The following is a 54,193-nucleotide window of genomic DNA, read 5'->3' on the forward strand; positions in this document are numbered from 1 at the left end:
CTGGCACAATGCCCGCAGGCCGGCTGCGCGAGCGGCCGGTTGCCGCGTCACCGCCGGCCTTAAGTGCCGTTTAAGGCGCGCGGGCGACCATCCCGACGCCCGCTGTCGGTCGGCACCTCGTCGCCGGCATCTCGTATCGCGGCGCGCGTCCGGTCCGCCCGGCCCGCGCGCCGGCCACTCACCAGGAAGCACATGACCCAATCGATCGATCCCGTCCGCTCCGACGCCGCGCCGCAGGACGAGCGCCCGGTATCCGCGTGGAGCCTCATCAAGCCCTACTGGGTGTCGTCCGAATGGAAGGTCGCGTGGGGGCTGTTGATCACGATCGTCGCGATCAACCTCTGCGTGGTCTGGATCAACGTCAAACTGAACAAGTGGAACGCGCAGTTCTACAACGCGCTGCAGTCGAAGGACGTCCACGAATTCCCGAACCTGCTGATGCAGTTCTCCGCGCTCGCGTTCGGCTTCATCATCCTTGCGGTGTACGGCCGCTACCTGCGCCAGATGCTCGGCTTCCGCTGGCGCCAATGGCTCACCGACCGCATTCTGGGCCAGTGGCTCGGCGATCGCGCGTTCTACCGGATCGAGCGCGACCACCTCGCCGACAACCCCGACCAGCGGATCACCGACGACCTCCAGTCGTTCGCGACGACGACGCTCGCGCTGTCGCTCGACCTGCTGTCGACGGTCGTCACGCTCGTGTCGTTCATCACGATCCTGTGGTCGCTTGCCGGCGCGTTGAGCGTCTCGCTCGGCGCGACGCCGATCACGATTCCCGGCTACATGGTGTGGGCGGCCGCACTGTACGCAGTGGTCGGCTCGGTGATCATCCAGAAGGTCGGTCACCCGCTCGTGTCGATCAACTACCAGCAGCAGCGCGTCGAGGCCGACTTCCGCTTCGGGCTGATCCGCGTGCGCGAGAACGCCGAGCAGATCGCGTTCTACGACGGCGAGAAAACCGAGACCGCCAACGCGCAGGGCCTGTTCATGCGCATTCGCGACAACTGGTGGCGCGTGATGAAATACACGAAGCGCCTCACGTTCGTGCTGAGCTTCTACGGGCAGATCGCGATGATTTTCCCGCTCGTCGTCGCGGCGCCGCGCTATTTCGCGGGTGCCTTCTCGTTCGGCGTGCTGATGCAGATCTCGTCCGCGTTCAACACCGTCAGCGATTCGTTCTCGTGGTTCATCAACAGCTACGGCACCCTCGTCGAATGGCGCGCGACCGTCAACCGTCTGCGCGAATTCAAGCGCGTGATGGGCACGTCGCATCTGAAGGAAAGCCTGTCGCCCGCGACCGAGCATGGCGGCATCAACCTGCACTACGTCGATGCGGCGAAGCTGTCGACGTCGTCGCTGAAGCTCGCGCTGCCGAACGGCACCGCGCTCGCGAACATCGGCAACGTGACGATCGAGCCGGGCTCGCGCTGGCTGGTGGTCGGCAAGTCGGGTTCCGGCAAGAGCACCTTCATGCGCGCGCTCGCGGGCCTGTGGCCGTTTGGCGACGGCGCGATCGACGCGCCGGTCGGCGCGCGGTTGATGTTCGTGCCGCAGACGAGCTATCTGCCGATCGGCACGCTGAAGGCCGCACTCACCTATCCGGCCGCGCCCGATGCCTTCACCGACGACGCATGCCGCGACGCGCTGCGCGCGTGCCGCCTCGAAGGCTACGTCGACCGTCTGGACGAAACCGGCCACTGGACGCGCGTGCTGTCGCCGGGCGAACAGCAGCGGCTCGCGGGTGCGCGCGTGCTGCTGCACAAGCCCGACTTCCTGTTCCTCGACGAAGCGACGAGCGCGCTCGACGCCGACAACGAAGCGCGGCTCTATCACTTGTTCGCCGAACGGCTGCCGAAAGCGGCGATCGTCAGCATCGCGCATCGCGAGGCGCTGGCTGAGTTCCACGTCGGCACGATCAACGTCGAGCGCGTGAACGACGACGACAAGGTTGCCGCGTAGCGCCCTGTAACGCTGCGTTCCTGCATGGCGCGGCATTCCTGAGTAGCGCTGCACTCGTTATGCAGCGAAGCAACGAGCCGGCGCGCTGCACCGGCTCGCCGTCCCTTCTGCCCTACCCGCCCGCAGCCGCGATCGGCGCCGACACGATCGGCACATGCGACACGCCTTCGTGCGACAACCGGCTTTCGAACAACGTCAGCGCGTCGAAGCGCAGCGCGAGCGGCCGGCCGATCGCGCCGCCATGCGCGGGCTGCCCGTCCGCGTCGCGCGGCAGCCGTGCGAGCGTCACGTGCGGCCGGAACGGCCGGTGATCGGCCGGCACGCCGAGCTCGCGCAACACCGCAGACAACGCCGCGTTCAGCGCCGCGCACGCGGGATCGGCCGCGAGTTCGGCCACGATCAGCCTGGCGCGCGGCAGGCTCGGCCACCATGCGATCCGCTCGACCTGCTGCAGCGGCAGCGCGTGGGCGGCCGCGAGCGCCGGCAGACGCGCGGCCAGCAGGTCGCACCGCGGGCGCTCGATCGCGCCGATGAACGCAAGCGTCACGTGAAGTTGGGCCGCCGGCGTGCGGCGTGCGCCGCGCGTGACCGGCAACGCATGCAGCGCGTCGCTCGATGCCCGATCGGGCATCAGCGCGACGAATGCACGGAGCCGGTCGCCGTTCATGATTCGCGCGCCGCGATGCGCGTGTCGGCCAGCGCATCGGCGCCGGCCGGCAGCACGCATGCGCGTGCCGGGATCGTGTGGCGCGCGAACGCCGGCTTAGCGATGCGCTGCCGGCGATAGTCTCCCCACGCGGCACGCGCATGCTTGCCGGGCGAGAGGATCACAACGAAGTTGACGACCGCCATCGCCGGCACGATCCCGTAGACGGCGTTGAACAGACCAGGCACGGATGCGCTCATCCTCAATCCTTCTACAGGGCTCGGTCATATGCGCCGGCCGCGCGAACGCCGCCGTCGGGACGACATGATCGGATCGGGCAGCCCGCCCGAAAACCGCAAACGGAAACGATCGGCGCTCGCATGACGTCGCGACCCGATGTGATCAGATTAGGCGACGCATCGCGAAGATGCGTCGACGCGCGCGATGCGACCGCGCACCACGGGCGGTCGGCTGCCATAAAAAAACGGGCGCCCTCGCGGACGCCCGTCTCGTCGAAACCTGCTCGCGGCCGAAATCAGCGCGGCAGTTCCGAATGCCCCATCAGGTACGCATCGACCGAGCGCGCGCACTGGCGGCCTTCGCGGATCGCCCACACGACGAGCGACTGGCCGCGGCGCATGTCGCCGGCCGCGAACACCTTGTCGACCGACGTGTAGTACGAGCGCTCGCCTTCGGTGGCAGCACGCGCATTGCCGCGCGCGTCCTTCGCGACGCCGAACGCGTCGAGCACCGGCGCCGCCGGCTGCGTGAAGCCCATTGCGAGCAGCACGAGGTCGGCCTTCATCTCGAACTCGGAGCCCGGCACTTCCTGCATCTTGCCGTCCTTCCACTCGACGCGCACCGCGATCAGCTTCTCGACCTTGCCGTTCTTGCCTTCGAGGCGCTTCGTCGCGACCGCCCAATCGCGCTCGCAGCCTTCCTCGTGCGACGACGACGTGCGCAGCTTGATCGGCCAGTACGGCCACACGAGCGGCTTGTTCTCCTCTTCCGGCGGCTGCGGCAGCAGTTCGAACTGCGTGACCTGCTTCGCGCCGTGACGGTTCGACGTACCGACGCAGTCCGAACCCGTATCGCCGCCGCCGATCACGATCACGTGCTTGCCCTTCGCGAGCAGCTGGTCGGTGAGCTTGTCGCCCGCGTTCACGCGGTTCTGCTGCGGCAGGAAGTCCATCGCGAAATGGACGCCGGTGAGCTCGCGGCCCGGCACCGGCAGGTCGCGCGGCGTTTCCGAACCGCCCGCGATCACGACCGCGTCGAATTCTTCCTTCAGCGTGTCCGGCGAAATGGTTTCCTTCGCGAGGTTGCCGATCGACTCGGGCAGCGGCTCCTTGCCGATGAACACGCTGGTGCGGAACGTCACGCCTTCGGCTTCCATCTGGCGCATGCGGCGGTCGATCAGCCACTTCTCCAACTTGAAGTCGGGGATCCCGTAACGCAGCAGCCCGCCGACGCGATCGTTCTTCTCGAACACCGTTACGTCATGGCCGGCGCGCGCGAGCTGCTGCGCGGCCGCGAGGCCCGCGGGGCCCGAGCCGACGACCGCGACCTTCTTGCCCGTCTTGTGCTCGGCCGGCTGCGGCTTCACCCAGCCTTCGGCCCAGGCCTTGTCGATGATCGCGTGCTCGATCGACTTGATGCCGACCGGATCGTTGTTGATCCCGAGCGTGCACGCCGCCTCGCACGGCGCCGGGCAGATCCGGCCCGTGAACTCCGGGAAGTTGTTGGTCGAATGCAGGACTTCGATCGCCTGCTGCCAGTCCTGGCGATACACGAGATCGTTGAAGTCCGGAATGACGTTGTTGACCGGGCAGCCGTTGTTGCAGAACGGGATGCCGCAATCCATGCAGCGCGCGCCCTGGACCTTCGCGTCCGCGTCGGTCAGCGCCGCGACGAATTCCTTGTAGTGCTTCACGCGCGTGAGCGGTGCTTCGTACGCCTCGTGGCGGCGTTCGAACTCCAGAAAACCGGTTGCCTTGCCCATAAGGTGCTCTTCTGTTCGGTGTATCGGGTGGGGGACCCGCGCGCAGCCGTCAGGCGCGCGCGGCATTCGCTATGTCGTTCGTCGCTCAGGCGGCCAGCGCTTGCTTCGCCGCCTTCTTCGCACCGATCTCGCCCAGCGCGCGCTTGTATTCGTTCGGGAACACCTTCACGAACTGGCGGCGCGCCGCGTCCCAGTTTTCCAGCAGCGACTTCGCGCGCGGCGAACCCGTGAACTGGAAATGACGCTCGACGAGCCCCTTGAGCAGCGCTTCGTCCGTCGTGCCCGCGTGCCAGAGCGCGCGATCGACCGTGCGCTCCTGCTCGGCCTGCTGCAGCACCGGATCGAGCGCGACCATCGCCTTGTTGCACTTCGCCGCGAACGTGCCTTCCGGATCGTAGATGTACGCGACGCCGCCCGACATGCCGGCCGCGAAGTTGCGCCCGGTTTCGCCGAGCACGACCACCGTGCCGCCCGTCATGTATTCGCAGCCGTGGTCGCCCGTGCCTTCGACGACCGCCGTCGCGCCCGAGTTGCGCACGCAGAAGCGCTCGCCCGCGACGCCGCGGAAGAACGCCTCGCCTTCGAGCGCGCCGTACATCACCGTGTTGCCGCAGATGATGTTCTCTTCGGACTTGCCGCGGAAGTCGTTGGTCGGACGGATGATGATCCGGCCGCCCGACAGGCCCTTGCCGACGTAGTCGTTGCCGTCGCCGACGAGGTCGAGCGTCACGCCCTTCGCGAGGAACGCGCCGAAGCTCTGGCCGGCCGTGCCTTTCAGCTGGATGTGCACGGCGTCGTCGGCGAGGCCGTCGTGGCCGTGCTTCTTCGCGATCACGCCCGACAGCATCGCGCCGACCGTCCGGTTCACGTTGCGCACCGGCTGGATGAACGACACATGCTCGCCGTTCTCGATCGCGGCCTTCGCCTTCTCGATCAGCACGTGGTCGAGCGCGCGCTCGAGGCCGTGGTCCTGCCCTTCGACGTGACGGCGGGCGACGTCCTCGCAGCCTTCCGGCTGATAGAACACGCGCGAGAAGTCGAGGCCCTTCGCCTTCCAGTGCTCGATGCCCTTGCGGGTGTCGAGCAGGTCGGGGCGGCCGATCAGGTCGTCGAACTTCGCGATGCCGAGCTGCGCCATGATCTCGCGCACTTCCTCGGCGACGAAGAAGAAGTAGTTCACGACGTGCTCGGGCTGGCCCTTGAACTTCGCGCGCAGCACCGGATCCTGCGTCGCGACGCCGACCGGGCACGTGTTCAGATGGCACTTGCGCATCATGATGCAGCCTTCGACGACCAGCGGCGCCGTCGCGAAGCCGAATTCGTCCGCACCGAGCAGCGCGCCGATCACGACGTCACGGCCCGTCTTCATCTGGCCGTCGGCCTGCACGCGGATGCGGCCGCGCAGGCGGTTCAGCACCAGCGTCTGCTGCGTTTCGGCGAGGCCGAGTTCCCACGGCGTGCCCGCATGCTTGACCGACGACAGCGGCGACGCACCGGTGCCGCCGTCATGGCCGGCGATCACGACGTGGTCGGCCTTCGCCTTCGCGACACCGGCCGCGACCGTGCCGACGCCGACTTCCGACACCAGCTTCACCGAGATGCTCGAGCTCGGGTTGACGTTCTTCAGGTCGTGGATCAGCTGCGCCAGATCCTCGATCGAGTAGATGTCGTGGTGCGGCGGCGGCGAGATCAGGCCGACGCCCGGCACCGAATAACGCAGCTTGCCGATGTACTCGGACACCTTGTGGCCCGGCAGCTGGCCGCCTTCGCCCGGCTTCGCGCCCTGCGCCATCTTGATCTGGATCTGGTCGGCCGACGCGAGGTACTCGGCGGTGACACCGAAGCGGCCCGACGCGACCTGCTTGATCTTCGAGCGCAGCGAATCGCCGTCCTTCAGCGGAATGTCGCTGACGATCTCGTCGCCGATCACCGACTTCAGCGTCTCGCCCGCCTTGATCGGAATGCCGCGCAGTTCGTTGCGGTAGCGCTTGTCGTCCTCGCCGCCTTCGCCGGTGTTCGACTTGCCGCCGATCCGGTTCATCGCGATCGCGAGCGTCGCGTGCGCTTCGGTGCTGATCGAGCCGAGCGACATCGCGCCCGTCGCGAAGCGCTTGACGATTTCCTTCGCCGGCTCGACGTCGTCGATCGGGATCGCACGGGTCGGGTCGACCTTGAACTCGAACAGGCCGCGCAACGTCATGTGGCGCTTGGTCTGGTCGTTGATCAGGTGCGCGTATTCCTTGTACGTCTGGTACGAGTTGCTGCGCGTCGCGTGCTGGAGCTTCGCGATCGAATCCGGCGTCCACATGTGGTCTTCGCCGCGCACGCGGTAGGCGTACTCGCCGCCCGCGTCGAGCATGTCGCGCAGCACCGGGTTGTCGCCGAACGCATCGCGGTGCAGGCGGATCGCTTCTTCCGCGACTTCGAACAGGCCGATGCCGCCGACCTTCGATGCCGTGCCCTTGAAGTACTTCTCGACGAGGTCGCTCGACAGGCCGAGCGCTTCGAAGATCTGCGCGCCCGTGTACGACATGTACGTCGAGATGCCCATCTTCGACATCACTTTCTGAAGGCCCTTGCCGACCGCCTTCGTGAAGTTGTAGATCGCCTTCTCCGGCGACAGGTCGCCCGGCAGGCCTTCGGCCATCTTCGCGAGCGTTTCCATCGCGAGGTACGGGTGCACGGCTTCCGCGCCGTAGCCGGCGAGCAGCGCGAAGTGATGCGTCTCGCGCGCGGAGCCCGTCTCGACGACGAGGCCCGTGCTCGTGCGCAGCCCTTGCTGGACGAGGTGCGTGTGGATCGCCGACGTGGCGAGCAGCGCCGGAATCGCGACGTGGTCGGCATCGGTCTTGCGGTCCGACACGATCAGCATGTTGTAGCCGGACTTCACCGCGTCGACGGCTTCGGCGCACAGCGACGCGAGGCGCGCCTCGATGCCTTCCTTGCCCCATGCGACCGGATAGCAGATGTTCAGCTCGTACGCGCTGAACTTGCCGCCCGTGTACTGGTCGATCGCGCGGATCTTCGCGATGTCCTTGAAGTCGAGCACCGGCTGCGACACTTCGAGACGCATCGGCGGGTTGATGTTGTTGGTGTCGAGCAGGTTCGGCTTCGGACCGATGAACGACACGAGCGACATCACCATGTTCTCGCGGATCGGGTCGATCGGCGGGTTCGTGACCTGCGCGAACAGCTGCTTGAAGTAGTGATAGAGCGTCTTGTTCTTGTTCGACATCACCGCAAGCGGCGAGTCGTTGCCCATCGAGCCGACGGCTTCCTCACCCTGCGCCGCCATCGGCGCCATCAGGAACTTGAGGTCTTCCTGCGTATAGCCGAACGCCTGCTGACGGTCGAGCAGCGCGGCGCCCTGCGTGCGGCCGGCCGCCACGTCCTCGGCCTTCGGCTCGATTTCGTCGAGCTTGATGCGCACGGCGTCGATCCAGCTCTTGTACGGCTTCGCGTTCGCGAGGTTGTCCTTGAGCTCCTTGTCGTCGATGATGCGGCCGTGCTCCATGTCGATCAGGAACATCTTGCCCGGCTGCAGGCGCCACTTCTTGACGATCTTCGATTCGGGGATCGGCAGCGTGCCGGCTTCCGACGCCATGATCACGAGATCGTCGTCGGTCACGATGTAGCGCGCCGGGCGCAGGCCGTTGCGGTCGAGCGTCGCGCCGATCTGGCGGCCGTCGGTGAACGCGATCGCGGCCGGGCCGTCCCACGGCTCCATCATCGCGGCGTGGTATTCGTAGAACGCGCGGCGGTTCTCGTCCATCAGCGTGTGCTGCTCCCATGCTTCCGGGATCATCATCATCACTGCGTGCACGAGCGGATAGCCGGCCATCACCAGCAGTTCGAGACAGTTGTCGAACGATGCGGTGTCGGACTGGCCCGGATAGATCAGCGGCCACAGCTTCGGCAGATCGTCGCCGAGCACGTGCGACGCGATCGCGCCGGTACGCGCGTTCAGCCAGTTCACGTTGCCCTTCACGGTGTTGATCTCGCCGTTGTGCGCGATCATCCGGTACGGGTGAGCGAGTTCCCAGGCCGGGAACGTGTTGGTCGAGAAGCGCTGGTGCACGAGCGCGAGCGCCGACACGACGCGCGCGTCCTGCAGGTCGCGGTAATACACGCCGACCTGGCCGGCGAGCAGCAGCCCCTTGTACACGATGGTGCGCGCCGACATCGACGGCACGAAATATTCCTTGCCGTGCTTGAGCTTCAGCGCCTGGATGCGGTGGCTGGCGGTCTTGCGGATCACGTACAGCTTACGCTCCAGCGCATCCGTCACCATGATGTCCTTGCCGCGGCCGATGAAGATCTGGCGGATCAGCGGCTCGCTCGCCTTCACGGTCGGCGAGATCGGCATCGCATGGTCGACCGGCACGTCGCGCCAGCCGAGCACGACCTGGCCTTCGGCGCGCACGGTGCGCTCAAGTTCCTGCTCGCAGGCGAGGCGCGACGCGTTTTCCTTCGGCAGGAAGATCATGCCGACCCCGTATTCGCCGGCCGGCGGCAGCGTCACGCCCTGCTTCGACATTTCCTCGCGATAGAACGCGTCCGGGATCTGGATCAGGATGCCCGCGCCGTCGCCCATCAGCGGATCGGCGCCGACGGCGCCCCGGTGATCGAGGTTCTCGAGGATCTTCAGGCCCTGCTGAATGATCTCGTGGCTCTTCTTGCCCTTGATGTGAGCGACGAAGCCGACGCCACAGGCGTCGTGTTCGTTTTGCGGGTCGTACAGACCTTGTGCGGCGGGCACCGCGGCGAGCGGCTTCTGGTGGTCGTTCATGGGGACACCGTCGTAAAGGGGCCTCGAGGGCCGTTGAACCATTTTTCTGTTGCCGTCGATCCCGCTCCGGCAGGAGACGGCACGGCCGACGGTGGTTGGGCATGCTGCATGCTGCATGCGCCCGGGCCACCGGAATTCGGAATATACGCGACGAATCAAGGGAATAGCAACAAAAACCGGATGATCGAACCCCAATTAAACAGATGCTCAGATGTGGTGCCTATTTATTGGGGCCGTAACGATTTGGTGCAAAAAGAAGCGGCGCCCGCAGCGCCGCTCCCCGCCCGCCTCCCCGGCGCTACTGCTGGGCCGGCGGCGTGTTTTCGCGCACCTTTCTGGGGCGTCCGCGCGGCAGCGGCGACACGCGCCGGTTCGCGGTGCGGGCGGCCCACTCGCGGTAGTTGTCGCCGCCGAGCACCCAGCCTTTCAGCGTCGCCTGCTGAAGCTGATCGGCCTGCCGCTCGTCGAGCGGTTGTTCGCACAGCTCCTTGTACGCGCGCTGACGGTCGAACGGCGTGTTGCCGAGCGCCCAGTAGAGCGGGTGGTCGGTAATCAGGCTGTCGACGGTCAGGCCCACGTGGTGCCGGTAGCTCGACCATCGATACGCGTCGGCCGTCGCCACCAGCTGCGAGCGCACCGGGCTCATCTCGACCACGCGGCTCGCGAGCAGGAAATAGCGCTCGCCTTCGATCACCGTCGCGCGGTAGCGGCCTTCCCACAACGTGCCGCGGCGCGAGTAGCGCCGGTTGAAGTGCGCGACGTAGCGGCGGCCGACGGCCTGCATCGCCTTCGGCAGGCTCGCCTCGTCGCTCGGCGTGACGAGCAACTGCACCTGACGCGGCAGCAGCACGTACGCGTGCACCGAAAGATGGTGATCGCGTGCCGCCGCCTTCAGACAATCGATGAAGAGTTCGTAGTCCTGGTCGTCGACGAACGCGGGTTGCTGATCCAGCCCGCGCAGTATCACGTGCTGAGGCTGGTCGGGAACATAGAGTCGTGCTAACCGTGCCATGCTGAATGTCCGTTTGAACGCGTTAGGAAATACCCTGGGGTCCGAATTACGCATTTGCGTAGAATGCCTGTCCCTGCGGGGCGCGAAAGCGTACGGTCGTGCGGATCCTAGGGAGAAAGCTCTAACTTACGAGCTTGTTTGGTTTTAAACGCAGTCGTCATAATGAGCACGCCTTTGATCGGAGGAGACACAATGAAACGAAAACTGGCCATTACGGGGGCCGCTGCGCTCGCATTCGCGGCCGCAGGCGGCACGGCACACGCACAATCCGCAGGTGATTTCTACGTCAGCACCGGCTGGTTCCACCTGTCACCGCAAGACAGCAGCGACCCGCTGTTCGTGTACGGCGTCGGCGGCACGCCCGTCAATCAATCCGTTCCCAACACCGGCGCCGGCATCAACGACGCCGATACGCTCGGCTTCGCATCCGGCTACTTCCTTACCGACCACATCTCCACCGAATTCGTTCTCGGCATACCGCCGAAGTTCGACATCACCGGCAAGGGTCAGTTCTCGCGCTTCGGCGTGCTCGGCCGGGCATACCAGTGGAGTCCGGCGGTGTTGCTGCGCTACCACTTCAACGACGCCAACGCGAAGTTCCGGCCGTACGTCGGCGTCGGCGCTACCTACGTCTGGTTCACCGGCGCGAAGATCACCAACAGCACCTTCGAGAACGGCGTGCTCGGCGGCCCGACCAGCGCCACCACGAGCAACCAGTGGGCGCCCGTGTTCAACGCCGGCTTCTCGTACAACTTCACGAAGCACTGGTTCGCCGGGCTGTCGATCTCGTACGTGCCGGTGAGCGTCACCGCCACGTTCACGACCGCCCGCCGCACCCAGGTCGGCACGCTGACCGAGACGTCGAAGGCTCGCATCGCGCTGAACCCGATCGTCACGTACGTGAACGTCGGCTACCGCTTCTAAGCGTAGTCGAATATTTGGGGAATGGTTAATCCTGCTGCAATTTGTAGCGGATTTTTCCGAGCGTAACGTCTCCACGATGCAAAACGCCCCGGCGGGAAACCGCCGGGGCGTCGTTTTTTCGCGTCAGGCACGCTGGCGAAACGCGAAACGAATTCGGCTCGCGCGGGCTTACACGATGTCGTCGAGCGCCGTCGGGCCGATCAGGTCGATGCGGTCGGTGCAGATCGCGTCCACGCCCCAGCGCACGAGCTCGCGCGCCCTGCCGAGGTCGTTCACCGTGTAAACCAGGATGCGCAGGCCGGCCGCCTTGATCGCCCGCACGAGCGGCTCATTCAATTGCGTGTGGTCCGCATGCAACGACGTGCAGTCGAGCGCGCCGACGGCCTGCGCGTGCCAGTCGTCGGGCACGCGCTCGTACAGCATGCCGCGCGGCAGCCCGGGCGCCGCGTCGCGCGCGTGCCGCAGTGCATCGAACGAGAACGACGACAGCAGCGGCGGCACGGCGGCGCCGTGCCAGTACGCCGCCGCATCGGCGGCCACCCGCCGCCCGGTGTCGGATTCTCGGCCGGGGCACGGCTTGATCTCGACGTTCGCGGCCAGCCCGAGCGTCATGCAGCGCGCCGCCGCCGCCTCGAGCGTCGGCATCCGCTCGCTGGCAAAGCGCGCGTCGAACCACGCGCCGGCGTCGAGCGCGGCGAGCGCCGCATAGCGCATGCCCGCCGCCGGCCCGCTTCCGTCGGACGTGCGATCGACCGTGTCGTCGTGCAGCAGGAACGTCACGTCGTCGCCGGACAGCTTCGCGTCGAATTCGACCATCCGGTGGCCGCGCCGCGCGCCCTCGTCGAGCGCGGCAAGCGTGTTCTCCGGCGCGAGCGTGCCGCCGCCGCGATGGGCGACGACGCGCGGATAGGGCCAGTCGGGTCGGGAAGTCATCGTCAGCCTCGTCGCTCGTTCGGAGGTTCGTCGGGTCAGCCGGCGCGCCGGCCGGTTTCGGGATCGAAGAAGTGCAGCCGGTGCGCAGGCAACGACGCAGCCAGCGCGGTGCCGCGCGCCGGACGGTCCGCGTGCGGCAGCCGCACCGCGACGTCGTGGTTGCCCCAGCGGCCGTGCGCGAGGTTGTCCGCGCCGAGCAGCTCGCACGAATCGACCGGCAACGTCGCCTGGGCGACGCCCGGCTGCGGCGTCATATGCTCCGGCCGCACGCCGAGCACCCAGTCGCGACCGGTGGCGATCGTCGTGCCGACGCCCGGTGCGCCGGCCACCGGCAGCGCCGGGCCGCCGCCCGCGACCGTGAACGTCGCGCCGTCCGCCGACAGCGCGCCGTGCATCAGATTCATCGCCGGCGAGCCGATGAAGCCGGCGACGAACACCGTCGCCGGCTTCTCGTACACGTCGACCGGCGCGCCGATCTGCTCCGCGTAGCCGCGGTTCATCACGATCACGCGCTGCGCCAGCGTCATCGCCTCGATCTGGTCGTGCGTCACGTACACGCTCGTGGTCGCGAGCCGCGCATGCAGCCGCTGGATCTCCAGGCGCATCTGCACGCGCAGCTTCGCGTCGAGGTTCGACAGCGGCTCGTCGAACAGGAACACCGACGGCTCGCGCACGATCGCACGCCCCATCGCGACGCGCTGGCGCTGGCCGCCCGACAGCTCGCGCGGCCGCCGCGCGAGCAGCGGCTCGAGCTCGAGGATCTTCGCCGCCGCGGCCACCCGCTCGTCGATCGTCGCGCGCTCGACGCCGCGAATCTTCAGCCCGTAGCCCATGTTCTGCGCGACCGTCATGTGCGGATACAGCGCGTAGTTCTGGAACACCATCGCGATGTCGCGATCCTTCGGCTCCAGCGCGTTGACCACGCGATCGCCGATCGCGATTTCGCCGTCCGTCACCGTCTCGAGCCCCGCGATCATCCGCAGCAGCGTCGACTTGCCGCAGCCCGACGGGCCGACCAGCACGATGAATTCGCCGTCGGCGATCTCCACGTCGATGCCGTGCAGCACGTGCTGCTTGCCGTCGTAGGATTTCCTGACGCCCTTCAAGCTCAGCGCAGCCATACCTGGTCCTTCTCCCGGTTACCGGAGGTTGATCATTTTTCGGAATCGACGAGGCCGCGCACGAACCAGCGCTGCATCGCCAGCACGACGACGAGCGGCGGAATCATCGCCAGCAGCGTCGCCGCCATCACGTATTGCCATTCGGTCGCGGCGTCGCCGCTCGCGATCATCGTCTTGATGCCGACCACCGCCGTCGACAGCGACGCCTCCGTCGTGATCAGGATCGGCCACAGATACTGGTTCCAGCCGTAGATGAACGTGATCACGAACAGCGCGGCGATGCTCGTCTTCGACAGCGGCAGCACGACGTCCCAGAAAAACCGCAGCGGCCCCGCGCCGTCGATGCGCGCGGCGTCCATCAGCTCGTCGGGCAGCGTCATGAAGAACTGGCGGAACAGGAACGTCGCGGTCGCCGACGCGATCAGCGGCAGCGACAGCCCCGCGTAGGTGTTGGTCAGGTGCAGCGTCGACACGACCTGCACGGTCGGGAAGATCCGCACCTCGACCGGCAGCATCAGCGTGACGAAGATCAGCCAGAACGCGGTGTTGCGCAGCGGGAAGCGGAAATAGACGATGGCGTACGCGGACAGGATCGACACCGCGATCTTGCCGACCGCGATCCCGAGCGCCATCACGAAGCTGTTCACCAGCAGCCGGCCGAACGGCGCGGTCGTGCCGCCGCTGCCGTGGCTCCAGATGTACGCGACGTTCTCCAGCAGATGCGTGCTCGGCACCAGCGACAGCGGGATCGTGAACACTTCCTGCGCATTCATCGTCGCCGCGCAGAACGCGACGTACACCGGGAACACGATCACGACGACGCCCGCGAGCAGCACCGCGTGGCAGAACAGGTCGAAGCCCTTGCGATTTTCGATCATGCGTATTGCACCCTGCGTTCGACGAAGCGGAACTGGATCACCGTCAGGCCGACGACGATGATCATCAGCACGACCGACTGCGCGCCCGAGCTGCCGATGTCGAGGCCCTGGAAGCCTTCCGTGAAGATCTTGTAGATCAGCGTCTTCGTGCTTTGCGCGGGGCCGCCGCCGGTGGCCGCGTCGATCACCGGGAACGTGTCGAAGAACGCGTACACGAGATTGACGACCAGCAGGAAGAAGCTGGTCGGCGACAGCAGCGGCAGCACGATGTTGAAGAAGCGCCGCACCGGCCCGGCGCCGTCGATCGCGGCCGCCTCGATCAGCGAGCGCGGAATCGCCTGCAGGCCCGCGTAGAAGAACAGGAAGTTGTAGCTGACCTGCTTCCACACCGATGCGAGCACGACCAGGAACATCGCCTGGCCGCCGTTCAGCGCGTGGTTCCAGACGATGCCGCCCTTGGCGAGCGCATAGGTGACGAGGCCGATGCTCGGATTGAACAGGAACGCCCACAGCACGGCCGCGATCGTCGGCGCGACGGCGTACGGCCAGATCAGCAGCGTCCGGTACACGCGCGCGCCGCGGATCACGCGGTCGGCGCACGCGGCGAGCAGCAGCGACACGACGAGCCCGCTCACCGTGACGAGCGTGCTGAACACCAGCGTCGTGCGGAACGAGTCGACGTAGAGCGGATCGGCAAACAGACGCGTGAAATTCGCGAAGCCGACGAATTCGCTCGACGTGCCGAAGGCGTCCTGCATCTGCGTCGACTGCCACAGCGCGACGCCTGCCGGCCACAGGAAGAATACGGCGGTGATCGCGAGCTGCGGCGCGATCAGCAGGTACGGCAGCAGGCTCGCGCCGAAACTGGAACGGGATTGCATCGCGGAGATCCGGTCAGGCAAAGCGGAAAGGAGGCCGTGCCGCCGCCCGCGCGCGCCACTGCGACGCGCCGGCCGGCGACACGAACGCGACGCGGGCTCAGCCGCCCGACTTCTCGAAGCGGCGCAGCAGCTCGTCGCCGCGCGATGCGGCCGAGTCGAGCGCGTCCTTCGGCGACTTCTTCTGCGCCCAGACCTGCTCGAGCTCCTCGTCGACGATGGTGCGGATCTGCGGCATGTTGCCGAGCCGCAGCCCCTTCGTGTAAGGCAGCGGCGGCTTGTTCATCATCTGCTTGATCGCCGTTTCCGCGCTCGGGTTCTTCGCATAGAAGCCCTGCTGGCGCGTGAGCTCGTACGCGGCGGTCGTCACCGGCAGATAGCCGGTTTCCTGATGCCACTTCGCGGCGATCGGCGGCGACGCGAGGAACGCGAGAAATTTCGCGACGCCCTTGTAGGTGGCCGCGTCCTTGCCGCCCAGCACCCACAGGCTCGCGCCGCCGATGATCGCGTTCTGCGGCGCGCCCTTCACGTTCGCGTCGTACGGCATCATGCCGGTGCCGTAGTTGAACTTGGCGAACTTCTGGACGTTGGCGAGCGCGCCCGACGACGTCGTCAGGATCCCGCAGTCGCCGCTGTAGAACTTCGCGGATGCTTCGTCCTTGCGGCCCGCATACGTGAACGTGCCGTCCTTCACCATCTGCTGCAGGAACGCGATGTGAGCGATCTGCTGCGGCTTGTTGAATTCGAGCACCGCGTCGGCACCGTCGAAGCCGTTGTTGCGGCTCGCGTACGGCAACGCATGCCACGCGCTGTAGTTCTCGAGCTGGATCCAGCCCTGCCAGCCGGTCGTGAAGCCGCAGGACATCCCGGACTTGCGCAGCTTCTCCGCGTCGGCCTGCACGTCGGCCCAGGTCTTCGGCGGCTGGTTCGGATCGAGCCCGGCCTTCTTGAACGCGTCCTTGTTGTAGTACAGCACCGGCGTCGAGCTGTTGAACGGCATCGACACCAGATGGCCCGTCTTCGCGTCGCTGTAGTAGCTGGCGATGGTCGGCACGAACGCCTTTTCGTCGAGCGGCACGCCGGCCTGCTTGAACACGTCGTAGACGGGCACGACGGCCTTCTTCGCCTGCATCATCGTCGCGGTGCCGACTTCATAGACCTGGAGGATCGCCGGCGCGTTGCCGCTGCGATACGCGGCGATGCCGGCCGCGAGCGCCTGGTCGTAGGTGCCCTTGAAGACCGGCACGATCTTGTAGTCGCTCTGCGATGCGTTGAACTGCGCGGCGAGCTCGTTCACGCGCTCGCCGAGCGCCGACTCCATCGCATGCCAGAACTGGATTTCCGTCGCGGCCCATGCCGCGTGCTGCATCCCGAACATCAACGCGCCGCCGAGCGCGATCGAGCGAACCAGGGTCCCCGCAGGCTTCTTATTCATCGACCTCTCTCCTATGAAAACGTTACCAACAGCGTGTGCAACATTCCCATCGCCATTGAACCGGCGAAGTCTAGTGATCGTTTGTGACAGTCAGTTGTCGTTGACGACGAACAGGCGCTGATATTCCTTCAGCGCGAAGCGGTCGGTCATGCCGGCGATGTAGTGCGCGACGAGCCGCGGCTGCTGCGCGGGATCGTCCGACTGGTACGGCGGCGGCAGCAGGCGCGGATCGTCGATGAACGCGTCGAACAGCCCGGTGACGACGCGCTGCGCCTTGTTGGCCATGCGCATCACCTTGTAGTGGCGGTACAGGTTCTTGAACAGGAAGCGCTTGAGCGCGGCGGCCTGCGCGGCGACGGGCTCGCTGTGCGCGACGAGCTGCGGCGCCGCGCGCACGTCGTCGAGCGAGGCCGGTGCGACGCGGGCGAGATTGCGCGTGGTTTCGTCGATCAGGTCGACGATCAGCGTGTTGATGATGCGGCGCACCGTCTCGTGCACGAGGCGGCGGCCTTCGAGATGCGGGAATTCGGCGAGCGCGGCCTCGTAGTGGCGCTGCCACAGCTCGACTTCGGCGAGCTGCTCGATCGTGATCAGCCCGGAGCGCAGGCCGTCGTCGACGTCGTGATTGTTGTACGCGATTTCGTCGGCGATGTTCGCGAGCTGCGCTTCGAGCGACGGCTGGCGGCCTTGCAGGAAGCGCTCGCCGAGCGCGCCGAGCTTGCGCGCGTTCTCGCGCGAGCAGTGCTTGAGGATGCCTTCGCGCGTCTCGAAGCACAGGTTCAGGCCGTTGAACGCGCCATAGTGTTCCTCGAGCTCGTCGACGACGGCCAGGCTCTGCAGATTGTGCTCGAAGCCGCCGTGCTCGCGCATGCACGCGTTCAATGCGTCCTGCCCGGCATGGCCGAACGGCGTATGACCGAGATCGTGCGCGAGCGAAATCGCTTCGACGAGATCCTCGTTCAGGCGCAGGTTGCGCGCGACCGAACGCGCGATCTGCGCGACTTCCAGGCTGTGCGTGAGACGGGTGCGGAACAGGTCGCCTTCGTGATTGACGAACACCTGGGTCTTGTACTCGAGCCGGCGGAACGCGGTCGAGTGAACGATGCGGTCGCGGTCGCGCTGGAACTCGGTGCGGGCCGCCGGCGGCTGTTCGGCATGACGGCGCCCGCGCGACTGCGATGCATGAGCGGCATACGGAGCGAGATGGGCTTCCAGCGCCGCCAGCGTCGGCGGCTCGGCCGGCGCCGCGACGGATGCGCGGCCGGCTTCGATCGGTTTGCTGCTGGATGTCTCGCTCACGTGTGCTCCATGTCAGGGGCGCCGGGCCATCCGGAGCGCCGTTACCGGGTGGTCTTCGCCAGCGTGGCGAACACGGCTTCGTCGGGTGCCGGCGCGATCAGCGTATCGCCGAATCGCTTCAGCAGGATGAACTTGATCGCGCCGGCCTCGGCCTTCTTGTCGACGCGCATCAGGTCCATATAGCGCGCCTCGCCGAGCGCCGGCCCGCTCACCGGCAGACGGGCCGCGGCGATCACCGTATCGAGCCGCTGCCGCGATGCTTCGTCGAGCAGGCCGAGCCGCACGGACAGATCGCCCGCCATCACCATCCCGCAGCCGACCGCCTCGCCGTGCAGCCATTCGCCGTAGCCGAGCCCGGCCTCGATCGCATGACCGAACGTATGGCCGAAGTTCAGGATCGCGCGCAGGCCGCCTTCGCGCTCGTCAGCGGCGACCACGCTCGCCTTGATCTCGCACGAGCGCTTCACCGCATGCACGAGCGCGGCCGGCTCGCGGCGGTTCAGCGCGTCGACGTTGGCCTCGATCCAGTCGAAGAATTCGGCATCGGCGATCGCGCCGGTCTTGATGACCTCGGCGATGCCGGCCGCCAGCTCGCGATCGGGCAGCGTCGCCAGCGCGCCGATATCGGCGACGACCGCCTGCGGCTGGTAGAACGCGCCGATCATGTTCTTGCCGAGCGGATGATTGATGCCCGTCTTGCCGCCGACCGACGAATCGACCTGCGACAGCAGCGTCGTGGGCACCTGGATGAACGGCACGCCGCGCATGTAGCAGGCAGCCGCGAAACCGGTCATGTCGCCGATCACGCCGCCACCGAGTGCGATCAGCGTCGTCTTGCGATCGGCGCGCTCGGTGAGCAGCCCGTCGAAGATCAGGTTGAGCGTTTCCCAGTTCTTGTAGGCCTCGCCGTCCGGCAGGACGACGGTGGACACGCGCTTGCCGAGCGGCGCGAGCGCGGCGCGCAGCGCATCGCCGTACAGCGGATCGACGGTCGTGTTCGTGACGATCGTCACCGACGAACCGTTGATGTGAGGAGCGAACAGCTCGGTGCGGCCAATCAGGCCGGCACCAATGTGAATCGGGTAGGCGCGGTCGCCCAGATCGACGTTGACGGTAATCATGCTTGTAGCGGCTTGGCGATGACGCCTGCGAGTTCGAGTTGCATCAGCACCATGTTGACGAGGCCGTTGACCGACGGGCGGCCCGTCTCGATGATGAAATCCGCGCATTCGCGGTACAGCGGGTCGCGCGCTTCGTACAGCGCTTCGAGGCGGGCTTTCGGATCGTCGGTCTGCAACAGCGGGCGGTTCTTGTCCTTGCGCGTGCGCAGCCACAGATCGTGCGGATTGGCGCGCAGATAGATGACGATGCCGTGGTTTTTGAGGCATTCGCGATTTTCGGCGCGCAGCACCGCGCCGCCGCCGGTCGCCAGCACGATGTTCTCGCGCTGCGTCAGCTCGGCGATCACCTGCGATTCGCGGTCGCGAAAGCCGGCCTCGCCCTCCATCTCGAAGATCACCGGGATGCGGGCGCCCGTGCGGGCCTCGATTTCGTGGTCGGAGTCGAAGAACGTCCTGTCGAGCCGGCGCGCGACCGCACGGCCCACGGTGGTCTTACCCGCTCCCATAAGGCCGACGAAAAATACGTTTGCGTGTGGGTCCCGCGCTTGCAACGGCTTCCTCTGCTTGAATCTTGCTGGTGTGTGGCGCAGCTTACTGGCAAAGCGGCCGCCTTGTCGAGCCTGCGCCGTCGGCTTCCGGCCCCGTTTGTGCCGGATCGGCGTCGCTCGTCACGGCGGGGTCGCAACGTGCGCCGACGACCGTCGGCGTGATGAAGACGACCAGTTCGCTGCGCTGGTCGCTGCGCGCGCGGTGCCGGAACAGCGCGCCCAGAACCGGTATTCTGCCCAACAGCGGCACGCGCGTCACATCGTCCCGCCTCAGTTGCTCGTAGATCCCGCCGATCGCGACCGTACCGCCGTCCTCCACCTCCACGCGCGTCTGAACGTGCTTCGTATGAATCGCCGGACCGGCCGCGGTCGGCTCGCCGATGCTGTCCTTCGTCACGTCGAGGTCGAGCACGACGCGCCCGTCGGGCGTGATCTGCGGCTCGACCTCGAGCTTCAGCGTCGCGCGGCGGAACTGCACGCCGCTCACGCCGTTGCCGACCTTTGCCTGGTACGGCACCTCGGAACCCTGTTCGACGATCGCCTTCACGCGATCGGCCGTCACCACGCGCGGCCTGGAAACGATCTGGCCGCGCCCTTGCGCCTCCAGCGCGCTCAGCTCGATGTCGAGCACGCGACTGAGCGGCGCGGCGAACAGCGTGAAGCCGGCCGTGGCCGCGTCGAGGCCGCCGATGGCGCGGGCCGTCAGATCGAGCGCATTGCGCGTGTCGGTTGCGGCCGTCGCGCCGTCGGCCGCCGGGGCGCGCCCGTGGGCGCGCAGCGCGACGCGCGCACCGAGGTTGCGCGAAAAGCCCTGTTCGCCTTCGACGATCCGCGCCTCGATCCGGACCTGTCGCGAAGCTCGGTCGATCGCGTCGATCAGCTCCGCAATCTGGGCGATGCGCGGCGCAAGATCGGTGACGAACAGCAGGTTCATCCGCGGATCGGCGGCCGCGGCGCCGCGTCTGGACAGCAGGCGCTGGCCGGTCGCGCCGGCCAGCAGCCGCTGCACGTCCGCCGCACGCGGGTAACGCAGCGCGAAGGTGCGGCTCGCGAGCGGCTCCAGCTCGGCCGCGCGCGCATGGGTTTCGAAGCGCTCGCGCTCCCGGGCAGCCAGTTCGGCCGCCGGCGTGACCCAGATCACGTTGCCGCGCCGGGACATCGCGAGCCCGTGCGTGTCGAGCAGCGTATCGAATGCATCGCGCCAACGGACATTGTTCAGACGCAACGTAACGGTGCCGCGCACCTGCTCGCCGACGATGATGTTCAGGCCGGTGAAGCGCGCGAGCGCGTCGAACGCAGCGGCCAGCGCGGCGCCTTGCAGATTCAGCGAGATTCGCCGTGCATCGTCCGCGTCGCCCGCATGCCGCGCCGCGGGGTCGTTCATCCGCGTGGGCGGCGGCAATGGAATCGGCGGACCTTCCAGCACCGGCTGCTGCGGCGGCAACGCCGACGACGCGCTCGCGCCTGCGTCGTGCACCGTGCGCGCCGCCGCGTTGAACGGCGCTGGCTCGGCCGGCGCGCGGGCCGGCGCGTCGGCGGCAACGGTCGGGCCGTCGGGCGCGCCTTGCGGCAACGGCACGTCGGCGCCGTGCAGCGATATCGACGCGATCGGCCATCCTGACGGCGGCAAAGGAGGCAGCGGCGGCAGCGGCGCCTGTGCCGCCGATGCGTCCAGCCCCGCGCAGAGTACGATCGCCCACCACGCATGCCGGCTCATGGGTGGCCTCCGTCGTCCACGACGAACCGGCGTGCGCCGTCGGCCGTCGCGAGCGTTACCGCGCCAGCCTCGACACGCGTCACGCGCGCCGCGCCGAGAGCGTCGCCGGGCGCGACCGTCGAGAACTTGCCGTTGCCGGATTCGAACAATGCGAGCGCCGCACGAGCGTCGCGAATCGTGCCGGCGAGGCGCGGTGCGGAATCGTCGGACATCGGCTCGCCCGTGCCGCCGAACGGATCGCCGGCCGCCGTTACGGCAGGCGGCGCAGCGGCATCGCCGGGCATCGAAGCGGGCCGCAACTCCGCGAACACGTCGAGCGTCACGTCCATCCGGGCGGCGGACGCCTTCCGCTCGATCTGCAGGCGCGTCGGCACCACCAGCGCTTGGAAGCGCGCGAGGCCGTCCGTCAGCCGCAGCAGCGCCGCGAAACCGCCTTCCGCGACCATTCGGACGGTTCGCCGGCCTTCCGGCGCAGTCTGGTCTGCACGCCCCGGCTCGATCGACACGATCCGCAAGCCGCTCGCGCCGGCCAGGTCCGCCAGTTCCAGCAGCAGCGCGGGCCACGCCGGTGTGGCTGGCGCGCCGCGGTCGCGCAGCGCGGCGGAGCCGCGGTCGCGCTGCTGCGCGGCTGCCGTGGGAAGCATCCGCCGTGCAGCAGCGACGCGCGCGTGCGCGGTCGCCAGCAGCGCACGGCTGCGGTGGAACCCGCTCGCGTCGGCGGCGTCCATCAGATATATGACGCCGCACGCGACGGCGGTAAATGCCAGCACGCAGCCTATCGCGTGGGCGGCGGCCGGCGACATCCGCGTCACGCGGCCGAGGCGCTGCGCAACGCCGGGCATGGAGCGATACGCGAGCGCCGTCATGCGCCGCCTCCCTTCACGTTCGGCCGTGGCGACGCATCGTGCCAGCGCACCTGCACGGAGAACCGGAACGGCGCGGCGGCGCCCGCGTCCGGCGCACCCGAAGCAGGCGTCAGCGCGCCAAGGTCGAATTGCCAGCCGGGCTGCCCGGCCGCGATCCGGGCAAGCCACCGTGCGGCCGCAGCGTAGGTCGACGCGCGCGCGTCGAGCACGGCTCCTGACGAAGTCGTCCGCAGCGCGTCGAGTCGCACCGAGTCGTCGGGCGCATGCGCCAGTATCGCGATCAACGCGACGACGCGCCGGGACGGTGCAGCCAGCTCGGCCGCCCGCGCGTCGCGTTGCGTGGCATCCGCGGCCGCGCTGGCGGCGCGCCGGGCGACATCCAGCTGCGGCTGCCACTGGCGCAACTGCGCGTCCAGCCGCGCGCGCTCGGCGTCGAGGTTCCATCGCCACACGGTCGCGGCTCCCGTCCAAAGACCGGCCGCGAGCACGCCGAGCACGATGGCCGCGCCCAGATGCGTCGCGCGCCGACGGCGCAACGCCTGGGCGAGCCGCTCTCGGTACGGCAGCAGATTGAAGCCGCCGAGCGCGGCTCGGCTCGCGATAGCCGGCCCGGCTCCCATGCCGGCCATCATTCCCACACCCCGCGCAACGCCAGCCCGATCGCGAGCGCAAATGCCGGCTCGCCCGCGCAGCCTACGGGCCCGCTGGGCAGCCCGTCCCATCCGGTGCAGTCGAACGGCACCGCCGCTACGCCGAGCGCATCGCCGATGTCGGCGACCGACGTGCCGCAGCGGGCCATGCAGCGCTCGTCGCCGGCCACCAGCGCGCAGCGCACGGGCTCGAGAGCGCAGCGCCGCAACGCGTCCGGCAACCCCGACCGCTCGTTGCCCGACACCGCGAGCACCGAGGCGGCGACCGATCCGTCGACCCGCCAACCGTACACGCCCGAATCGCCGAACCAGAACGCTGCGTACGGCCCGTGCGCATCGTGCTCGAACTGCGCGGCATAGCGCAGCGCGCGCAGCGCGGCCGCCGACTCTGCGTCGACCGCCGTCAGGTCGATGCCGGCCTGCGCGGCGACGTCGATCCGCCGCTCGAGCAACGCCTGCGGCGCCACGGCGACCGCAATCTCGCCCACGCATGCGCCGTCGTCCTGCCGCCAGTCGTACGCGAGACTGTCGGGCGCCAGCCCCGAGATGCGCTCGGCGGCCTGACGGGCGGCATCAGCGACGTCGGCGCGTCCGGCCAGATCGAGCGTCGCCGTGCGCATCTCGTCATCGCGCAGCGCCATCACGCCGCGCGTGTCGCAGCGCACGCCAGCCGCGGACAGCCGCGCCACGGCCGCCGCCAACGCGCGCGCCACCGAGGCCCAGCGCGCATCGTCGGGCCCGCCCGCGAGGCCCACCGACTCCCGTTCGAGGCCGTCGACACGCACCTCCGCAGCTCGGCCGCGCCGGCTCAGCACGGCCACTCTCACCTCGTCAGCCGCGACGTCGATCCCCGTCGAACGGTGCCTGCCCGGCGCGAAGCGCGCCGCCCATCGTCCAGCCATCCCAGCCTCCCGCGATCGTTGCGGCCCACGCCGCGTTTCCGAGCACTGATTCTGCTGAGCGGCGGGCGCGGCCGACAGTCGGCCGAACGGCCAGTTGTGGCGCGAGCCGAGCGCGTGGACACTGTGTCGGCGACACCGCGATTGGCCGCTTCGCCGCGGGCGCTCGCCGTGTCAGGACCGGTCGTACCGGGCAGCTATAATCGCGGGACTGTTTTCCGGTATGCCTATGCAATCCACGTCTCCTACGTCCCCGCCTCCCGCGCCCGAGCCGAAGAAGCGCCCCTGGTGGCTGAAGGCCCTGATCGGGCTCGCCGCGATGTGCGTGGCCATCGTCGTGGCCGGCGGCCTCGTGCTCGGCTATGCGCTCGTCGTCGCATGGCCGAACATGCCGTCGCTCGACGCGCTGACCGACTACCGCCCGAAGGTGCCGCTGCGCATCTACACGTCCGATCACGTGCTGATCGGCGAATTCGGCGAGGAACGGCGCGACATCGTCCATTTCAAGGACGTGCCGGATTCGCTGAAGAAGGCGATCCTCGCGATCGAGGACGCACGGTTCTACGATCATGGCGGCGTCGACCTCACCGGCATCGCCCGCGCGGGCTTCGTCGCGTTGACGAACGGCCATGCGTCGCAGGGCGCGAGCACGATCACGATGCAGGTCGCGCGCAACTTCTTCCTGTCGAGCGAAAAGACCTACACGCGCAAGATCTACGAGATGCTGCTCGCGTACCGGATCGAGCGCGCGCTGACGAAAGATCAGATTCTCGAGGTCTATATGAATCAGATCTACCTCGGCCAGCGTGCATACGGCTTCGCGAGCGCGGCGCGGGTCTACTTCGGCAAGGACCTGAAGGACATCACGCTCGCCGAGGCGGCGATGCTCGCGGGGTTGCCGAAGGCGCCGTCGGCGTATAACCCGGTCGTCAATCCGAAGCGCGCGAAGGTGCGTCAGGAGTACATCCTGCAGCGGATGCTCGAGCTGAACTTCATCACGCGCGAGCAGTACGACGAAGCCGTCGCGCAGCCGCTCGTCGTCAAGGGCGCGGGGCGCGAGTTCAGCGTGCACGCCGAGTACGTCGCGGAGATGGTCCGGCAGATGATGTACGCGCAGTACCGGGAAGAAACCTACACGCGCGGCTTCAACGTGGTCACGACGATCGACTCCGCCGATCAGCAGGTCGCGTACACCGCGCTGCGCAAGGGCATCATGGATTACGAGCGCCGTCACGGCTATCGTGGGCCGGAGGGCTTCATCGAGCTGCCGTCCGGCGCGGACGATCGCGAGCAGGCGATCGACGACGCGCTGCTCGAGCATCCCGACAACGGCGAGCTGATCGCGGCAGTCGTCACGGCGACGAGCCCGCGCCAGATCACCGTGGCGTTCATCGACGGCAGCAGCGCGACGATCGACGGCGACAATCTGCGCTTCGCGTCGAGCGCGCTGTCGGCCAACGCGCAGCCGAACCGCCGCATCCGGCCGGGCGCGATCGTGCGCGTCGTGAAGAACGACACCGGCAAATGGTCGATCACGCAGTTGCCGCAGGTCGAAGGCGCGTTCATCTCGATCGTCCCGCAGGATGGCGCGATCCGCTCGCTCGTCGGCGGCTTCGATTACAACAAGAACAAGTTCAATCACGTCACGCAGGCGTGGCGGCAGCCCGGCTCGTCGTTCAAGCCGTTCATCTATTCGGCGTCGCTCGACAAGGGGCTCGGGCCGGCCACCGTGATCAACGACGGCCCGCTGTATTTCAGCGCGGCCGAAACCGGCGGCCAGCCGTGGGAACCGAAGAACTACGGCGGCGGCTTCGAAGGCCCGATGTCGATGCGCACCGCGCTGCAGCGCTCGCGCAACCTCGTCTCGATCCGGATCCTGAACCACATCGGCACGAAGTACGCGCAGCAATACATCACGCGCTTCGGCTTCGACGCCGAGCGCCATCCGGCCTACCTGCCGATGGCGCTGGGCGCGGGCCAGGTCACGCCGCTGCAGATGGCCGGCGCGTACTCGGTGTTCGCGAACGGCGGCTTCCGCGTGAATCCGTATCTGATCGCCGAAGTGACCGATCCGAGCGGCGCGATCGTCGCGCGCGCGCAGCCGCTCATCGCCGAGCAGAACGCGCCGCGCGCGATCGACGCGCGCAACGCATACGTGATGAACAGCCTGCTGCAGAGCGTCGCGCAGCGCGGCACCGGCGCGCGCACCAACGTGCTCAAGCGCACCGACCTCGCCGGCAAGACGGGCACGACGAACGATTCGCACGACGCGTGGTTCGCCGGCTATCAGCACACGCTCGCGGCGATCGCGTGGATCGGCTACGACAACCCGCGCAGCCTCGGCGATCGCGAAACGGGCGGCGGGCTGTCGCTGCCGGTCTGGATCGACTACATGGGCGCGGCGCTGAAGGACGTGCCCGAGTTCAAGCCGACCATGCCCGACGACGTCCAGTCGCTCGGCGGCGAGCTGTACTTCACCGAGTTCACGCCGGGGCACGGCTTCGTGTCGACGGTCGGCGTACCGCAGGCGGCGACTCCGCAGAACGTCGACGAAGAAGCGCCGCATGTCGACGAGCAGGAAAAGCAGGACATCATGAACCTGTTCCGCGGCCACTGACGCGCGGCTCCCGGACACGAAAAAAGCGCCCGCGGGCGCTTATTTCATGCTGCTGCGTCGAGCACCGGCGTCACGCGCGGAACGTGATCGGCAGGCCGGCCTGTTGCGTCGCGTAGTCGGTCAGTGCGGAGAAGAATTCGGTGCCGGTGCGCGTATCGCGCCATTCGCCGTCCACGAACCGGTAGTGGAATCCACCGGCCTTCGCGGCGATCCACAGCTCCTTCATCGGCGGCTGCAGATTGACGATGATCTTCGAGCCGTTCTCGAACGTCAGCGTCAGCACGCTGCCGTTGCGCTCCAGATCGATGTCGTGATCGCCGTCGTTCGCGGCGTCGACGGTACGTTCCACGGCCGCCAGCACGGCCTCTGCGCGAGCCAGGTATTCAGTATCGGACATGCTAAACTCTATCGGTTAAATTGTTCAGGGACGATCATGCGAGTCGTTTTCCGGATGAGCGCGATTGTAGCGGCTTTGGCGATTCTTGCCGGCTGCGGTCAACGCGGTCCGCTCTATCTGCCCACCGTGCCCCCGTTGCCGGCCAAGCCCATTCAGCAGCAGGACACGCCGCCGTCGGACGTCACGCCGACCGATGAAAACGCGTCGTACGACAGCATCCCCGACTCTTCCGGCACGCCGCTGACACTGTCGCCGGAGCTCTCGAGCAGCACGTCGAAGGCGGCAACGGCAGCATCGAGCCCGGCGGCCGCGAAGTAATCGAGCGCTGCGCCGCTCGCGGTTCACCTGTCGACACGACAAAAGGCGATGACTCCCCGTCATCGCCTTTTGTTTTTCCGCGCGTGCGTCGTTCATCGTCACGCGCGAATGCGGCGTCGGCTCCATTCGAACAGCCGCCAGCCGAGCAGCACGGCGACGATCGCCGCGTACAGCTTCGGCTGCGCGAGATCGTGCTTGCCGGCCCGCATCCACCAGAAATGCAGCACGCCGAACAGCGCGATCGCATAGATCGCCCGGTGCAGCGTCGCCCAATGACGGCCGAGCCGGCGCGCCATCGCACGCGGCGACGTCGCGGCCAGCGGAATCAGCAGCACGAACGCGGCGAAACCGACGGTGATGAACGGGCGCTTGCCGACGTCCTTCAGGATCGCCAGCACGTCGAACCACTTGTCGAACCACACGTACGTCGCGAAGTGCAGCGTCGCGTAAAAGAACGCGAACAACCCGATCATCCGGCGAAAGCGCAGCAACGCGGCCACGCCCGTCATGCGCCGCAGCGGCGTGACAGCGAGCGTGGCGCAGAGGATCACGAGCGTCCACCGGCCGGTGGAGCGCGTGATGAATTCGATCGGGTTCGCGCCGAGCCGGTCGGTCAGCCCGAACAGCACCAGACGCGCGAGCGGGTAAAGGCCGGCCGCGAACACCAGCAGCTTGGCCGGCGCAAGCCAGCGCTGCGGCGCAGCCCGCGCCGCGGTGCCCGCCCGCGCAACACCGGCGGCCGCCGCACGCGGGCTGGACGCCCGCTGCGGCTCCAGCGTCGACGGATGCATGTCGTTTCTCACGGTCGTCGCACTCAGAAGTTCTTCTTCAGGTCCATGCCCTGATACATCGACGCGACCAGATCGCCGTAGCCGTTGAACATCAGCGTCTTGCGCTTCGGCGTGAAGAACCCGTCGTCGCCGATCCGCCGCTCGGTCGCCTGGCTCCAGCGCGGGTGATCGACATTCGGATTCACGTTCGAATAAAAGCCGTATTCGTTCGATGCGTAGGTGTTCCAGCTCGTCTTCGGCTGCTTGTCGACGAAGCGGATCTTCACCAGCGACTTCGCACTCTTGAAGCCGTACTTCCACGGCACGACGATACGCACCGGCGCGCCGTTCTGATTCGGCAGCACCTGGCCGTAGACGCCCATCGTCAGCAGCGTGAGCGGGTTCATCGCCTCGTCCATGCGCAGCCCTTCGGAGTAAGGCCAGTCGAGTACCGGCGTCGACAGCCCCGGCATCTGCGACGGATCGGCCAGCGTGACGAACTGCACGTATTTCGCGTTGCCGGTCGGCTGCACGCGCTTGACCAGTTCGGAGAACGGCACGCCGATCCACGGAATCACCATCGACCAGCCCTCGACGCAGCGCAGCCGGTACACGCGCTCCTCGAGCGGCGCCAGCTTCAGCAGTTCGTCGAGATCGAACACCTTCGGATGCAGCACCTCGCCTTCGACGCTCACCCGCCACGGGCGCGGCCGCAGCGTGCCGGCATTCTGCGCCGGGTCGCCCTTGTCGGTGCCGAATTCGTAGAAGTTGTTGTAGGACGTGATGTCCTTGAACGGCGTGACCTTGTCGGCCGCGACGAATTTCGGATTGGTCTTCGCCGCGAGCTTCGCGGCCCGCGCGTCGGGCGACGCATACGCGCCGAATGCCGCGCCGCTGCCGCCGAGCAATCCGCCCGCCGCCGCAAGGCCGGCCGCCTGCAATACGCGGCGCCGGTTCTCGAACACCGCGCGCGCGGTGATCTCGCTGGGCGCAATGTCGGCGCCGGTCAACAGGTTGCGCAGGGAATGCCTGATCCACATGGTGCTGCTCCTCATGCATGCGCGGCGCGCACGCTTCATCTGCGTTCGACCCGGCCCGTCATGCGCCGTTCGACGCGCGGCGCGCCCGTCGGTAACAAAAGAAAACCGCCGGGGCACGCAGTGCGCCGGCGGTCTTTTGTCGGACCCGCATCGGAAATCTTACAGCTTGCCGTAGCTGTGCAGCCCTGACAGGAACATGTTGACGCCGAGGAACGCGAACGTCGTCACGAGCAGGCCCGTGAGCGCCCACCATGCGGCGACCGTGCCGCGCAGCCCCTTCATCAGGCGCATGTGCAGCCACGCCGCGTAATTGAGCCACACGATCAGCGCCCAGGTTTCCTTCGGGTCCCAGCTCCAGTAGCCGCCCCACGCTTCCGCCGCCCACAGCGCGCCGAGAATCGTCGCGATCGTGAAGAACGCGAAGCCGACGGCGATCGACTTGTACATCACGTCGTCGAGCACGTCGAGCGTCGGCAGCCGATCGGCCAGCATGCCGCGTTCCTTCATCAGATACGCGACCGCCACCATCGCCGACAGCGCGAAGCTGCCGTAGCCGATGAAGTTCGCCGGCACGTGGATCTTCATCCACCAGCTCTGCAGCGCCGGCACGAGCGGCTGGATCTGCTGCGCGTCGCGCGCGACCGAGTACCACATCAGGAAGCCGACGGCCGCGCTGATCACGAGCAGCACGAACGCACCGAGCGCAGGCGTGCCGTAATGGCCCTCGTAATACAGGTAGAGCAGCGCGGTGATCAGGCTGAACAGCACGAACACTTCATACAGGTTCGACACGGGGATATGCCCGACGTCGGCGCCGATCAGATAGGACTCGTACCAACGTACCATCAGGCCGACGAAGCCCATCAGCACGGCGGCCCACGTGAGCTTCTGGCCGATCGCGGAGCCCGTCGCGGCGCGCGCGAGCAGGCCGATCCAGTAGAAGATCGTCGCGAGCACGAACAAGGCGCTCATCCAGAGGATCGCCGACTGGCTCGACAGGAAGTATTTCAGGAAGAACGCCGAATCGGCGCGCGCGAGGTCGCCCTGGTAGATCTGGATCGACAGCAAGGACAGCACGGCGATCGCCGCCATCAGCAGCCGCGCGGGTTTCCAGCGCCAGCCGAGCACGACGAGCGCCGGCACCGTGCCGATCATCACTGCCTTGTCGTAGTAATTCATGTGCTCGTTGTAGTGCACGAACGCATAGCCCGCGCCGACCACGAGCGCCAGCGCGAACAGCCAGTCAAGCACGGACAGGCGCGAGAGGAACGGACGGCCGTCGAACAACGGCGCCGGATTCGGGGCCTTGACGGTCCCCGGACGGGAAGAGGAGGCTTGAGTGAGATCCATGATGTTACCGGGTGGAATTCTCGGAATCGGAACCGCCGCCGACGGGCGGGCGGGCAGTTGCAGCCGCGCCGGCGGGCGCGGCGTCGCGGGGTGCGGCGCCCAGGGCGGCGCCGGCCGCATCGCGCGTCTGCACGAATTCGTTCTCGAAATCGAACGTCTTGCGCGCCGTGGACATCGCCATCACCACTTCGACGCCCGCACCGGCATCCTTGAGCCAGAACCACAGGCGCCGCTCGCGCACGTAGAACATCGAGAAGATGCCGGCGACCAACAGCAGGCTGCCAAGATACACCAGATTCTTGCCGGGCGCGCGCGTCAGCTGAAATACCGAGGCTTGCACCTGCTTGAAGGAATCGAGCTGCAAATAGACCGGCGATCCGTACAGGAAGCTGTCGGATAGCGCATTGATCGCGTTCTGCACGAAGCGGACCGTGTCGGCGCCCTGCTGGACGGCCGGCTCGCCGGCCCGCTCGCGCGCGATCTGCCAGACCTCCCACATCGAGCCCTCGAGCATGCGCAGCAGCAGGCTCGCCGCCTTTTCCTGCTCGGCTTTCGGCACCGACCGGTCGATGAAGGTGGCCACCGCCTGGAAGCCGCCGACCGGCTGCCCGTCCGCACCGCGACCGACGCTGTCGTCACTCGCCGCAAAGAGGGTCAACACCTTGAACGCGCTGTCCTGCAGCCGGCCGCGCAGCGACGCGTCGGTGGTCGGCAGCGAACGCTGGGCGAAACGGGCGGCGGCGTCCGCGCGCACCGCCGGATCCTCGAGCGCGGCGCGCAGGCGCATCCATTCGCCGATCGAATCCTCGCTGTCGGCCGGAATCCGCATGTAGCGGAACGCGTCGTTCGGGCTCGCGCGCACGCCCGCGAGGAACACGCGCGCGCCGCCCATGTCGACCGGCAGCATGTAGTTGTTGAACTCGCGCGCCTGGCCGTCCTTGCCGCGGATCTTGTACTGCACGGACGGCCCGATGTTATGAAGCTGCATCGGCTTCGACGTCTTCGCGCCCGAGCCGAGCCGTTCGTCGAACGCCTGCTTCAGCGACTCCGTCTTCGCCACGCCGCGCACGTCCGGCTTGCCGTTCGCGTCGGCCATGTTCTCGACGTTGATCGCGCGGAAGTCCGAGAACTCGATCGTGTCGCCGTCGCTGCCCGGCATCTGCAGCGGCGCCGTGCTGCCGATCGTGCCCTTCACGGCGAACGTCTTCGCGGTGTCGCCCGTCATCGGATAGGCCGTCATCTGCATCTGCGAGCCGCCGTCCTGGAAGCTCGACTGATAGATCGACACGCCCTTGTAGGTGAACGGCTTGTTCACTTCGACGCGCGCCGGAATCTTCCGGCCCGTCTCGCGATCGATCACGACGATGTCGCTCGCAAACAGCTTCGGCATCCCGGTCGTGTAGTAATCGACGATGAACTTGTTCAGCTGGATCGAGAACGGCAGGTCCTGGATCAACGAGCCGTTCGGCTGGTTGAGGATCGCGGTGGACACGAACTGGCCTTCGGGCACCCATGCGTAGCCGCGGAACGTCGGGTTCGACGCGGACAGCCGGTGATCGGGCGAGATCTCGCTGATCGTCGCGCTCGTATTGACCGGGCTCTTGCCGAACATCCACATCTGGAATTTGATCGGCAGGTTGCTGTCGAGCAGGCCGCCGATACAGATCACGACGATCGCCAGGTGCGCGGAAATGTAGCCCCACTTCGTCAGCGCGCCGCGTTTCGCGGAGATCAGCGTCGCGCCGTCGGTTTCGCGCACGACGTGCTTGTAGCCGCCCTTCGCGACGAATGCGGCGAGCGTCGCCGCGACGCTCGCGCGCGTGCCGGCAACGGTGTATTCGGCCTTGTGATGGAACGCGCGCAGGCTGCCTTCGCGGACCTTGTCCTTCCAGCTCTTCGCGTCGGCGAGCATCTTCGGCGCGTTGCGGATCACGCACAGCGAGATCGACGCGACCAGGAAGATCAGGATCAGCATGAACCACCACGCGCTGTACACGTTGTACAGGCCGAGCGAGCGGAAGATGTCCGCCCAGAACGGCCCGAACTGGTTCACGTAGTTCGGATAGGGGTCGTCCTGGGTCAGCACCGTGCCGATGATGCTCGCGATCGACAGCACCACCAACAGTGCGATCGCGAAGCGCATCGAGCTGATCAGCTCGATCGCGCGCCTGGACGCACTTTGACCCGACTTCGACTGCAACCCCGACGTGGTAACGCTCATTCAAACTCCGACTGACAACAAAAAAGGGCAAGGCGGCCGCAAGCATGCGGCGCCCCACCCTTTTCTTGTTCTGACTCCGGCCGCCGTTCCGGCGACCGGTCATTCCATTCGCGACGGACCGCTCAACGCAGGCCCGCGATGTAATCCGCCACGGCCTTGATCTCGGTGTCCGACAGACGCGAGGCGATCTGATGCATCGCCTCGTTGTTGTTGCGCGCGCCGGCACCTTGCTGGAACGCGGTCAACTGGGCCACCGTGTAATCGGCCCACTGCCCCGACAGACGCGGGTACTGGACCGGTATCCCTTGCCCCGTCGGCCCGTGGCAGCTCGCGCAGGCCGGTACGCCCTTTTCCGCGATGCCGCCGCGATAGATCTTCTGACCGATCGGCACGGTCGCCGCATCGCGTGCGGTGCCGAGCTTGGTCGTTTGCGAGCCGTAATACGCGGCGACGTTGCGCATGTCGTCCGCGCTCAATGCGCTCGCAAATCCGACCATCACCGAATTGTTCCGCGCCGGCCCCTTCGCGCCCGGCTGCGTCTTGAAGTCGCTCAACTGCTTGACCAAATATTCGGGATGCTGACCGGCGAGCTTCGGGAAACTGCCCGACGCACTGTTGCCGTCGGCGCCGTGACACGACGCGCACACCTGCCCGGCAATCGCCTTGCCGCGGTCCAGATCCGGCTTTGCCGCACCTGCCGCATTTGCCTCCGCCACGAAACCTACGAATCCTGCTGCAACCTGAAGCACCATCAGAGACTTGCACAGTCGATTCATTCGCACACCCTGTTTCGTCTTGTGGGAATTTGAGGTTCTGCAAAAAACGACGTCGACCAGTCTACCGCAGAAGCTGCATAAAAGCGCGAGGCGGGCGCCCGCAACCCTTCGGCAAAACCGCCGTATTGTACAATATCGCGTTGAAAGCTCCCGCGCCTATCGGGGCTACCCCGCCTCCACCAAGCGGCTCGCGCCGCCCGTCCCACCGGTTTCCCCCATGGCCTTTTTGCTCCATCAAGCTCGCTTCTACACGACCGTCAACCATCTGCGCGACCTGCCGCCGACGGTGCAGCCGGAAATCGCATTCGCGGGCCGTTCGAATGCCGGCAAATCGACGGCGATCAACGTGCTGTGCAATCAGAAGCGACTCGCGTTCGCGTCGAAGACGCCCGGTCGCACGCAGCACATCAACTACTTCTCGGTCGGCCCCGCCGCGGAGCCCGTCGCGAACCTCGTCGACCTGCCCGGCTACGGCTATGCGGAAGTGCCCGGGGCCGCGAAGGCCCACTGGGAAATGCTGCTGTCGTCCTATCTCGCGACGCGCTCGCAGCTCTGCGGCCTGATCCTGATGATGGATTCGCGCCGCCCGCTGACCGACCTCGATCGCCGGATGATCGAGTGGTTCGCCCCGACCGGCAAGCCGATCCACACGCTGCTGACGAAGTGCGACAAATTGACGCGACAAGAGAGCATCAACGCGCTGCGCAACACGCAGAAAGGGCTCGACGCGTACCGCGACCAGGGCGTGAAGGGCAAGCTGACCGTCCAGCTGTTCTCGGCGCTGAAGCGCACGGGGCTCGACGAGGCGCACGAATTGATCGAGAGCTGGCTGCGGCCGTCCGTCGCCGACGCAGAAGGCGCACCTGTAGCACAATGAACGGGCAGCGCTCGGCCGGCAGCGGCCGGGCGCACCTGACGGTGTCTGCGGATTCGGCCGGCTCATAAAAAAACCCGCCGTCGAACGGCGGGTCAAACAGCCTAATCGAAAAACGACAGGCACCCGCTCAGGGAGGAGAAGCGGGGAGCAGCACGCAACGCGCGCCGCTCGATCGCTATCATATACCAACGATCTCGAAAATGACCTAAGGGATCCGTAAGGTCCTTCTTGCCCCGATTTCATTCACATCGCACATGAGCTTCCATCCTCTTCATCGTCCGCGCCGCATGCGCCGCGACGACTTCTCCCGGCGCCTGATGCGCGAAAACCGCCTGACCACCGACGATCTGATCTATCCGGTGTTCGTCGTCGACGGCACCAACCAACGTCAGCCGGTGCCGTCGATGCCGGGCGTCGAGCGCGTGTCGGTCGATCTGCTGATGCACGTCGCCGAACAGTGCGTCGAACTCGGCGTGCCCGTGCTGTCGCTGTTTCCGGCCATCGAAACGTCGCTGAAAACGCCTGACGGCCGCGAGGCGGCCAACCCGGAAGGGCTGATTCCGCGCGCGGTGCGCGAGCTGAAGAAGCGCTTCCCCGAACTCGGCGTGCTGACCGACGTCGCGCTCGATCCGTACACGAGCCACGGCCAGGACGGCGTGCTCGACGAGAACGGCTACGTGATCAACGACGACACGATCGAAATCCTGATCGAACAGGCGCGCGCGCAGGCGGAAGCCGGCGTCGACATCGTCGCGCCGTCCGACATGATGGATGGCCGCATCGGCGCAGTGCGTGAAATGCTCGAAAGCGACGGGCATATCCATACGCGCATCATGGCCTATTCGGCCAAGTTCGCGTCCGCGTTCTACGGTCCGTTCCGCGACGCGGTCGGCTCGGCGTCGAATCTGGGCAAGGGCAACAAGATGACCTACCAGATGGACCCGGCGAACAGCGACGAAGCGTTGCGCGAGGTGCGCCTCGACATCGACGAAGGCGCCGACATGGTGATGGTCAAACCGGGCATGCCGTATCTCGACATCGTGCGCCGCGTGAAGGACGAGTTCCGCTTCCCGACGTACGTGTACCAGGTGAGCGGCGAATACGCGATGCTGAAGGCGGCCGCGATGAACGGCTGGCTCGACCACGACAAGGTCGTGCTCGAATCGCTGCTCGCATTCAAGCGTGCGGGCGCCGACGGCGTGCTCACGTACTTCGCGCTCGATGCGGCGCGGCTGCTGAAGGCGCAGCGCTGAGCCGCGCTGCCGATCGGCACGCAGGATGAAAAAACGGCGGGACACCGAAGTGTCCCGCCGTTTTTTTGTGCGCTGGGCGGCCAGGTCGGTCCAGCTCGGATCAGACCGTCGGCACCGCTGCGCGATCGAGGCTGCGCAGGAACGTGTCGGCTGCCTGATAGCCGACCACCCGGCCGATCTCGTTACCGTTGCGATCGAAGAAGATGATGCCCGGCGGGCCGAACAGGTTGAACCGCTTGAGCAGTGCCTGATCGTCGGAATTGTTCGCGGTGACGTCCGCGCGCACCAGGTGCAGCTGCGCGAGCCGCGCCTGCACGCGGGAATCGGTGAACGTCAGATGCTCCATCTCCTTGCAGCTCACGCACCAGTCCGCATAGAAATCGAGCATCACGGGCCGGCTCGACGCCTTCAGCAGCGCATCGAGCTCCCCGCTGGAGCGCACCGCCGCGAACGCGGGCGCGGCCTGCCCGGCCGCCTGGCCGGCCGCCGACGTCGCAGCGCCCGACGCAACCGTACGCGCGGCCAGCACGGCGAGCGGCTTCACCGGATCGGTCGAACCGGCGGCCAGGCCGACGAGCAGCGTCGCCGCCCAGATCGCGAGCGCGGCGCCGAGGCCGCGGCCGAACCGGCGCCAGATGGAGGCGGCTCCGGCATGGGGCGTGAACAGTCCGAGCGCCGCTGCGGCGATCAGCAACCACAACGCGGCGAGCATCATCTTCAGGCCGCCCGCCAGCACCGGCCATACGATCCAGAGCGCGGCGGCGAGCAGCACGATGCCGAAGAACACCTTGACGCCATCCATCCATGCGCCGGCGCGCGGCAGCACCGTGCCGGCGCCGAGCCCCACGACGAGCAGCGGCACGCCGAGCCCGAGCCCCATGGCGAACAGCGCCGCGCCGCCGAGGAACGCGTTGCCGGTGTGCGCGATGAAGGCGAGCACCGCGAACAGCGGCGCCGTCATGCATGCGCCGACGACCAGCGCCGACAGTGCACCCATCGCGGCAACCGCGGCGAAATGGCCGCCCTGGCGCGCGCTCGACACCTGCGCCGCGCCGTTCTGCCAGCGCGCCGGCAGCATGAGGTCCTTGCCGGAGATCAGCGACACCGCGAACGCGGTCAGCAGCAAGCCGAAGGCGCCGAGCACCCAAGGATTCTGCAGCCACGCGCCGAGGCTCTGGCCGACCAGCGCGGCGGCGATGCCGAGCGCCGTATAGACGAGCGCCATGCCGACCACATACGTCAGCGACAGCGCAAAGCCGCGCGCATGCGTTGCGCGCGTGCCCTGGCCGATGATGATCGCGGAGACGATCGGAATCATCGGGTACGAACACGGCAGCAGGCTCAACACGACGCCTGCGACGAAATACAGCGCGACGATCGTGAGGAAGCCGTGCCCCTCGAGCAGCGATTGCGCGAAATCCGCGCTGGTGACCTTGTCGAACCAGCTGCCCGATGCGGCCGCGCCGTCAGCCGCTGCGGCCGCGCCGAGCGCCGCGCCGTCGATCTTCACGACGTGTTCGGCGGGCGGGTAGCAGATCCCTTCGTCGGCGCACCCTTGCGACGTCACCGTGAGCTCGAACGGCCCGGCCGCCTGCTTGACCGGCACGTGGACCACGACGTCGTCGCGATAGGTTTCGACTTCCTTCTGGAACGTCTGGTCGAACTTCACGTGGCCGGGCGGAAACTGCGGCGCACCGAGCGTCGCATTGCCGCTCTTCACCGCGAACGCGAACCGCTCGCGGTAAAGGTAATAGCCGTTGGCGATCTTGAAGCGGACGTCGACCTGTCCCGGGGCTTCGCTCGCGCTGAACTTGAATGCGACCGACGGATCGAGAAAATCGTCGGCCGCGCGCGCGACCGACAGGCCGCCCAGCACCAGCACGAACGACAACAGAGCCGCGAATGCGCGCAGCGCGCGCACGGAAAGCGCCATACCGTTAAACATGAAATAGACGTTGAGTTTCGCTCGTCACCCACTGGCCGTACGCGGCAGAGGCCGCGGCCTGCCACGAGACGATTTCGGGCGTCTCGTAAGGATGATGCGCGAGGATGAATCGCTCCAGTTCCAGCGAGCGCACCGCGCTCGTCTTGAACAGCAACTGGATCTCGTCGGCCGTTTCGACCTTGCCCTGCCAGTGATAGCGCGACTTGATCGTACCGAGCTCCGATACGCAGGCGGCAAGCCGCGCGTCGAGCGCGCCGGTGGCGAGGGCCTCAGCCGTTGCTGCATCGGGCACCGTCGTCAGCATCAACACCACCATACGCACTCTCCTGGCTGATTTCCGCGCTTCGGCCGCCCGCTGCGCGCACCTCGCGCCCTCGACAGCCCCTTATCGTAGCGCAGCGCGCGCAACGTTGCCGGCAGCGGCCGGTGAAAATCGATCGCGACGCGGCGCCGCCAAAAAGCAAAAAGGGCCAAGCAATTGCTCGGCCCTTTCGGATTCTGCTACGTACCGAAGCTTATTCAGCTTCTTGCACGTTTTCCGTTTCGTCGACTTCCGGACGATCGAGCAGCTCGACCAGTGCCATCGGTGCGTTGTCGCCGACGCGGAAGCCGAACTTCAGCACGCGCAGGTAGCCGCCCGGACGGTTCGCGAAACGCGGACCGAGGACGTCGAACAGCTTCGCGACCGAGTCACGATCGCGCAGGCGGTTGAATGCCAGGCGACGGTTTGCCAGCGACGGCTTCTTGCCGAGCGTGATCAGCGGCTCGACGACTTTACGGAGTTCCTTCGCCTTCGGCAGCGTCGTCTTGATGACTTCGTGCTCGATCAGCGAGTTGGACATGTTACGGAGCATAGCCAGACGGTGGCTGCTCGTGCGGTTCAGTTTCCGCAGACCATGACGATGGCGCATTTCAGTTTCCTTGATTCAAAGTTTTGATCCAGCTCTTCTATCGCACCTCGACGGGTGCACGGGCCGGTAACGAAAAAGGCAAGATGCGGATTTTAAAGGAAAATCCGCATCTTTGCCAACTACGACTACAGCGCAGCTACAGTCGGGCTTACTTGTCGAGACCAGCCGGCGGCCAGTTTTCGAGCTTCATGCCCAGCGTGAGGCCGCGCGAAGCCAGCACTTCCTTGATCTCGTTCAGCGACTTGCGACCGAGGTTCGGCGTCTTCAGCAGTTCGTTTTCCGTGCGCTGGATCAGGTCGCCGATGTAGTAGATGTTCTCGGCCTTCAGGCAGTTCGCGGAACGAACCGTCAGCTCGAGATCGTCCACCGGACGCAGCAGGATCGGATCGATCTGCGGTGCACGCGACGGTGCTTCGGCAGCCGTTTCCGTGCCTTCCAGCGCCGCGAACACGGACAGCTGGTCGACCAGGATGCGGGCCGATTGACGGATCGCCTCTTCCGGGGTGATCACGCCGCTCGTCTCGATGTTCATCACGAGCTTGTCGAGGTCGGTACGCTGCTCGACACGTGCGCTTTCGACTGCATAGCTCACGCGGCGAACCGGCGAGAACGATGCGTCGAGGACGATGCGGCCGATGATCTTGGCCGTGTCTTCGCCGTAGCGACGAACGTTGCCCGGCACGTAGCCGCGACCCTTCTCGATCTTGATCTGAACGTCGAGCTTGCCGCCCTTCGACAGATGTGCGATCACGTGATTCGGGTTGATGACTTCGCAATCGTGCGCGAGCTCGATATCGCCGGCCGTGACGACGCCTTCGCCTTCCTTGCGCAGCGTGACCGTGACTTCGTCACGGTTGTGCAGCTTGAACACCACGCCCTTCAGGTTCAGCAGCAGGTTGACCACGTCTTCCTGCACGCCGTCGAGCGTCGAATACTCGTGCACCACGCCGGCGATCGTCACTTCGGTCGGCGCGTAGCCGACCATCGACGACAGCAGCACGCGGCGCAGCGCGTTGCCCAAGGTGTGGCCGTAACCGCGTTCGAACGGTTCCATGACCACCCTCGCGTGGTTCTCGCCCAGCGATTCCACGGCGATGATCTTGGGTTTCAGCAAACTGGTTTGCATGGGCTTTCCTTTTCAATACCCTCGGCTCGTTACACCGATAAGGCTGACCGGTAACAACCAGAAAATAAACAGCCGAGGCCCCTCCTTGCGAAACGCAATCGGGGTACCTCGGCCGTCAATCGGATTAACGCGAATACAATTCGACGATCAGGCTTTCGTTGATGTCGCCTGCGATGTCAGCGCGTTCCGGCATTTGCTTGAACGTGCCTTCGAACTTCTTCGCATCGACTGCAACCCAGCTCGGCATGCCGCCTTGCTCGGCGAGCGACAGCGCTTCGATGATACGCGCCTGCTTCTTCGCCTTTTCGCGGATCGCGATCACGTCGCCAGCCTTCACTTGTTGCGACGGCACGTTCGCGACGACGCCGTTCACGGTGATCGACTTGTGGCTCACCAGCTGACGCGCTTCTGCGCGGGTCGAGCCGAAGCCCATGCGATACACGACGTTGTCGAGACGCGACTCGAGCAGTTGCAGCAGGTTTTCACCCGTGTTGCCCTTGCGGCGGTCGGCTTCAGCGAAGTAGCGGCGGAACTGACGTTCCAGCACGCCGTAGATACGCTTGACCTTTTGCTTTTCGCGCAGCTGCGTACCATAGTCGGACGTACGAGCGCCCGAGGTACGGCCGTGCTGACCCGGCTTGCTGTCGAGCTTGCACTTGTCGGCGAGCGAGCGGCGCGCGCTCTTCAGGAACAGGTCGGTGCCTTCACGGCGGGACAGCTTGGCCTTGGGGCCGATATAACGTGCCACGTTGCATTCCTTTATCAATCGGTCACGCGGATCGAAATCCGCGCTAGTTCGCGCCCTTTGGGGCGAACGGTGGGCTTAGTCAATCAAAAAAGCAACGCCCGTCGGCGCTATGCGACGACAGGCAATGCGCCAGCACGAACGTGCCAGCAGCATTCTTAGATACGACGGCGCTTCGGCGGACGGCAGCCGTTGTGCGGAATCGGGGTGACGTCCGAAATCGCGGTGATCTTGATGCCGAGGCCGTGCAGTGCGCGCACTGCCGACTCACGACCCGGGCCCGGGCCCTTGATCCGCACTTCCAGATTCTTCACGCCATATTCCATCGCCACACGACCGGCCGACTCAGCAGCAACCTGAGCAGCGAACGGCGTCGACTTGCGCGAGCCCTTGAAGCCCTGGCCGCCCGACGTCGCCCATGCCAGAGCATTGCCCTGACGATCGGTGATCGTGATGATCGTGTTGTTGAACGACGCGTGAACGTGCACCACGCCTTCAGCGACGTTCTTCTTGACCTTCTTGCGAACGCGTTGCGCCGCGGTGTTCGAAGCCTTAGCCATTACGTTTTCCTGTAACTGTCAGTTCCGCTTACTTCTTCAGCGCTTGCGCTGCACGACGCGGACCCTTGCGGGTACGTGCGTTCGTACGCGTACGCTGACCACGCATCGGCAGGCCCTTGCGATGACGAACACCACGGTAGCAACCGAGGTCCATCAGGCGCTTGATGTTCATCGTCACTTCACGGCGCAGGTCGCCTTCGACGATGAACTTGCCCACTTCCTCACGCAGCTTTTCGAGGTCTGCGTCGGTCAGGTCCTTGACCTTCTTCGAGAATTCCACGCCAGCTGCCGAGCAGATGCTGCGCGAGCGCGTGCGGCCGATACCGAAGATTGCCGTCAGGCCGATCTCGGTATGCTGGTGATTCGGGATGTTAACCCCTGCGATACGAGCCATTGTTTTTCCTCAAACAAAAAGCGCAAACAAACGCGCGGTCAGCCTTGGCGCTGCTTGTGGCGCGGATCCGAGCTGCAGATCACGCGAACGACGCCTTTGCGCTTGATGATCTTGCAATTGCGGCAAATGCGCTTAACCGATGCCATCACTTTCATGATAATACCCTTTTTTCAAATCACTTCGCCCGGAACACGATCCGCGCACGAGACAGATCGTAAGGCGTCAATTCAACCGTGACCTTGTCGCCCGGCAAGATACGGATGTAGTGCATCCGCATCTTCCCGGAGATATGCCCCAACACGACATGGCCGTTTTCCAGCTTCACACGGAAGGTCGCATTCGGGAGGTTTTCGATCACCTCACCCTGCATCTGGATTACATCGTCTTTGGCCATAGTCCTTAATTAACGCATTGGGATGTTGCCGCCCTTGAAGTTTGCCTTCTTGAGCAGCGACTCATACTGTTGCGACATAACGTACGACTGCACCTGCGCCATGAAGTCCATCGTGACGACGACAATGATCAGCAGCGACGTTCCACCAAAATAAAACGGCACGTTCCAGCGCAGCACCAGGAATTCCGGCAGCAAACAAACGAAGACGATGTAGATCGCACCGGCCAGCGTCAGACGCGTGAGGATGCGGTCGATATATCGCGCGGTTTGGTCGCCCGGACGGATGCCAGGAACGAACGCCCCGCTCTTCTTCAGGTTGTCCGCGGTTTCCCTGCTGTTGAACACCAGTGCGGTGTAGAAGAAGCAGAAAAACACGATCGCCAGCGTGTACAGCAGCACATAGACCGGCTGGCCCGGCTTCAGCGCCTCCGCGACGTTATGCAACGTGTTGGAGATCCAGCTTCCCGACGGTTGACCCGTGCTGAACCAGCCGAGAATCGTGGCCGGGAACAGGATGATCGACGATGCGAAGATCGGCGGAATCACGCCCGACATGTTCAGCTTCAGCGGCAAGTGCGACGACTGGCCACCGTAGATCTTGTTGCCGACCTGGCGCTTCGCGTAGTTCACGAGGATCTTGCGCTGCCCGCGTTCGATGAACACGACCAGGTAAGTCACCGCGGCGATCAGAACGACGATGATGATCGCCGAAATGATGCTCATCGAACCCGTACGCACCAGCTCGAACAGCCCACCGACGGCATTCGGGAACCCTGCTGCGATCCCGCCGAAGATGATGATCGAGATGCCGTTGCCGAGACCACGCTCGGTGATCTGCTCACCCAGCCACATCAGGAACATCGTGCCGGTAACCAGCGTCACGACCGTCGTCAGCCGGAACAGCATGCCGGGATCGATCACGAGGCCAGGCTGGTTTTCCAGCGCAGCCGCGATACCGAACGCTTGGAAGGTCGCGAGCACCACGGTGAAATACCGCGTGTACTGCGTGATCTTCCGTTGCCCTGCCTGCCCTTCCTTCTTCAGCGCCTCGAGCTGCGGCGAGACGATCGCCAGCAACTGCATGATGATCGATGCCGAGATGTACGGCATGATCCCCAGCGCGAAGATCGTGAAGCGGGACAGTGCGCCACCCGAGAACATGTTGAACATGCCCAGGATGCCGCCCGCCTGACTCTGGAACAGCTTCGCCAGTTGATCCGGATCGATGCCCGGCACGGGGATGTGCGCGCCGATGCGATAGACGATCAGCGCCAGGAGCAGGAACATCGCTCGCCGACGCAGATCGCCGAATTTCGCCGTGCTTCGACCGGGTTTTGCAAGACTCGGGCTGTTAGCCAAGTACCTTCTCCGATGAATGCAAGTAACGACGCGCTACGCGTGTCACTCGGCGAACGAACCGCCAGCCGCTTCGATCGCAGCGCGCGCACCCTTGGTGGCGCCCAGACCCTTCACGACGATCTTGCGCTTCAGTTCGCCCGTCGCGATGATCTTTGCGCTCTTCGTCAGCTCGCCGACCAGGCCGGCTTGCTTCAGTGCGAGCAGATCGATTTCATCGACCGGCAGCTTCTCGAGGTCGCCCAGGCGCACTTCACCGACGAATTCCTTCGTCAGCGACGTGAAGCCGCGCTTCGGCAGACGACGTTGCAGCGGCATCTGACCGCCTTCGAAACCGACTTTGTGGAAGCCGCCCGAACGCGATTTCTGCCCCTTGTGACCACGGCCAGCCGTCTTGCCGAGGCCCGAACCGATGCCGCGGCCGACGCGACGCTTGGCGTGCTTTGCACCAGCGGCCGGCTTCAGGTTATTCAATTCCATATCAACTCCTTGATCCGTAGGGCCGCTTACGCGATGACCTTAACGAGGTACGAGACCTTGTTGATCATGCCGCGGACCGCCGGCGTATCCTGCAGCTCGCTAACCGAGTTGAGTCGGCGCAGGCCCAGGCCACGCACGGTCGCACGGTGCGATTCGCGGGTCCCGATCAGGCTCTTCACGAGCTGAACCTTGACAGTTTTTTCAGACATGGTGACCACCCGGGCTTAGCCCAAAATATCTTCGACGGACTTGCCGCGCTTCGCCGCGATGTCTGCCGGGGTCGACTGCTTGCGCAGACCGTCCAGCGTGGCGCGAACGAGGTTGTACGGGTTCGTCGAACCGTGGCTCTTCGCCACGACGTTCTGCACGCCCATCACGTCGAACACTGCGCGCATCGGGCCGCCGGCGATCACGCCCGTACCTGCCTTCGCCGGAGCGAGGAGGACTGCGGATGCGCCATGCTTGCCGTGCACTTCGTGCTGCAGCGTGCCGTTCTTGAGCGGCACCTTGAACATGTTGCGGCGAGCCTGTTCCATTGCCTTCTGGACAGCGACCGGCACTTCCTTCGCCTTGCCCTTGCCCATACCGATGCGGCCATCACCATCGCCGACCACGGTCAGTGCGGCGAAGCCGAGAATACGGCCACCCTTCACGACCTTGGTCACGCGATTGACCGAAATCATCTTTTCGCGAAGGCCGTCGTCGCGTTCGTCAGCCTGAACTTTCGCTTGCATCTTTGCCATGACGAATTCCTTCCCTTAGAACTTGAGCCCAGCTTCGCGAGCTGCCTCAGCCAGCGCCTTGACGCGGCCGTGGTAGCGGAAGCCCGAGCGGTCGAAGGCGACGGATTCGATGCCGGCAGCCTTTGCCTTTTCGGCAATACGCTTGCCGATCAGCGTCGCGGCATTAACGTTGCCGCCCTTGCCCGACTTGTCGGCGAGTTCGGCGCGCACTTCTGCTTCGAGCGTCGACGCGCTGGCGAGCACCTTGGTGCCGCAGGGCGAGAACACTTGAGCGTAGATGTGCGTGTTCGTGCGATGCACGGCGAGACGCGCGACCTGCAGCTCAGCGATCTTGATACGCGTCTGGCGAGCGCGGCGCAGGCGAGATTGAGTCTTATCCATGATTGCGCACCCTTACTTCTTCTTCGTTTCTTTGAGGATCACAACCTCGTCGGAATAGCGCACGCCCTTGCCCTTGTAGGGCTCCGGCGGACGGTAACCGCGAACTTCCGCAGCTACTTGACCGACTTGTTGCTTGTTGATCCCCTTGATCACGATTTCGGTTTGCGTCGGAGTTTCAGCCTTGACGCCTTCCGGCATCTGGTGCACCACCGGGTGCGAGAAACCCAGCGACAGGTTCAGCTTGTCGCCTTGCGCTTGCGCACGGTAACCGACGCCAACCAGCGTCAGCTTGCGCTCGAAACCCTTGGTCACGCCGTGCACGGCGTTCGCGATGATCGCGCGCATCGTGCCCGACATTGCGTTTGCTTCGCGGCTTTCGTTGACCGGCGCCAGATTCAGCGTGCCGTCGTTGTTCGCCACGTTCACGAGCGGATTCACCGGCTGCGTGATGGTGCCCAGCGGGCCCTTGACGGTGATCGCACCGTCGGCCAGCTTGACTTCCGCGCCTTGCAGCGCGATCGGGCTCTTACCTACTCGAGACATGTTTCTCTCTCCTCGGCTTTAAGCGACGTAGCAGATGACTTCGCCGCCGACGCCGGTAGCGCGCGCCTTGCGGTCGGTCATCACGCCCTTCGGCGTCGAAACGATTGCCACGCCCAGGCCGTTCATGACCTGCGGAATGTCGTTACGACCGCGGTACACGCGCAGACCAGGCTTCGACACGCGCTCGAGGCGTTCGATGACCGGGCGACCTGCGTAGTACTTCAGCGCGATATTCAGTTCGGACTTCGCACCTTCCGCCTTCACGGCGAAATCGTCGATATAACCTTCGTCCTTCAGGACTTGCGCGATTGCAACCTTGACCTTCGACGAGGGCATCGCGACCGATACCTTCTCGACCATCTGCGCGTTGCGGATGCGAGTCAGCATATCGGCGATAGGATCACTCATGCTCATTTACGTTTCTCCTATTACCAGCTCGCCTTGGTCAGGCCAGGAATCTCGCCACGGAATGCGATTTCACGAATCTTGTTGCGCGCGAGGCCGAATTTACGGAACGTGCCACGCGGACGGCCCGTGATCGCGCAGCGGTTACGCTGGCGGGTCGGGTTCGAGTTGCGGGGCAGTTGCTGCAGCTCCAGGCGTGCTTCGTAGCGCTCTTCTTCCGACTTGCTTTGGTCTTCGACGATCGCCTTCAGCGCTTCGCGCTTTGCTGCGAACTTCGCGACCAGGCGGGCGCGCTTCTTTTCACGTTCGATCAGTGCCAGTTTAGCCACGGTAACCTCAGTTTCTGAACGGGAACTTGAAGCTGGCGAGCAGAGCCTTTGCTTCGTCGTCGGTCTTCGCAGTCGTCGTGATGCTGATGTTCAGCCCACGCAGTGCGTCGATCTTGTCGTAGTCGATTTCGGGGAAAATGATCTGCTCTTTCACACCGATGTTGTAGTTGCCGCGGCCATCGAAGGCACGACCCGACACGCCGCGGAAGTCACGCACGCGGGGCAGGGCAACGGTCACGAAACGGTCGAGGAATTCGTACATCGCACGGCCGCGCAGCGTCACCATCGCGCCGATGGGATAGCCCTGGCGGATCTTGAAGCCTGCGATTGCCTTGCGTGCCTTCGTGACGACCGGCTTCTGACCGGCGATCTTCGTGAGGTCGCCAACGGCGTTCTCAATGACCTTCTTGTCAGCGATCGCTTCGCCAAGACCCATGTTCAGCGTGATCTTGGTGATGCGCGGCACTTCCATGACCGACTTGTAACCGAACTTCTCGATCAGGCCGGGCACAACCTTTTCTTTGTAAAACTCTTGAAAACGAGCCATTTTTTACTCCGCTGCGTCAGGCGCTCAGTACGGCACCGGTCGTCTTCAGGAAGCGAACCTTCTTGCCTTCCTCGACCTTGATGCCAACACGCGACGCCTTGCCATTCGCGTCGACCAGTGCGACGTTCGAAATATGCAGGGGCATCGTCTTCGCTTCCACGCCGCCCGTCGTACCCTTCATCGGGTTCGGCTTCACATGCTTCTTGACGAGGTTGATACCCTCAACCGTCACATGTTCAGCACCGACAGCCAGCACGACGCCGCGCTTGCCCTTGTCCTTGCCAGTGACGACGATCACTTCGTCACCTTTGCGAATCTTGTTCATCGCGACTCCTTACAGCACTTCCGGCGCCAGCGAAACGATCTTCATGAATCGTTCGCTACGCAGCTCACGCGTCACCGGCCCGAAAATGCGGGTGCCGATCGGCTCAAGCTTGTTATTCAAAAGCACAGCGGCGTTGCCGTCGAACTTGATCAGCGAGCCGTCTTGACGGCGAACACCCTTGGCGGTGCGGACCACCACGGCGTTGTAGATTTCGCCTTTCTTCACGCGCCCGCGCGGCGTTGCTTCTTTGACGGTCACCTTGATGATGTCGCCAATGCCGGCATAACGACGCTTCGAGCCGCCGAGCACCTTGATGCACATGACTTCACGCGCACCCGTGTTGTCGGCTACTTCGAGCCGAGATTCGGTCTGGATCATGGTTTGTCTTTCCCAACTTAATCCGGATGCACCACCATGATGCATACGGTCAGTCTTGGTCCCGTCAGCCAATCGGCTGCTTGGGTTGGAACAGCAGCGACGGCAAACGAAACCCGCCATCGCAATTCGGTGAATCTTTCGGACAGGCTGGCGCCAGTCCGCTTCCCCCACCAACTTCGCCCGCGACGGGGCTCCCATAAAGAGGGAAGACCGGGATTATAACAAATAATCCCGGTCACGCAAGCAAAAACTTTGCGATTTCAAGCACTTCATGGCGAAGTGCCTGTTACTGCCTACTGCTCTGCCCGCTTAGATGACGCGAGCTGCTTCGACGAGGCGCGACACCGTCCAGGCCTTCGTCTTCGAAACAGGACGGGTTTCCTGGATTTCGACGAGATCGCCTTCGTTGCAGGTGTTCGCTTCATCGTGCGCGTGGTACTTCTTCGAACGCACGACATACTTGCCGTAGATCGGGTGCTTGACGCGGTGCTCGATCAGCACGGTGACGGTCTTGTCCATCTTGTTGCTGACGACCCGACCGACCAGCGTCCGCTTCAGCGAGGTTTTCACGCTATCGTTCATTTCTGGTTCGCCTTCTGAGTCATGACGGTCCGCACACGTGCGATGTCGCGACGAACCTTCTTCAGCTGGCTCGTGTTCGTGAGCTGCTGGGTCGCGAGTTGCATGCGCAGGCCGAATTGCGCCTTCAGCAGGTCCGCCAGCTCCTTGTTGAGCGCGGCCTGGTCTTTCTGGAGAAGTTCGGAAGCCTTCATGTTTTCTCCTTAGGCGCCGAGCTGGCGCACGATGAACGCCGTCTTCAGCGGCAGCTTCGCTGCAGCCAGACGGAACGCTTCGCGTGCCAGTTCTTCGGTTACGCCGTCCATTTCATAGAGCATCTTGCCCGGCTGGATCTCGGCGACGTAGTACTCCGGGTTACCCTTACCGTTACCCATACGCACTTCGGCCGGCTTTTGCGAGATCGGCTTGTCCGGGAAGATCCGGATCCAGATGCGGCCGCCACGCTTGATGTGACGCGTCATTGCACGACGCGCTGCTTCAATTTGACGCGCGGTCAAACGGCCGCGACCGATCGCCTTCAGGCCGAATTCACCGAACGACACCGCGTTGCCGCGCGTCGCCTTGCCGGTGTTACGACCCTTCTGCTCTTTGCGATACTTCCTGCGTTTCGGTTGCAGCATCGTTATTCTCCAGTCTTGCCGTCTTCCGGCTTGCCGGCGCCGCGGCGCGGTGCGCCACGACGAGCACCCGGAGCGCCGCCTTCGCCGTCACGGCGCGGACGACGGTCGCCCGGACGCGCATTGCGACGCGGACGCTTGTCTTCGGCTACTTCTTCGACCACCGGCGCGTCATTGCGGCCGAGCGTGTCGCCCTTGTAAACCCAAACCTTGACACCGATGATGCCGTAGGTCGTCTTCGCTTCCGAGGTTGCGTAGTCGATATCGGCGCGCAGCGTGTGAAGGGGCACGCGACCTTCGCGATACCACTCCGTACGAGCGATTTCGATACCGTTCAGACGGCCTGCGCTCATGATCTTGATGCCCTGGGCACCCAGACGCATCGCGTTCTGCATCGCACGCTTCATCGCGCGACGGAACATGATCCGGCGCTCGAGCTGTTGCGTGATCGAGTCAGCGATCAGTTGAGCATCGGTTTCCGGCTTGCGGATCTCTTCGATGTTGACGTGAACCGGCACGCCCATGCGGCGTTGCAGTTCCGTCTTCAGCTGTTCGATATCCTCGCCCTTCTTGCCGATGACGACGCCCGGACGCGAGCTGTAAATCGTGATGCGCGCGTTCTTTGCCGGACGCTCGATGACGACCCGACCGACCGAAGCGTTCTTCAGCTTCTTCTTCAGGTATTCACGAACACCGATGTCTTCCTGCAGCATCGCCGCGAAATTGTTGTTGTTCGCGTACCAACGCGAAGCCCAATTGCGGCTGACAGCCAGGCGGAAGCCAGTCGGATGAATTTTCTGTCCCATCGTATGGCTCCTTAATTCCCGACCGTCACAGTGATGTGACAGGATTGCTTCTCGATGCGGTTACCGCGGCCCTTGGCGCGCGCGGTGAAACGCTTGAGCGATGCAGCCTTGTCGACGTAGATGCTCTTGATCTTGAGCTCGTCGATATCGGCGCCTTCGTTGTGCTCCGCATTCGCGATTGCCGACAGCACAACCTTCTTCACGATGCCAGCCGCCTTCTTCGGCGAGAACGTCAGAACGTTCAGCGCCTTGTCGACCGGCAAACCGCGGATCTGGTCAGCCACAAGGCGCGTTTTTTGCGCCGAGATGCGGGCACCGCGATGAATTGCTTTCACTTCCATCTTGATTGCCCCTTATTTCTTGGCCTTCTTGTCGGCTGCGTGACCCTTGAACGTACGGGTCAGTGCGAACTCGCCAAGCTTGTGGCCGACCATGTTTTCCGAGATGTACACCGGAACGTGTTGACGGCCGTTGTGAACAGCGATCGTCAGGCCGATGAAATCCGGCAGAATCGTCGAGCGACGCGACCAGGTCTTGATCGGCTTTTTGTCGCGCGAAGCTGCAGCCGCCTCAACTTTCTTCAGCAAATGGGCGTCGCAGAACGGACCTTTTTTTACAGAACGTGCCATTGCCTACTCCTTAACGCTTGTGACGGCGCTGGACGATCATCGTCGTCGTGCGCTTGTTGCTGCGGGTGCGATAACCCTTGGTCGGCGTGCCCCACGGGCTCACCGGATCGCGACCTGCAGCCGTCTTGCCCTCACCACCACCGTGCGGGTGATCGACCGGGTTCATCGCAACGCCACGCACCGTCGGGCGGATACCGCGCCAGCGGTTCGCGCCAGCCTTGCCGATCTGGCGCAGGCTATGCTCTTCGTTGCCGACTTCACCGATCGTTGCACGGCACTCGATGTGCACGCGGCGGATTTCGCCCGAGCGCAGACGAACCTGCGCGTAGACGCCTTCACGCGCCAGCAGCATGGCCGACGTGCCAGCCGAACGCGCCATTTGCGCGCCCTTGCCCGGCAGCATCTCGATGCAGTGGATCGTCGTACCGACCGGAATGTTGCGGATCGGCAGCGTGTTGCCTGCACGGATCGGCGCTTCCGAACCCGACATCAGCTGTTGGCCGACGGTCAGGCCCTTCGGGGCGATGATGTAGCGACGTTCGCCGTCAGCGTAGAGCACCAGCGCAATGTTCGCGCTGCGGTTCGGGTCGTACTCGAGACGCTCGACCTTTGCCGGAATGCCATCCTTCGTGCGACGGAAGTCGACGATACGATAGTGATGCTTGTGACCACCGCCCTTATGGCGGGTGGTGATGCGGCCGTTGTTGTTACGGCCGGCGGTCGAGCTCTGCGTGTCGAGCAGTGCCGCGTGCGGCTTGCCCTGGTGCAGATCCTTGTTGACCACCTTGACCATCGCGCGGCGACCCGGCGAAGTCGGTTTAACTTTCACGATTGCCATGATTACTTGGCCTCCGCTTCAAAGTTGATTTCCTGGCCGGGCTTCAGGCAAACGTACGCCTTCTTCACGTCCTTGCGACGGCCCATCGAACGGCCGAAGCGCTTTTGCTTGCCCTTCTGAACCAGCACGTTGACCGAATCAACCTCAACCTTGAACAGCAGCTCGACAGCCGCCTTCACTTCCTGCTTCGTGGCATCCGGTGCGACTTCGAACACGACCTGCTCGTTCTTGTCGGCAACCAGCGTCGCCTTTTCGGAAATCACCGGTGCGAGCAGGACCTGCATCAAACGATGATCGTTCTTGCGAATCTCGCTCATGACAGCAACTCCTCGATCTGGGCGACCGCAGCCTTCGTGACCAGCACTTTCTTGAAGTAGATCAGCGACAGCGGGTCAGCGTAGCGCGGCTCGACAATCGCCACGTGCGGCAGGTTGCGCGAAGCCAGGTACAGGTTCTCGTCGACCGTATCCGTGATGATCAGGACGGAGTCGAGACCCATGGTCTTGAATTTGTCGGCCAGCAGCTTGGTCTTCGGCGCTTCGAGGATGATGTCCTCGACGACCGACAGACGGCCTTCACGGGCCAGCTGCGAGAAGATCGAGCAGAGACCTGCGCGATGCATCTTCTTGTTGACCTTGTGCGAGAAGTTCTCTTCCGGCGAGTTCGGGAAGATGCGACCACCGCCACGCCACAACGGGCTCGACGACATACCGGCACGAGCGCGGCCCGTACCCTTCTGACGCCACGGCTTCTTGGTGGTGTGCTTGACTTGCTCACGGTCCTTCTGTGCGCGGTTACCCTGGCGAGCATTCGCCTGGTACGCGACGACGACCTGGTGGATCAGCGCTTCGTTGTAGTCACGACCGAACACGACGTCCGACGCGTTGACCACTGCACCTTCCTGACCATTTTCGTTCAGGAGCTTGAGTTCCATTATTTCGCCCCCTTGGTCTTGACGGCCGGCGTCACGAAAACCTTGCCGCCCTTCGCGCCCGGAATCGCGCCCTTGACGAGCAGCAGCTTGCGCTCTGCGTCGATACGAGCGATTTCGAGGTTCTGCACCGTCACCGTAACGTCACCGAGGTGACCCGTCATGCGCTTACCCGGGAAAACGCGACCCGGATCCTGCGCCATACCGATCGAGCCCGGCACGTTGTGCGAGCGCGAGTTACCGTGCGTGGCACGGCCGGAGGAGAAGTTGTAACGCTTGATCGTACCGGCGTAGCCCTTACCGATCGACACGCCTTGCACGTCGACCTTCTGGCCTACTTCGAAAAGATCTGCACCGACCACGGCGCCATTCGACAGCTCGGCTGCCTTGGCCGCGTCAATGCGGAATTCCTTGAGGATTTCACCGGCTTCGACACCGGCTTTGGCGAGATGACCTGCCAGCGGCTTCGTCACGCGCGATGCGCGGCGGGAGCCGAATGCAACCTGCACGGCCGTGTAGCCGTCGGTTTCAACAGTCTTGATCTGCGTCACGCGGTTGTCCGACACGTCCAGCACGGTGACGGGAATCGAATCCCCTTCAGCCGTGAAGATACGGGTCATGCCAACCTTGCGACCTACGAGTCCAAGGCTCATCATTTTCTCCATTCCCGACTGCGATTGGTCGGGGCTGATTTACAAAATGCCGGGCACGCAAGGCCCGACTTTTTTACGCGAATGCGCGAAAAGCCAAGCAGTATAGCCCGACTCTTCGATTTCCGCAAGCAATACAAAGACTTAGCACCGCCCGGCAAGCCCGACGGCGCCGGAAGCCTTACTGCAGCTTGATTTCCACGTCGACGCCTGCCGGCAGATCGAGCTTCATCAGCGCGTCAACCGTCTTGTCCGTCGGGTCGACGATGTCCATCAGGCGCTGGTGGGTACGGATTTCGAGCTGATCGCGCGACGTCTTGTTGACGTGCGGCGAACGCAGAATGTCAAAACGCTGAATGCGCGTCGGCAGCGGCACCGGGCCACGGACGATTGCGCCAGTCCGCTTCGCGGTATCGACGATCTCGGCAGCCGATTGATCGATCAGACGATAGTCGAAAGCCTTCAGGCGAATGCGGATTTTCTGTTGCTGCATGACGATTCCTTGAAAAGAGCGAGGCGATCTTGCATCGCCGGACACTAAAAGAACGCGAGACCTGTTGCCTGCGGGGAGCGAGGCGACACGTCCCGAACGGTACTTCCACTGCTAAGCCCGCGATTCTACACGAAAAATCAAAGCGGTGGCGCGCATTTGTCAATACCACGCTGCGCGCACCACAAAAAAACCGGGCGCCAGATCAAACTGGACACCCGGTTTCGACGGCACGACAGCTGCCGTGAGGCGCGAGCCCGTGAAGGGCCCGCGGATCGTCGATGTTACTCGATGATCTTGGCGACGACGCCAGCGCCGACGGTACGGCCGCCTTCGCGGATTGCGAAGCGCAGACCTTCTTCCATCGCGATCGGCGCAATCAGCTTCACCGTGATCGACACGTTGTCGCCCGGCATCACCATTTCCTTGTCCTTCGGCAGCTCGATCGAGCCCGTCACGTCCGTCGTACGGAAGTAGAACTGCGGACGGTAGTTGTTGAAGAACGGCGTATGACGGCCGCCTTCGTCCTTGCTCAGCACGTACACTTCAGCCGTGAAGTGCGTGTGCGGCGTGATCGAACCCGGCTTCGCCAGAACCTGGCCGCGCTCCACGTCTTCACGCTTCGTGCCGCGCAGCAGGATACCGACGTTGTCGCCTGCCTGACCCTGGTCCAGCAGCTTGCGGAACATTTCAACGCCCGTGCAGGTCGTCTTCACCGTCGGCTTGATACCGACGATTTCGATTTCCTCGCCGACCTTCACGATGCCGCGCTCGACGCGACCCGTCACCACCGTGCCGCGACCCGAGATCGAGAACACGTCTTCCACCGGCATCAGGAACGCGCCGTCAACCGCACGCTCCGGCGTCGGGATGTACGTGTCCAGTGCGTCTGCCAGGTTCATGATCGCCACTTCGCCCAGCTCGCCCGTGTCGCCTTCCAGCGCCAGCTTGGCCGAACCCTTCACGATCGGCGTGTCGTCGCCCGGGAAGTCGTACTTCGACAGGAGTTCGCGAACTTCCATCTCGACCAGCTCGAGCAGTTCAGCGTCGTCCACCATGTCGCACTTGTTCAGGAACACGATGATGTACGGAACGCCAACCTGACGTGCCAGCAGGATGTGCTCGCGCGTTTGCGGCATCGGGCCGTCTGCTGCCGAGCAAACCAGGATCGCGCCGTCCATCTGCGCTGCGCCCGTGATCATGTTCTTCACGTAGTCGGCGTGGCCCGGGCAGTCGACGTGTGCGTAGTGGCGGTTCGCCGTTTCGTACTCGACGTGTGCCGTGTTGATCGTGATGCCGCGCGCCTTCTCTTCCGGTGCCGCGTCGATCTGGTCGTAGGCCTTCGCTTCGCCGCCGAACTTCTTCGTCAGCACCGTCGTGATCGCTGCCGTCAGCGTCGTCTTGCCGTGGTCAACGTGACCGATCGTACCAACGTTGACGTGCGGCTTGGTCCGCTCAAACTTTTCTTTTGCCATGATTCTCTTCTTTCAAAAAATATCGGTTGGGTAGCTTCAGATTTACTTCGACTTCGCGCTGATGATCGCGTCAGCAACGTTGCGCGGAGCTTCGGCGTAGTGCTTGAACTCCATCGTGTACGTTGCGCGACCTTGCGTCAGCGAGCGCAGCGACGTCGAGTAACCGAACATTTCCGACAGCGGCACTTCGGCGCGAACGATCTTGCCGCCGCCAACCATGTCTTCCATGCCCTGGACGATACCGCGACGGCCCGACAGGTCGCCCATCACGTTGCCCATGTAGTCTTCCGGCGTCTCGACTTCGACAGCCATCATCGGCT

At 65.0% G+C, this 54,193-nt stretch carries 62 protein-coding genes (1 of these 62 only partly in view); 6 read left to right on the forward strand and 56 right to left on the reverse strand.

The window, feature by feature from the left end; translation table 11 throughout:
* Positions 1-192: 192 nt before the first annotated feature.
* Positions 193-1,959: an ABC transporter ATP-binding protein/permease gene (locus tag MBR110_RS00535; protein WP_014722304.1), complete on the forward strand. Its 1,767-nt coding sequence runs from the start codon at positions 193-195 to the stop codon at positions 1,957-1,959.
* A 112-nt stretch (positions 1,960-2,071) separates the two neighbouring features.
* Here MBR110_RS00535 and thpR read toward each other — a convergent pair whose 3' ends face one another.
* The 5 genes from thpR to MBR110_RS00560 form a co-directional block, all read right to left on the reverse strand.
* A complete protein-coding gene (gene thpR, locus MBR110_RS00540; protein ID WP_014722303.1) occupies positions 2,072-2,626 on the reverse strand; it encodes an RNA 2',3'-cyclic phosphodiesterase in 555 nt (184 codons plus the stop codon).
* Positions 2,623-2,865 (reverse strand): hypothetical protein, encoded by a 243-nt coding sequence (locus tag MBR110_RS00545; RefSeq protein ID WP_014722302.1) that lies wholly within the window; start codon positions 2,863-2,865, stop codon positions 2,623-2,625. Before MBR110_RS00545 ends, thpR begins: the two co-directional genes overlap by 4 nt.
* Positions 2,866-3,140: 275 nt before the next feature.
* Positions 3,141-4,607 carry a glutamate synthase subunit beta gene (locus MBR110_RS00550; RefSeq protein ID WP_014722301.1) on the reverse strand — a complete coding sequence of 489 codons (1,467 nt, stop codon included), beginning with the start codon at positions 4,605-4,607 and terminating at the stop codon, positions 3,141-3,143.
* A gap of 85 nt (positions 4,608-4,692) precedes the next feature.
* Positions 4,693-9,396 carry a glutamate synthase-related protein gene (locus tag MBR110_RS00555; protein WP_011883035.1) on the reverse strand — a complete coding sequence of 1,568 codons (4,704 nt, stop codon included), beginning with the start codon at positions 9,394-9,396 and terminating at the stop codon, positions 4,693-4,695.
* Positions 9,397-9,694: 298 nt separating this feature from the next.
* A complete protein-coding gene (locus MBR110_RS00560) occupies positions 9,695-10,408 on the reverse strand; it encodes a transposase (protein ID WP_034194003.1) in 714 nt (237 codons plus the stop codon).
* Positions 10,409-10,600: 192 nt separating this feature from the next.
* Between MBR110_RS00560 and MBR110_RS00565 the strand changes: the two genes are divergently transcribed.
* Complete coding sequence (locus MBR110_RS00565) at positions 10,601-11,332, forward strand: OmpW/AlkL family protein (RefSeq protein ID WP_011883033.1); 732 nt, start codon at positions 10,601-10,603, stop codon at positions 11,330-11,332.
* A gap of 168 nt (positions 11,333-11,500) precedes the next feature.
* Here MBR110_RS00565 and ugpQ read toward each other — a convergent pair whose 3' ends face one another.
* From ugpQ to MBR110_RS00625, 12 genes are all read right to left on the reverse strand, one after another.
* Positions 11,501-12,265, reverse strand: a complete 765-nt coding sequence (gene ugpQ, locus MBR110_RS00570) for a glycerophosphodiester phosphodiesterase (RefSeq protein ID WP_059735028.1) — start codon at positions 12,263-12,265, stop codon at positions 11,501-11,503.
* Positions 12,266-12,300: 35 nt separating this feature from the next.
* Complete coding sequence (locus MBR110_RS00575; RefSeq protein WP_011883031.1) at positions 12,301-13,386, reverse strand: sn-glycerol-3-phosphate import ATP-binding protein UgpC; 1,086 nt, start codon at positions 13,384-13,386, stop codon at positions 12,301-12,303.
* Between the two features lie 32 nt (positions 13,387-13,418).
* Positions 13,419-14,264, reverse strand: a complete 846-nt coding sequence (gene ugpE / locus MBR110_RS00580; protein ID WP_011883030.1) for a sn-glycerol-3-phosphate ABC transporter permease UgpE — start codon at positions 14,262-14,264, stop codon at positions 13,419-13,421.
* Positions 14,261-15,145 carry a sn-glycerol-3-phosphate ABC transporter permease UgpA gene (gene ugpA, locus MBR110_RS00585; RefSeq protein ID WP_011883029.1) on the reverse strand — a complete coding sequence of 295 codons (885 nt, stop codon included), beginning with the start codon at positions 15,143-15,145 and terminating at the stop codon, positions 14,261-14,263. The genes ugpE and ugpA overlap by 4 nt, the downstream gene beginning before the upstream one ends.
* A 97-nt stretch (positions 15,146-15,242) precedes the next feature.
* On the reverse strand, positions 15,243-16,577 hold the full coding sequence (ugpB, locus tag MBR110_RS00590) for a sn-glycerol-3-phosphate ABC transporter substrate-binding protein UgpB (RefSeq protein WP_181709123.1): 1,335 nt from the start codon (positions 16,575-16,577) through the stop codon (positions 15,243-15,245).
* A gap of 90 nt (positions 16,578-16,667) precedes the next feature.
* The gene (locus tag MBR110_RS00595) at positions 16,668-17,876 is read right to left on the reverse strand and encodes a deoxyguanosinetriphosphate triphosphohydrolase (RefSeq protein WP_059897039.1); all 1,209 of its coding nucleotides are present in this window, start codon (positions 17,874-17,876) and stop codon (positions 16,668-16,670) included.
* Between the two features lie 41 nt (positions 17,877-17,917).
* A complete protein-coding gene (gene aroB / locus MBR110_RS00600) occupies positions 17,918-18,997 on the reverse strand; it encodes a 3-dehydroquinate synthase (protein ID WP_181709124.1) in 1,080 nt (359 codons plus the stop codon).
* Complete coding sequence (locus MBR110_RS00605; RefSeq protein ID WP_011883025.1) at positions 18,994-19,548, reverse strand: shikimate kinase; 555 nt, start codon at positions 19,546-19,548, stop codon at positions 18,994-18,996. The genes aroB and MBR110_RS00605 overlap by 4 nt, the downstream gene beginning before the upstream one ends.
* A gap of 40 nt (positions 19,549-19,588) precedes the next feature.
* Positions 19,589-21,262, reverse strand: a complete 1,674-nt coding sequence (locus MBR110_RS00610; RefSeq protein ID WP_059735024.1) for a type IV pilus secretin PilQ — start codon at positions 21,260-21,262, stop codon at positions 19,589-19,591.
* Entirely contained in the window at positions 21,259-22,128 is an 870-nt protein-coding gene (locus MBR110_RS00615) for a hypothetical protein (RefSeq protein WP_059735022.1), read from the reverse strand. Before MBR110_RS00615 ends, MBR110_RS00610 begins: the two co-directional genes overlap by 4 nt.
* Positions 22,125-22,748 (reverse strand): hypothetical protein, encoded by a 624-nt coding sequence (locus MBR110_RS00620; protein ID WP_059567685.1) that lies wholly within the window; start codon positions 22,746-22,748, stop codon positions 22,125-22,127. Before MBR110_RS00620 ends, MBR110_RS00615 begins: the two co-directional genes overlap by 4 nt.
* An 8-nt stretch (positions 22,749-22,756) precedes the next feature.
* Positions 22,757-23,680, reverse strand: coding sequence for a hypothetical protein (locus MBR110_RS00625; protein ID WP_041493738.1), 924 nt, complete (start codon positions 23,678-23,680; stop codon positions 22,757-22,759).
* 226 nt (positions 23,681-23,906) lie between these two features.
* Here MBR110_RS00625 and MBR110_RS00630 point away from each other — a divergent pair, with 226 nt between their 5' ends.
* Entirely contained in the window at positions 23,907-26,294 is a 2,388-nt protein-coding gene (locus tag MBR110_RS00630; protein WP_131753402.1) for a penicillin-binding protein 1A, read from the forward strand.
* Positions 26,295-26,364: 70 nt separating this feature from the next.
* Here MBR110_RS00630 and cyaY read toward each other — a convergent pair whose 3' ends face one another.
* Entirely contained in the window at positions 26,365-26,691 is a 327-nt protein-coding gene (cyaY, locus tag MBR110_RS00635; protein ID WP_011883019.1) for an iron donor protein CyaY, read from the reverse strand.
* A 36-nt stretch (positions 26,692-26,727) separates the two neighbouring features.
* On the opposite strand from cyaY, the gene lptM reads away from it, so the two are divergent.
* Positions 26,728-27,009 (forward strand): LPS translocon maturation chaperone LptM, encoded by a 282-nt coding sequence (lptM, locus tag MBR110_RS00640; protein ID WP_034194009.1) that lies wholly within the window; start codon positions 26,728-26,730, stop codon positions 27,007-27,009.
* Positions 27,010-27,107: 98 nt separating this feature from the next.
* Here lptM and msrQ read toward each other — a convergent pair whose 3' ends face one another.
* The 5 genes from msrQ to MBR110_RS00665 form a co-directional block, all read right to left on the reverse strand.
* Positions 27,108-27,800, reverse strand: coding sequence for a protein-methionine-sulfoxide reductase heme-binding subunit MsrQ (gene msrQ / locus MBR110_RS00645; protein ID WP_059567636.1), 693 nt, complete (start codon positions 27,798-27,800; stop codon positions 27,108-27,110).
* A gap of 23 nt (positions 27,801-27,823) precedes the next feature.
* Positions 27,824-28,819 carry a protein-methionine-sulfoxide reductase catalytic subunit MsrP gene (gene msrP, locus MBR110_RS00650; protein ID WP_069264791.1) on the reverse strand — a complete coding sequence of 332 codons (996 nt, stop codon included), beginning with the start codon at positions 28,817-28,819 and terminating at the stop codon, positions 27,824-27,826.
* 159 nt (positions 28,820-28,978) lie between these two features.
* Positions 28,979-30,169 carry a c-type cytochrome biogenesis protein CcsB gene (gene ccsB / locus MBR110_RS00655; RefSeq protein ID WP_045579416.1) on the reverse strand — a complete coding sequence of 397 codons (1,191 nt, stop codon included), beginning with the start codon at positions 30,167-30,169 and terminating at the stop codon, positions 28,979-28,981.
* 4 nt (positions 30,170-30,173) lie between these two features.
* Positions 30,174-32,390, reverse strand: coding sequence for a cytochrome c biogenesis protein ResB (locus MBR110_RS00660; RefSeq protein ID WP_045578591.1), 2,217 nt, complete (start codon positions 32,388-32,390; stop codon positions 30,174-30,176).
* A 122-nt stretch (positions 32,391-32,512) separates the two neighbouring features.
* Positions 32,513-33,166, reverse strand: a complete 654-nt coding sequence (locus MBR110_RS00665) for a c-type cytochrome (protein ID WP_059735020.1) — start codon at positions 33,164-33,166, stop codon at positions 32,513-32,515.
* A 217-nt stretch (positions 33,167-33,383) separates the two neighbouring features.
* On the opposite strand from MBR110_RS00665, the gene yihA reads away from it, so the two are divergent.
* Together yihA and hemB are read left to right on the forward strand one after the other, a co-directional pair.
* Positions 33,384-34,043, forward strand: coding sequence for a ribosome biogenesis GTP-binding protein YihA/YsxC (yihA, locus tag MBR110_RS00670; protein WP_011883012.1), 660 nt, complete (start codon positions 33,384-33,386; stop codon positions 34,041-34,043).
* A gap of 254 nt (positions 34,044-34,297) precedes the next feature.
* Positions 34,298-35,296, forward strand: coding sequence for a porphobilinogen synthase (hemB, locus tag MBR110_RS00675; protein ID WP_011883011.1), 999 nt, complete (start codon positions 34,298-34,300; stop codon positions 35,294-35,296).
* A gap of 100 nt (positions 35,297-35,396) precedes the next feature.
* Here the strand turns inward: hemB and dsbD are convergent, their stop codons facing one another.
* The 33 genes from dsbD to fusA all read right to left on the reverse strand — a co-directional run.
* Entirely contained in the window at positions 35,397-37,241 is a 1,845-nt protein-coding gene (gene dsbD / locus MBR110_RS00680; RefSeq protein ID WP_059622876.1) for a protein-disulfide reductase DsbD, read from the reverse strand.
* Positions 37,234-37,557 carry a divalent-cation tolerance protein CutA gene (gene cutA / locus MBR110_RS00685; protein WP_014722285.1) on the reverse strand — a complete coding sequence of 108 codons (324 nt, stop codon included), beginning with the start codon at positions 37,555-37,557 and terminating at the stop codon, positions 37,234-37,236. The genes dsbD and cutA overlap by 8 nt, the downstream gene beginning before the upstream one ends.
* Before the next feature lie 199 nt (positions 37,558-37,756).
* On the reverse strand, positions 37,757-38,152 hold the full coding sequence (gene rplQ, locus MBR110_RS00690) for a 50S ribosomal protein L17 (RefSeq protein ID WP_006477175.1): 396 nt from the start codon (positions 38,150-38,152) through the stop codon (positions 37,757-37,759).
* 148 nt (positions 38,153-38,300) lie between these two features.
* Complete coding sequence (locus tag MBR110_RS00695; protein WP_006477176.1) at positions 38,301-39,278, reverse strand: DNA-directed RNA polymerase subunit alpha; 978 nt, start codon at positions 39,276-39,278, stop codon at positions 38,301-38,303.
* Between the two features lie 124 nt (positions 39,279-39,402).
* Positions 39,403-40,026, reverse strand: a complete 624-nt coding sequence (rpsD, locus tag MBR110_RS00700) for a 30S ribosomal protein S4 (protein ID WP_014722284.1) — start codon at positions 40,024-40,026, stop codon at positions 39,403-39,405.
* Positions 40,027-40,181: 155 nt separating this feature from the next.
* Positions 40,182-40,583: a 30S ribosomal protein S11 gene (gene rpsK / locus MBR110_RS00705; protein ID WP_004197937.1), complete on the reverse strand. Its 402-nt coding sequence runs from the start codon at positions 40,581-40,583 to the stop codon at positions 40,182-40,184.
* A 28-nt stretch (positions 40,584-40,611) separates the two neighbouring features.
* Positions 40,612-40,977: a 30S ribosomal protein S13 gene (rpsM, locus tag MBR110_RS00710; RefSeq protein WP_006752933.1), complete on the reverse strand. Its 366-nt coding sequence runs from the start codon at positions 40,975-40,977 to the stop codon at positions 40,612-40,614.
* Between the two features lie 38 nt (positions 40,978-41,015).
* The gene (gene rpmJ, locus MBR110_RS00715; protein WP_004199844.1) at positions 41,016-41,132 is read right to left on the reverse strand and encodes a 50S ribosomal protein L36; all 117 of its coding nucleotides are present in this window, start codon (positions 41,130-41,132) and stop codon (positions 41,016-41,018) included.
* A 20-nt stretch (positions 41,133-41,152) separates the two neighbouring features.
* Positions 41,153-41,371, reverse strand: a complete 219-nt coding sequence (gene infA / locus MBR110_RS00720; RefSeq protein WP_004521905.1) for a translation initiation factor IF-1 — start codon at positions 41,369-41,371, stop codon at positions 41,153-41,155.
* A gap of 9 nt (positions 41,372-41,380) precedes the next feature.
* Positions 41,381-42,730, reverse strand: coding sequence for a preprotein translocase subunit SecY (gene secY, locus MBR110_RS00725; RefSeq protein WP_006400642.1), 1,350 nt, complete (start codon positions 42,728-42,730; stop codon positions 41,381-41,383).
* Between the two features lie 42 nt (positions 42,731-42,772).
* Entirely contained in the window at positions 42,773-43,207 is a 435-nt protein-coding gene (gene rplO, locus MBR110_RS00730) for a 50S ribosomal protein L15 (RefSeq protein WP_006482880.1), read from the reverse strand.
* Between the two features lie 26 nt (positions 43,208-43,233).
* A complete protein-coding gene (gene rpmD / locus MBR110_RS00735; protein WP_006400644.1) occupies positions 43,234-43,416 on the reverse strand; it encodes a 50S ribosomal protein L30 in 183 nt (60 codons plus the stop codon).
* 15 nt (positions 43,417-43,431) lie between these two features.
* A complete protein-coding gene (rpsE, locus tag MBR110_RS00740; protein WP_006752931.1) occupies positions 43,432-43,950 on the reverse strand; it encodes a 30S ribosomal protein S5 in 519 nt (172 codons plus the stop codon).
* A gap of 15 nt (positions 43,951-43,965) precedes the next feature.
* A complete protein-coding gene (gene rplR / locus MBR110_RS00745) occupies positions 43,966-44,331 on the reverse strand; it encodes a 50S ribosomal protein L18 (RefSeq protein WP_006477183.1) in 366 nt (121 codons plus the stop codon).
* A gap of 12 nt (positions 44,332-44,343) precedes the next feature.
* The gene (gene rplF / locus MBR110_RS00750) at positions 44,344-44,874 is read right to left on the reverse strand and encodes a 50S ribosomal protein L6 (RefSeq protein WP_011883007.1); all 531 of its coding nucleotides are present in this window, start codon (positions 44,872-44,874) and stop codon (positions 44,344-44,346) included.
* 18 nt (positions 44,875-44,892) lie between these two features.
* Complete coding sequence (gene rpsH, locus MBR110_RS00755; RefSeq protein ID WP_006477185.1) at positions 44,893-45,288, reverse strand: 30S ribosomal protein S8; 396 nt, start codon at positions 45,286-45,288, stop codon at positions 44,893-44,895.
* Positions 45,289-45,302: 14 nt separating this feature from the next.
* Entirely contained in the window at positions 45,303-45,608 is a 306-nt protein-coding gene (rpsN, locus tag MBR110_RS00760; RefSeq protein ID WP_011883006.1) for a 30S ribosomal protein S14, read from the reverse strand.
* 7 nt (positions 45,609-45,615) lie between these two features.
* The gene (gene rplE / locus MBR110_RS00765) at positions 45,616-46,155 is read right to left on the reverse strand and encodes a 50S ribosomal protein L5 (RefSeq protein ID WP_011883005.1); all 540 of its coding nucleotides are present in this window, start codon (positions 46,153-46,155) and stop codon (positions 45,616-45,618) included.
* Between the two features lie 16 nt (positions 46,156-46,171).
* Positions 46,172-46,480, reverse strand: coding sequence for a 50S ribosomal protein L24 (rplX, locus tag MBR110_RS00770; protein WP_006477187.1), 309 nt, complete (start codon positions 46,478-46,480; stop codon positions 46,172-46,174).
* 9 nt (positions 46,481-46,489) lie between these two features.
* Positions 46,490-46,858: a 50S ribosomal protein L14 gene (gene rplN, locus MBR110_RS00775; protein WP_006752929.1), complete on the reverse strand. Its 369-nt coding sequence runs from the start codon at positions 46,856-46,858 to the stop codon at positions 46,490-46,492.
* Between the two features lie 309 nt (positions 46,859-47,167).
* The gene (rpsQ, locus tag MBR110_RS00780; RefSeq protein ID WP_006752928.1) at positions 47,168-47,440 is read right to left on the reverse strand and encodes a 30S ribosomal protein S17; all 273 of its coding nucleotides are present in this window, start codon (positions 47,438-47,440) and stop codon (positions 47,168-47,170) included.
* Positions 47,437-47,631 carry a 50S ribosomal protein L29 gene (gene rpmC, locus MBR110_RS00785; protein ID WP_006400652.1) on the reverse strand — a complete coding sequence of 65 codons (195 nt, stop codon included), beginning with the start codon at positions 47,629-47,631 and terminating at the stop codon, positions 47,437-47,439. The genes rpsQ and rpmC overlap by 4 nt, the downstream gene beginning before the upstream one ends.
* 9 nt (positions 47,632-47,640) lie before the next feature.
* A complete protein-coding gene (gene rplP, locus MBR110_RS00790; protein ID WP_006482873.1) occupies positions 47,641-48,057 on the reverse strand; it encodes a 50S ribosomal protein L16 in 417 nt (138 codons plus the stop codon).
* 2 nt (positions 48,058-48,059) lie between these two features.
* On the reverse strand, positions 48,060-48,860 hold the full coding sequence (rpsC, locus tag MBR110_RS00795; protein WP_006482899.1) for a 30S ribosomal protein S3: 801 nt from the start codon (positions 48,858-48,860) through the stop codon (positions 48,060-48,062).
* A gap of 11 nt (positions 48,861-48,871) precedes the next feature.
* Entirely contained in the window at positions 48,872-49,201 is a 330-nt protein-coding gene (rplV, locus tag MBR110_RS00800; protein WP_004199272.1) for a 50S ribosomal protein L22, read from the reverse strand.
* A gap of 12 nt (positions 49,202-49,213) precedes the next feature.
* On the reverse strand, positions 49,214-49,489 hold the full coding sequence (rpsS, locus tag MBR110_RS00805) for a 30S ribosomal protein S19 (RefSeq protein ID WP_004199273.1): 276 nt from the start codon (positions 49,487-49,489) through the stop codon (positions 49,214-49,216).
* Between the two features lie 10 nt (positions 49,490-49,499).
* Positions 49,500-50,327 carry a 50S ribosomal protein L2 gene (rplB, locus tag MBR110_RS00810; RefSeq protein ID WP_011883004.1) on the reverse strand — a complete coding sequence of 276 codons (828 nt, stop codon included), beginning with the start codon at positions 50,325-50,327 and terminating at the stop codon, positions 49,500-49,502.
* 2 nt (positions 50,328-50,329) lie between these two features.
* The gene (gene rplW, locus MBR110_RS00815) at positions 50,330-50,644 is read right to left on the reverse strand and encodes a 50S ribosomal protein L23 (protein WP_004199275.1); all 315 of its coding nucleotides are present in this window, start codon (positions 50,642-50,644) and stop codon (positions 50,330-50,332) included.
* Positions 50,641-51,261, reverse strand: coding sequence for a 50S ribosomal protein L4 (rplD, locus tag MBR110_RS00820; protein ID WP_006477192.1), 621 nt, complete (start codon positions 51,259-51,261; stop codon positions 50,641-50,643). Before rplD ends, rplW begins: the two co-directional genes overlap by 4 nt.
* Positions 51,261-51,911 (reverse strand): 50S ribosomal protein L3, encoded by a 651-nt coding sequence (gene rplC / locus MBR110_RS00825; RefSeq protein ID WP_006752926.1) that lies wholly within the window; start codon positions 51,909-51,911, stop codon positions 51,261-51,263. Before rplC ends, rplD begins: the two co-directional genes overlap by 1 nt.
* A gap of 178 nt (positions 51,912-52,089) precedes the next feature.
* Positions 52,090-52,401, reverse strand: a complete 312-nt coding sequence (gene rpsJ, locus MBR110_RS00830; protein WP_004199280.1) for a 30S ribosomal protein S10 — start codon at positions 52,399-52,401, stop codon at positions 52,090-52,092.
* Positions 52,402-52,682: 281 nt separating this feature from the next.
* Positions 52,683-53,873, reverse strand: coding sequence for an elongation factor Tu (tuf, locus tag MBR110_RS00835; RefSeq protein WP_011882996.1), 1,191 nt, complete (start codon positions 53,871-53,873; stop codon positions 52,683-52,685).
* Positions 53,874-53,915: 42 nt separating this feature from the next.
* A protein-coding gene (gene fusA, locus MBR110_RS00840; protein ID WP_011883003.1) for an elongation factor G crosses the window boundary here: on the reverse strand, positions 53,916-54,193 show its final stretch. Its footprint extends 1,825 nt past the window's final position; only the last 278 of its 2,103 coding nucleotides appear in the window; the start codon falls outside the window, past its right edge — the gene reads right to left on this strand; its stop codon occupies positions 53,916-53,918.

This window comes from Burkholderia sp. MBR-1, from assembly GCF_013822785.1.
Taxonomy (GTDB): Bacteria; Pseudomonadota; Gammaproteobacteria; order Burkholderiales; family Burkholderiaceae; genus Burkholderia; species Burkholderia vietnamiensis.

What these genes read in the sequence shown, in the direction of transcription:
- MBR110_RS00535 (WP_014722304.1), top strand. Translation starts at nt 193, where the DNA reads ATGACCCAATCGATCGATCCCGTCCGCTCCGACGCCGCGCCGCAGGAC.
- thpR (WP_014722303.1), bottom strand. Translation starts at nt 2,626, where the DNA reads ATGAACGGCGACCGGCTCCGTGCATTCGTCGCGCTGATGCCCGATCGG.
- MBR110_RS00545 (WP_014722302.1), bottom strand. Translation starts at nt 2,865, where the DNA reads ATGAGCGCATCCGTGCCTGGTCTGTTCAACGCCGTCTACGGGATCGTG.
- MBR110_RS00550 (WP_014722301.1), bottom strand. Translation starts at nt 4,607, where the DNA reads ATGGGCAAGGCAACCGGTTTTCTGGAGTTCGAACGCCGCCACGAGGCG.
- MBR110_RS00555 (WP_011883035.1), bottom strand. Translation starts at nt 9,396, where the DNA reads ATGAACGACCACCAGAAGCCGCTCGCCGCGGTGCCCGCCGCACAAGGT.
- MBR110_RS00560 (WP_034194003.1), bottom strand. Translation starts at nt 10,408, where the DNA reads ATGGCACGGTTAGCACGACTCTATGTTCCCGACCAGCCTCAGCACGTG.
- MBR110_RS00565 (WP_011883033.1), top strand. Translation starts at nt 10,601, where the DNA reads ATGAAACGAAAACTGGCCATTACGGGGGCCGCTGCGCTCGCATTCGCG.
- ugpQ (WP_059735028.1), bottom strand. Translation starts at nt 12,265, where the DNA reads ATGACTTCCCGACCCGACTGGCCCTATCCGCGCGTCGTCGCCCATCGC.
- MBR110_RS00575 (WP_011883031.1), bottom strand. Translation starts at nt 13,386, where the DNA reads ATGGCTGCGCTGAGCTTGAAGGGCGTCAGGAAATCCTACGACGGCAAG.
- ugpE (WP_011883030.1), bottom strand. Translation starts at nt 14,264, where the DNA reads ATGATCGAAAATCGCAAGGGCTTCGACCTGTTCTGCCACGCGGTGCTG.
- ugpA (WP_011883029.1), bottom strand. Translation starts at nt 15,145, where the DNA reads ATGCAATCCCGTTCCAGTTTCGGCGCGAGCCTGCTGCCGTACCTGCTG.
- ugpB (WP_181709123.1), bottom strand. Translation starts at nt 16,577, where the DNA reads ATGAATAAGAAGCCTGCGGGGACCCTGGTTCGCTCGATCGCGCTCGGC.
- aroB (WP_181709124.1), bottom strand. Translation starts at nt 18,997, where the DNA reads ATGATTACCGTCAACGTCGATCTGGGCGACCGCGCCTACCCGATTCAC.
- MBR110_RS00610 (WP_059735024.1), bottom strand. Translation starts at nt 21,262, where the DNA reads ATGAGCCGGCATGCGTGGTGGGCGATCGTACTCTGCGCGGGGCTGGAC.
- MBR110_RS00615 (WP_059735022.1), bottom strand. Translation starts at nt 22,128, where the DNA reads ATGACGGCGCTCGCGTATCGCTCCATGCCCGGCGTTGCGCAGCGCCTC.
- MBR110_RS00620 (WP_059567685.1), bottom strand. Translation starts at nt 22,748, where the DNA reads ATGGGAGCCGGGCCGGCTATCGCGAGCCGAGCCGCGCTCGGCGGCTTC.
- MBR110_RS00625 (WP_041493738.1), bottom strand. Translation starts at nt 23,680, where the DNA reads ATGGCTGGACGATGGGCGGCGCGCTTCGCGCCGGGCAGGCACCGTTCG.
- MBR110_RS00630 (WP_131753402.1), top strand. Translation starts at nt 23,907, where the DNA reads ATGCAATCCACGTCTCCTACGTCCCCGCCTCCCGCGCCCGAGCCGAAG.
- cyaY (WP_011883019.1), bottom strand. Translation starts at nt 26,691, where the DNA reads ATGTCCGATACTGAATACCTGGCTCGCGCAGAGGCCGTGCTGGCGGCC.
- lptM (WP_034194009.1), top strand. Translation starts at nt 26,728, where the DNA reads ATGCGAGTCGTTTTCCGGATGAGCGCGATTGTAGCGGCTTTGGCGATT.
- msrQ (WP_059567636.1), bottom strand. Translation starts at nt 27,800, where the DNA reads ATGCATCCGTCGACGCTGGAGCCGCAGCGGGCGTCCAGCCCGCGTGCG.
- msrP (WP_069264791.1), bottom strand. Translation starts at nt 28,819, where the DNA reads ATGTGGATCAGGCATTCCCTGCGCAACCTGTTGACCGGCGCCGACATT.
- ccsB (WP_045579416.1), bottom strand. Translation starts at nt 30,169, where the DNA reads ATGGATCTCACTCAAGCCTCCTCTTCCCGTCCGGGGACCGTCAAGGCC.
- MBR110_RS00660 (WP_045578591.1), bottom strand. Translation starts at nt 32,390, where the DNA reads ATGAGCGTTACCACGTCGGGGTTGCAGTCGAAGTCGGGTCAAAGTGCG.
- MBR110_RS00665 (WP_059735020.1), bottom strand. Translation starts at nt 33,166, where the DNA reads ATGAATCGACTGTGCAAGTCTCTGATGGTGCTTCAGGTTGCAGCAGGA.
- yihA (WP_011883012.1), top strand. Translation starts at nt 33,384, where the DNA reads ATGGCCTTTTTGCTCCATCAAGCTCGCTTCTACACGACCGTCAACCAT.
- hemB (WP_011883011.1), top strand. Translation starts at nt 34,298, where the DNA reads ATGAGCTTCCATCCTCTTCATCGTCCGCGCCGCATGCGCCGCGACGAC.
- dsbD (WP_059622876.1), bottom strand. Translation starts at nt 37,241, where the DNA reads ATGTTTAACGGTATGGCGCTTTCCGTGCGCGCGCTGCGCGCATTCGCG.
- cutA (WP_014722285.1), bottom strand. Translation starts at nt 37,557, where the DNA reads ATGGTGGTGTTGATGCTGACGACGGTGCCCGATGCAGCAACGGCTGAG.
- rplQ (WP_006477175.1), bottom strand. Translation starts at nt 38,152, where the DNA reads ATGCGCCATCGTCATGGTCTGCGGAAACTGAACCGCACGAGCAGCCAC.
- MBR110_RS00695 (WP_006477176.1), bottom strand. Translation starts at nt 39,278, where the DNA reads ATGCAAACCAGTTTGCTGAAACCCAAGATCATCGCCGTGGAATCGCTG.
- rpsK (WP_004197937.1), bottom strand. Translation starts at nt 40,583, where the DNA reads ATGGCTAAGGCTTCGAACACCGCGGCGCAACGCGTTCGCAAGAAGGTC.
- rpsM (WP_006752933.1), bottom strand. Translation starts at nt 40,977, where the DNA reads ATGGCTCGTATCGCAGGGGTTAACATCCCGAATCACCAGCATACCGAG.
- rpmJ (WP_004199844.1), bottom strand. Translation starts at nt 41,132, where the DNA reads ATGAAAGTGATGGCATCGGTTAAGCGCATTTGCCGCAATTGCAAGATC.
- infA (WP_004521905.1), bottom strand. Translation starts at nt 41,371, where the DNA reads ATGGCCAAAGACGATGTAATCCAGATGCAGGGTGAGGTGATCGAAAAC.
- rplO (WP_006482880.1), bottom strand. Translation starts at nt 43,207, where the DNA reads ATGGAATTGAATAACCTGAAGCCGGCCGCTGGTGCAAAGCACGCCAAG.
- rpmD (WP_006400644.1), bottom strand. Translation starts at nt 43,416, where the DNA reads ATGTCTGAAAAAACTGTCAAGGTTCAGCTCGTGAAGAGCCTGATCGGG.
- rpsE (WP_006752931.1), bottom strand. Translation starts at nt 43,950, where the DNA reads ATGGCAAAGATGCAAGCGAAAGTTCAGGCTGACGAACGCGACGACGGC.
- rplR (WP_006477183.1), bottom strand. Translation starts at nt 44,331, where the DNA reads ATGGATAAGACTCAATCTCGCCTGCGCCGCGCTCGCCAGACGCGTATC.
- rplF (WP_011883007.1), bottom strand. Translation starts at nt 44,874, where the DNA reads ATGTCTCGAGTAGGTAAGAGCCCGATCGCGCTGCAAGGCGCGGAAGTC.
- rpsH (WP_006477185.1), bottom strand. Translation starts at nt 45,288, where the DNA reads ATGAGCATGAGTGATCCTATCGCCGATATGCTGACTCGCATCCGCAAC.
- rplE (WP_011883005.1), bottom strand. Translation starts at nt 46,155, where the DNA reads ATGGCTCGTTTTCAAGAGTTTTACAAAGAAAAGGTTGTGCCCGGCCTG.
- rplX (WP_006477187.1), bottom strand. Translation starts at nt 46,480, where the DNA reads ATGAACAAGATTCGCAAAGGTGACGAAGTGATCGTCGTCACTGGCAAG.
- rplN (WP_006752929.1), bottom strand. Translation starts at nt 46,858, where the DNA reads ATGATCCAGACCGAATCTCGGCTCGAAGTAGCCGACAACACGGGTGCG.
- rpsQ (WP_006752928.1), bottom strand. Translation starts at nt 47,440, where the DNA reads ATGAACGATAGCGTGAAAACCTCGCTGAAGCGGACGCTGGTCGGTCGG.
- rpmC (WP_006400652.1), bottom strand. Translation starts at nt 47,631, where the DNA reads ATGAAGGCTTCCGAACTTCTCCAGAAAGACCAGGCCGCGCTCAACAAG.
- rplP (WP_006482873.1), bottom strand. Translation starts at nt 48,057, where the DNA reads ATGCTGCAACCGAAACGCAGGAAGTATCGCAAAGAGCAGAAGGGTCGT.
- rpsC (WP_006482899.1), bottom strand. Translation starts at nt 48,860, where the DNA reads ATGGGACAGAAAATTCATCCGACTGGCTTCCGCCTGGCTGTCAGCCGC.
- rplV (WP_004199272.1), bottom strand. Translation starts at nt 49,201, where the DNA reads ATGGAAGTGAAAGCAATTCATCGCGGTGCCCGCATCTCGGCGCAAAAA.
- rpsS (WP_004199273.1), bottom strand. Translation starts at nt 49,489, where the DNA reads ATGGCACGTTCTGTAAAAAAAGGTCCGTTCTGCGACGCCCATTTGCTG.
- rplB (WP_011883004.1), bottom strand. Translation starts at nt 50,327, where the DNA reads ATGGCAATCGTGAAAGTTAAACCGACTTCGCCGGGTCGCCGCGCGATG.
- rplW (WP_004199275.1), bottom strand. Translation starts at nt 50,644, where the DNA reads ATGAGCGAGATTCGCAAGAACGATCATCGTTTGATGCAGGTCCTGCTC.
- rplD (WP_006477192.1), bottom strand. Translation starts at nt 51,261, where the DNA reads ATGGAACTCAAGCTCCTGAACGAAAATGGTCAGGAAGGTGCAGTGGTC.
- rplC (WP_006752926.1), bottom strand. Translation starts at nt 51,911, where the DNA reads ATGAGCCTTGGACTCGTAGGTCGCAAGGTTGGCATGACCCGTATCTTC.
- rpsJ (WP_004199280.1), bottom strand. Translation starts at nt 52,401, where the DNA reads ATGCAGCAACAGAAAATCCGCATTCGCCTGAAGGCTTTCGACTATCGT.
- tuf (WP_011882996.1), bottom strand. Translation starts at nt 53,873, where the DNA reads ATGGCAAAAGAAAAGTTTGAGCGGACCAAGCCGCACGTCAACGTTGGT.